This is a genomic window from Pseudomonas putida (genome assembly GCA_041071465.1).
GTDB lineage: Bacteria > Pseudomonadota > Gammaproteobacteria > Pseudomonadales > Pseudomonadaceae > Aquipseudomonas > Aquipseudomonas putida_P.
In genome coordinates this window covers 807402-863929 of sequence record CP163498.1, presented here as the reverse complement: position 1 = coordinate 863929, position 56528 = coordinate 807402, and the positions used below count along the sequence as shown (strand labels likewise).

The window sequence follows — 56528 nt, the reverse complement described above, 5'->3', positions numbered from 1 at the left end:
GACCTGGATTACCTGGTGATCGACATGCCGCCGGGCACCGGTGATATCCAGCTGACCCTGGCGCAAAAGGTACCGGTGGCCGGTTCCGTGATCGTTACCACTCCGCAGGACCTGGCGTTGCTGGATGCCAAGAAGGGCGTGGAGATGTTCCGCAAGGTCAATATCCCGGTGCTGGGTGTGGTCGAGAACATGGCTGTGCATATCTGTTCGAACTGCGGCCATGCCGAGCACCTGTTCGGTGAAGGCGGTGGCGAGAAGTTGGCCAGCCAGTATGGCGTCGACCTGTTGGCATCGCTGCCGTTGTCGATGCTGATCCGCGAGCAGGCCGACAGCGGCAAACCGACGGCGATCGCCGAGCCGGAAAGCCAGATTGCCATGGTCTATCAGGAGCTGGCTCGCCAGGTGGGCGCGCGGATCGTGCTGCAGGAAGCAGCGGCACCGGCGATGCCGAGCATTACCATCAGCGAAGACTGACGCACTTCCTGTTGGAGCGGCCGTTTAGCGACACAAGGCCGCTCCCGCACGTGCAGGCATAGCCTTTATGTCAGGCATAAAAAAACCCGCCAGAGGCGGGTTTTTTTGAAAGCTAGGAAGCGAGATCGACTTAGGCGATCTGAACTTCTTCAGCCTGCATGCCTTTCTGGCCGCGGGTAGCGACGAAAGTAACAGCCTGGCCTTCTTTCAGGGTTTTGAAGCCGTCAGCTTGGATGGCTTTGAAGTGCACGAACAGGTCGTCGCCCGACTGAGGGGTGATGAAGCCGTAGCCTTTCTCATCGTTGAACCACTTAACGGTACCGTTTTGACGGTTGGACATTTTTCTGTCTCCTTGGACAATTTGATAACGGTCAGGAAAAACCCTGCCCGGGACTGAGCGCAAAGAGAGCAGAAAATTCAGCGATGGGCCGATCAGGATCGTGCATCAAACTAGAGATTCTCGGTGTCACGTGCAGCACAGTGGCGCCACCTTACCCCACTTTCCGCAACCTGCCAATGGTCAGAGGGCGCTTTACGCAAATTCGGATCGACGGCGGCTGTAGCCCCCGCCCGGCGCGGGATGAGGCATGGAACTTTAACCTGGGCGCCGGGACCGGTAAGATGCGCATCACGATTTTCAACACGCAACTCTTCAGGACACCCCGCCATGAGCATCAAATCGGACAAGTGGATTCGCCGCATGGCGCAGGAACACGGCATGATCGAACCGTTCGTCGAGCGCCAGGTGCGCGGCGAACAGGACAGTCGAGTGATTTCGTTCGGGGTCTCCAGCTACGGTTACGACGTACGCTGCGCCGACGAATTCAAGGTGTTCACCAACATCAACTCGGCCACCGTCGACCCGAAAAACTTCGACGCCGGCAGCTTCGTCGACATCAAGAGCGACGTGTGCATCATTCCGCCGAACTCGTTCGCCCTGGCGCGCACTGTCGAGTATTTCCGCATTCCGCGTGACGTGCTGACCATCTGCCTGGGCAAGAGCACGTACGCCCGTTGCGGCATCATCGTCAACGTCACCCCGCTCGAGCCTGAGTGGGAAGGCCACGTGACGCTGGAGTTCTCCAACACCACCACGTTGCCGGCGAAGATCTACGCCAACGAAGGCGTAGCGCAGATGCTGTTCCTGCAGTCCGACGAAGAATGCGAGGTGTCGTACAAGGACCGTGGCGGCAAATACCAGGGCCAGCGCGGCGTCACCTTGCCGCGTACCTGAGCCGACAAGCGCGGGGAATTACCCGCGCCTTTGGCACTCCAACGCAGTAATGCCGGTGCGCATGATGTGCATCGGCTTTCGTCAGGAGCAGCCAATGAAACTCCATCCCGCAATCAGTGCCAAGCTGGCAGGCCTGCAGCCCAATCACGTGGGGTTGTTGCCCTGGTCACTGCTGGCGCACCCGCTGCCCATGCAGGCGGGGGGCGTGCCCCACCAGCCTGACCCCGATACCCCGCAACCGCCGGAACCGGGTGAAACACCCCCCATGGAGCCGGGCGAGCCGACCTTGCCGGACGAACCGCCACCAGCCCCTGTGGCCTGAGTGCTGTCACAACGGCCAGATGCGTCCCGCGCCAGCCAGGTATACCCGGCTGGTATCGGCTGGCGTGATTTCCCAGCCCCCGGTGAACTCACCGAATGCCGGCAGCAGGCTGACGTGCGCATCGATCAGGAAGCAAGGCAGGCGCAGGCGTTGCCGGGCCTTGCCGCGCAAGACGAACGCCGGATGCACATGGCCCGCCAACACCGGGTGCGTTGGGTGGGGCTGAGGCTCGTGCCGTAGCGCAAACGGTTCCAGTAGCCAGGGCTCGTCCTCGGTTTGAATATGCAACGAAGCCGGCGGATCGCCGGCATTGCGATCATGATTGCCGCGTATCAGCACGATTTTCAGGTGTGCATGCCGTTCCCGCCACAGCTGTAACCTGGCCAGCGTCGCTGGTGCTCGAGCTGTGCGTGCATGGAGGAAGTCGCCAAGAACGATCAGCTGTTCGCAGTCATGTGCTGCCAACAAGGCGTCCAACCGGGCAAGTGTCGCCTGGGTGGTACCGCGTGGCACCGGTTGATGCAGGGCGCGATAGCTGGCGGCCTTGCCGATGTGGACGTCGGCCACCAGCAGGGCGCGGCGGGCAGGCCAGTAGATGGCCTTGTCGGGGAGCAGCCAGAGCGACTGGCCACAGTGTTCGATGGGTTGGTAGTTCATCCTCCAACCGCCGCTTGTTCCAGTTCCGCCACCATGCGCGCAATCCGATCCGCCAGCTTCTCGGTGCTCAACGTCTCGCGCATGCCTTCCACCAACAACGCAAACGCCAGCGGCCCTGGCCGCCTCAACGCGCGCAGGTCCAGTCGCAACTCACCCATTTTCAGCAACTGCCGACGCAGTCGTTCGATCTCCAGCTCCTCGCTCAACACCTCATCCTGCGCCTGGCCAAGCAGCAGGTTCCCTGTATCGTGTTTGCGAAACACTTCATAGAACAGCCCACTGGAAGCCTGGATCTGCCGGGTGCTCTTCTGCGCCGCTGGGTAGCCGCCAAACACCAGCCCGGCGATCTGGGCAATCTCACGAAAGCGCCGCAGAGCCATTTCCCCGGCATTCAGGCTGGCCAGCACATCTTCCAGCAGGTGATCGGTGCTCAGCGCCAGCGGCAAGTAACTCGCCCAGTCCACCAGGGCAGGACTGAGCAGTTCGAACCCATAGTCATTGACGGCAATCGATACCGATAGCGGTTGCACGCGGCTGACCCGCCAGGCAATCAGGTTGGCCAGGCCCAGGTTGGCCATGCGCCCGGCAAAGGGGTACAGGAACAGATGCCAGCCCTGGCGTGACTTGAAGGTCTCGGCCAGCAGTGTGCCGGTGGTGGGCAAGGCCGACCATCGTGCCTGCAGCGCCAGCAGCGGGCGCACTGCGCGCATGTCCGGGCCATCAAAGCGTTCATGGGCTGCAGCATCGAGCTGTTCGACCAGCGCGTCGGCCAATTCGCTCGAGAGCGGCATGCGCCCGCCATTCCAGCGCGCCACCGCAGCCTTGCGCGCCGTGCTGCGACGCACATAGGCCGTCATGTTTTCCACGCGCACCAGCTCCAGCACCCGCCCGGCAAACACCAGCGCGTCGCCGGGGCGCAGGCGGGCAATGAAGGCTTCCTCGACACTACCAAGCGTCTTGCCCGCGCTACCCTTGCCCCAGTATTTGAGTTGCAGGTTGGCGTCGCTGACGATGGTGCCGATACCCATGCGATGGCGTCGTGCCAGGCGTTCGCTGGCGACCCGGTAAACACCGTCGGCGTGGCGCTCGACGCGCTGGTAGTCCGGGTAGGCGCTGAGCGAGTTGCCGCCATGACAGACGAAGTCCAGCGCCCATTGCCACTGGCTGTCGCGCAACTCGCGAAAGGCCCAGGTGCTGCGCACTTCAGCCAGCAGTTGCTCGGGACGAAAGCCACTGCCCAGGGCCATGCTGACCAGGTGCTGGACCAGCACGTCCATGCTCAGGCGTGGTGAGAAGCGGGCTTCGATGTGACCGGCAAGCAGTGCCTTGCGGGCCGCCGCTGCCTCCACCAGCTCCAGGCTGTGGGTAGGCACCAGGGTGACCCGCGAGCGCCGTCCCGGCGCATGCCCTGAGCGCCCGGCACGCTGCATCAGGCGGGCAATGCCCTTGGCCGAGCCAATCTGCAACACCCGCTCCACTGGCAGAAAGTCCACACCCAGGTCCAGGCTGGAAGTACAGACCACGGCTTTCAGGCTGCCTTGCTTGAGGCTGCGCTCGACCCAGTCGCGGGTTTCTCGGGCCAGTGAGGCATGGTGCAAGGCAATCAGCCCGGCCCAGTCGGGGCGGGCTTCAAGCAGGGCCTGGTACCAAAGTTCGGCCTGTGCACGGGTGTTGGTGAACACCAAGCAGCTGGCACTGGCGTCGATCTCGTGGCTGACCTGGTCGAGCATCTTCAGGCCCATGTGCCCCGCCCAGGGGAAGCGCTCGATGGCTGTTGGCAGCAAGGTATCGACCTGTAGCGCCTTGTCCTGGCGGCCCTGTACCAGCAGGCCGCCTTGCGGCAGCAGTACCTCCAGCGCATGTTGCAGGTTGCCGAGGGTGGCCGAGAGGCCCCAAGTGGGCAGGTCGGGGTGCCACTGGCGCAGGTGGGCCAGGGCCAGTTGCAGTTGTACCCCGCGTTTGTTGCCCAGCAGTTCGTGCCATTCATCCACCACCACCAGGCGCAGCGTAGCGAAGTCTTCGCGCGCCTGTGCCCGGATCAGCAGCAAGGTCAGGCTTTCGGGTGTGGTGACCAGCACGCTTGGCAGGCGCCGCGCTTGCCGGGCGCGTTCGGCGCTGCCGGTGTCGCCGCTGCGCACCCCCACGCGCCAAGGCAGTTCAAGTTCATCCAGTGGCGCCTGCAAGGCGCGCGCAGTGTCAGCGGCCAAGGCCCGCATGGGCGTGACCCACAGCACCTGCAATGGCACCGGTTGGCTGCTTTGGGGCTGGGGCTTGAACGCGCGAAGCGCGGCGAGCCACACGGCGTAGGTCTTGCCGGCGCCGGTACTGGCATGCAATAGGCCAGACTGGCCGCGCTCGACGGCTGCCCAGACGCGTCGCTGGAAAGCGAACGGCTTCCAGCCGCGTTTGGCGAACCAGGCATTGGCAAGGTCGATGGCGGCGGGCATAAGGCAGTGGTCCGTCGAAGGTCGTGCTTCTACAGACCACCCGCCAAGGGCAATGGTTTTACCGAATCAGTTGCCCAGCAGATAGCCGCTGCGGCACACCTGCTCGCCGGCCACATGGGCGATGACCATGCCAGCCGTTGCCATGCGCCGCACGCTACGGGCGTACAGCAGGCCCGGCTGGCTGTTGCGTATGGCGGTCACCCGGTCGCTTAGGGGGTCGATGATTTCTGCGATCAACTGGCCGGCTTCCAGGTGCTGTCCTGGTTTGGAGTGATACACCAGCAAGCCGCCCAGTGGCGTCGACACCGGCTCGACAGCGGCCAGCGGCGTGGCGGGGTTGAGCAAGGCCGGCAAAGGCGGGCTGGCGCCCTCGATAACACCCGCGTGGGTCAGAAAGTCGATTATCGCCTGGCAATCCTTGCTGGCCAGGTCATGGCTGACATCGGCCTGGCCACGCAGTTCGACGGTTACCGAGCAGCAGCCCAGCGGGATCGGGAAGCGCTTGCCGAAGCGCTGCTGCAACTGCCACCAGACCAGGCTGAAGCATTCGTCGAAAGACTGCCCGCCCGAATCGGTGGCCAGCAGGCTGGCCTGGGCGCCCAGGTAGCGGGCCAACGGCTCGATTTGCGGCCAGGCGTCTGGTGTGGTGTACAGGTGCTCGACTGCCTCGAAGTCGCAGTGCAGGTCCAGCACCATCTCGGCATCGCAGGCCAGGCGCTGCAGGATCAGGCGCTGGGCTTGCAGCGGTGTACGGGCTGGGTGCGCGTCCAGCCCGCGGCGCAGGTATTCGCGGATCAGTGCGAGGTTGTGAGCCGAGTCCTGGGTCAGGTGCTCTTCGATCTGGTCGCCGATGCTGTCTGACAGGTCGACGAAGTTGCGGTTGAAGTTCTCGCCGCTTTGCAGCTCGAAACGCCCCAGCGGCGCATCCAGCAACACTTGCTCCAGGCCGACCGGGTTGGCCACCGGCACCAGGATGATCTCGCGCTGCAGTCGACCTTGCTGTTCCAGTTCGGTTAGGCGACGCTTGAGGTGCCAGGCCACGAGCATGCCTGGTAGTTCGTCGGCGTGCAGCGAGGCCTGGACATAGACCTTGCCGCCACCGCGGGGGCCGAAGTGAAAGCTGTGCAGTTGGCGGGTGATGCCCGGAACGGGTGAGAGCAGGTCGTGGGTTGAATGGTGCATGGTGGTCCTGGCTGCGTAGCGAAAACGGTCTGCGACACGGGTCGGCACACAGATAGAAGCATAGTTTTCAGCCTTTCGCCTCCATCCGTGTAGCCCTGATTACCGCACTGGCCTCTTCAGGCCAGTAGCGCCTGCAAGGTCGCCAAGTCATCTGCCTCGTCCACCGGCTTGTCCAGCCGCCAGCGCAGCATGCGCGGAAAGCGCACGGCAATACCGCTTTTGTGGCGTCGAGACAGGGCGATGCCTTCGAAGCCCAGCTCGAACACCAGCGTTGGCGTCACACTGCGCACCGGGCCAAAGGTTTCCACCGTGGTCTTGCGAACGATGGTATCGACCTTGCGCATTTCTTCGTCAGTGAGCCCCGAATAGGCCTTGGCAAAGGGCACCAGCACCCGCCCTGGCGTGCCAGCCGGGGCGTCCCACACGGCAAAGGTGTAGTCGCTGTACAGGCTAGCCCGTCGCCCATGCCCACGCTGGGCATAGATCAGCACGGCATCGACGCTGAACGGGTCGATCTTCCACTTCCACCAGGTGCCCATATCCTTGGTGCGCCCCACGCCGTAGAGGGCTTCGCGCTGCTTGAGCATCAGGCCCTCGACACCCAGGCTGCGCGACAGCTCGCGCTGGTGGGCAAAGTCGGCCCAGTCCGGGCCTGTCAGCAGCGGCGACAGCAGCACGGGGGCAAGCGGGTGCTCATCGACCAAGCGTTCCAGTTGGCTACGGCGTTCGTGCTGCGGTCGGCTGCGCCAGTCTTCGCCTTGCCACTCCAACAGGTCGTAGGCCTGCAGCACCACCGGCGCATCGTGCAGCATTTTTTTGCCCAGCGTTTTGCGGCCGATGCGCTGCTGTAGCAAGGCGAAAGGCTGCACGGCCAGTTCAGCCCCTGTATCACCAGGCTTCCAAACCAGAATCTCACCGTCGAGCACAACGCCATCGGGCAACGTCTGCGCCAGGCTGTGCAGTTCTGGGAACCGCTCGGTAACCAGTTCCTCACCGCGCGACCAGACCCACAACTGGCCCTCGCGCTTGACCACCTGGGCGCGAATGCCGTCCCACTTCCACTCGATTTGCCAGTCGCTTGGGGGGCCGAGCAGGGTATCGAACTGGTCGGTGGAGGCTTGCAGCGGGTGGGCCAGGAAGAAGGGGTAGGGTTGCCCGCCACGCTGGCTGTGCTCATCGGCGGTCTCTGGAGCGATCAGTTGCTGGTAGTCGGCCGCCGTGGGGCGATGGCTGATGTCGGTGTAACCGACCAGGCGCTGGGCTACGCGTTTGGCGTCCAGCCCGGCCAGTTGCGCCAGGGCGCGGGTGACCAGCAGCTTCGACACGCCCACGCGAAAACTCCCGGTGATCAGCTTCAGGCACACCATCAGGCTGGGGCGATCCAGCTGCGCCCAGAGCGCCGGCAAGCGCTGCCGGATATGCTCGGGTGGCAGCCCGCGCAGGGGCAGCAAGTGCTGCTCTACCCAAGTGGCCAGGCCTTCCTCGCTGCCATCGATGTGCTGCGGTAACAGCAGCGAAATGGTCTCGGCCAAGTCGCCCACCGCCTGATAGCTTTCTTCGAACAGCCAGTCCGGCAGGCAGGCCAGGGCCGTGGCCATTTCACGCAAAAGGCGGGTAGGCACCAGCTGACGTGGGCGCCCCCCGGCCAGAAAGTACACTGCCCAGGCGGCGTCGTTAGCGGGGGCTGTGCCGAAGTAGTCGCGCAGTGCCTCAAGCTTGGCGTTGCTGGAGGTAGTCGCGTCCAGGCGCAGGTACAACATGGCAAAGGCTTTCATGGCGAAGGCCCGGTGTTCGGCACGTCGTCCTCGTCGCCATACTCGGTGACGAAGGCGCGGGCATCCAGGCCTTGTTCGTTGAGGTAGCGCACCAGGACGTTGACCGAGCCGTGGGTGACCATCACCCGCTCGGCGCCGGTCTGGCCAATGGCCCAGAGCAGGCCGGGCCAGTCGGCGTGGTCGGACAGCACGAAACCCCGGTCCACGCCGCGCCGCCTGCGGGTACCGCGTAGCAGCATCCAGCCGCTGGCGAAGGCGTCGCTGTAATCGCCGAAACGGCGCATCCAGCTGCTGCCGCTGGCTGACGGCGGGGCCAGCACCAGTGCCTGGCGCAGCAGTGGGTCGTTGCGTGGGATATCGCCTGCATAGCGCGTTTCCGGCAGGTGGACACCGGCGTCCCGGTATACCCGGTTGAGCGGCTCGATGGCGCCATGCACAAGAATCGGGCCGATGCTGGCATTCAGCCCATGGAGAATCCGCTGGGCCTTGCCGAAGGCATAGCAGAACAGCACGCTGGCCTTGCCCTGTTCGCGATTGGCCAGCCACCAGGCATTGATGCCTGCAAAGATTTCGCTTTGCCTGGGCCAGCGGTAGATCGGCAGACCGAAGGTCGATTCGGTGATGAAGGTGTGGCACGCCACCGGTTCGAACGGGGTGCAGGTGCCGTCGGGCTCTACCTTGTAGTCACCGGATGCAACCCAGACTTCACCCTGATACTCCAGGCGCACCTGTGCCGAGCCCAGCACGTGCCCGGCCGGGTGCAGGCTCAGGGTTACCCCGTGGTGCAGCAAGCGTTCGCCGTAGGGCAGTGTCTGCAAATCGATATCCAGGCCCAGACGACTGCGCAGAATACCGGCACCAGGGCTGGCGGTCAGATAATGGCCATTACCGGTGCGCGCATGGTCACCGTGGCCATGGGTGATCACGGCTCGGTCCACGGGCCGCCAAGGGTCGATGTAGAAATCGCCGGGCGGGCAGTACAGGCCTTCGGGGCGGGCGATGACAAGGTCCATGGGCTATGTGCACTGGTTGGGTTACCAGTTAGGAGCGGTGGTGATGGGGGAAGTTCGGACGGGTTGGGGCGGGTGTTGGGCGGAAAACTGGCAGCGCTCGGTACCCGCACCCGCCCATCATTTGATCAATGCCTTACCGACCCGGCACCAAGGTCAGGCGCTGGTTGCCATACGCCCGCCCGAAGTTCTGCTGCTGCAGCGGCAGGCTCATGAAGCGCCCTTTGAACCAGGCATCCAGCCCGTCGCTGTAATGTGCGCTGGCCGGGTTGCCTGACTGGCCGCTGCTGGTCAGCACCTGCAACGGTTCGGCCTGGCCGAAATCGACGACCATCCGCGCCGAGGCTGGCAGGCGGGTGGCGAAGTCGCTGCCCCAGGCGTATGGCGTCAGGGCCAGGGTGGAAAAGTCGCCGCCAGCGGCCAGGGGCGAACGGCTGATGGCATCGCCCAGGCCATGGTAGGCCGGTGCCGGCCAGCGGTATTGGTGCAGCTTGCCCCATTGCCAGGCGCGGCGGTCGGCGCCCAGTTGCGCGATTCCGGTATCCATCGCACTGGCCAGGCTGCGGGCGAGGATGGCGGGCTTGTCTTCTTTTTGCGGAGTATTGCGGTCATCCCAGAACGGGCTGTCGTCGCGGCCCAGCAGGTGATCGGCCTGCGCCGAGAACGACAAGCGCGCATTGCTGACGAACGCCTGCCAGGCTGGGCCAGACTCCGGGCCCAGGTCATCGAGGAAGGTCTGCCGCGCGACCTCCTGCAAGAACAATTCGTACAGTGCGGCATCCGCCGACACCGGGCTCAAGCGGCCATCGAAGGCCTTCAGGCGGGCCAGCGTGTCCCGGGCCTTGTCACGCTGGGCTGCCGGTAGGGCGTCGATCGCCTGCTTCAGCGGCTGGGCCATGCCAGGGGCGTCGAACATCTGCTTGAGCTTGTCGGCCAGCAAGGTCACCTGATCGTTCTGCAGGGCCATCAGGCTGCGGCTGTCGTGGCGCCCGTTGCCGGCAAGCTGGGCCAGGCGTTCGGCGCGTTCGGGGTAATACCAGGTGCTGGACAGCTGCATGCCGTAGCCGCGCGGCAGGCTGCGCTGGTTGGCGTGGCCGATCCAGCCTGCAGGTGGGTCCTGGTCATACGGGTGCAGCATCGGGTCGGCATAGCCGTCCCAGTCGTAACGCCCATCCCAGCCCGGCGAAGGTAACAAGCCCTGGCCTTCGCGGCGGTTGGGGTAGCGGCCACTGACTTGCCAGCCGATGTGCTCAGGTTCGGCGAACACGAAGTTGAGGGCAGCAGCAGTGACTTCACGGGTGCTGTCGAAGGCCCGTTCCACGTTCTTGGCCCGGGTCAGGTCGAACAGTGCATCCAGGCTGCGGTCACCCTTGAACTGTGGCAGGTTCAGCGCCAAGCCAAGGCTGGCGTTGTCTGGCTGGGCCAGCAAGGTGCCGTGGCGGGTGTCATACATCACTTCGCGCAGGGGGCGTTGGCCACGCACAAAGAAGGTTTCGCTACGGGCGCGAGCTGGCAGCCATTTGCCGTCGGCCAGGTAGCTCAGCTGGCTGCCCTGGCGGCGCAGCTGCTCGATGAACAGGTCCTGGTTGTCGGCCATTACCGCGCTGCTGCTCCAGGCCAGCTTGCCGTTATAGCCGGCCAGCACGATCGGCAAGCCAGGCAACGACAGGCCGGCAACCTGGTACTTGCTGGTGTTGATTTGTACCGGGCTCAGGGCCCAGGCGGCACGGCTGTCGCTGGCCAGCAGGCTCTTGCCGCTGCGGCTGCGCTGCGGGGCCAGGGCCAGGTTGGCCGAACCCGGGCTGCCGAGCAGGTCAAGGTCGGCCAGCTTCTGGCTGGCAGCCGCCAAGGCTGGCAGCCCCGGCAACTGGCTGGCCAGGTTCAGGCCCTTGAGCTTGTCCACTTCGCTTTCGGCCAACGGCTCGTCGGGGGCCCCAGGCAGCAGCCAGGCCAGCTTGTCGCTGCCGGTTTTCTGCGCCAGGGTCAGGGCGCTGAGTTCTTCCTGCAGGTTCACCGACTGGCTGAAGGCATATAGGCAAAAGATCAGCGCCGAGTCTTCGGGCTTCCAGTATTCGGGGCGATAGCCGCTGCTGGCCAGGGCGGCCGGCAGCTTGTCGCGATAGCGGAACAGGTAGGCGTTTACCCCGCGCGCATACACTTCGAAGAAGCGCTTGAGCCGTGGTGATGCGTCGGCGTATTGCTGGGCCGCGCTCTGCTTGAGGTTGGCGGCGCGCATCAGGCGGTCGATATCCAGCGCTTCGCTGCCGGCCAGTTCGGCCAGGCGGCCCTGGGCGAGCAGGCGCATGGCGACCATCTGTTCGATGCGGTCGCCGGCGTGCACATAGCCCAGGCTGAACAGCGCATCATGGAAGCTGCTGCTTTCGATCAGCGGCGCGCCCATGGCATTGCGCCGTACCGAAACATTCTGCGCCAGGCCTTTGAGTGGCTGCACGCCACTGGTCGGTGGCACGCTGTCCTGGTAGCCGCCCGTCTGGCAGCCGGCCAGCCCGAGCATGCCGAGCAGCGTGGCAGCGGTGGTGAACCGCAGGCGGAAGGGAGGAAAGGCGGGGGCTGCCATGACAAGGGCTCCTGCAAGGCGAGGCTGGTTTGGAAAGGCGCTAAGGTAGTAAGCGCGCAGGCGCCGTGCAAGGTCCCAGGTCGGTTTATTTGATTACGCCGGGTCAAACGTCGAAGTGGTCAGCCAAGGTGTCGGAAAAATGCGTGCAATTGATACGCGCGTAGCGTTGGTAGTCACGGCTGACCGCAAATGCTGAACCGGGCATCAACAAGATCTTGTGTTGTTCCAGTTTGCGCATGAAAGGTTGCAGGTTTGGCAGGCCCGGGTGGTAGACCCAGAGGAACATGCCGCCTTGCGGCGCAATATCGAACTGCCAGCCGCGCTCGAGCAACAAGCGTTGGGTCTGCACTTGCTGACGGATCAGGCGCTGCTGCACGTCCTTCATGTGTCGGGCATAGGTGCCGTCAGACAATATGGTGTTGACGAAGCGTTCGCAAAACGCCGGCACGGCGACGCAGGTCAGCAGTTTCAGGCGTGTCAGTGGTTCGATCAGGTCTTGCGAGCAGGCAATGAAACCCACACGCAGTGATGCCGACAGGCATTTGGAGAAGCTACCGACGTAAATAACCCGGTCAAGGTTGTCCAGCTCGGCAAAGGTCTGGCGCACGGCAGGGCTGAAGTCGCCATACACATCATCCTCGACCACGAAAAACTCGTGCTCCACCGCCAGGCGCAGGACGCTGAAGGCGTTATGGGGGCTGATGTTGCTACCGGTCGGGTTGTGGAACGTGCTGTTGCAAAAGAACGCCTTGACCTTGTGCGTGGCCAGGTAGCTTCTCATTTCTTCCACGTCCGGCCCGTCCTGGGTTCGCCGAATGCCGACCACGTGCCCGCCCGCCAGCTGGATCAGCTTGATCAGGTTGCCGTTGCCTGGTTCGTCGACGAAAACGTGGTCGCCTGGTTTGATCAACAACCGTGCGACCAGGTCCAGGCCTTGCGTGGCACCCAGCGTGGTCAGCAACTGGTTGGGGCGGGCTTCGACACGGGTCAGCCGCTTCATGTGCACGCACAACTGCTTGCGCATGGGCAGGTAGCCCTGGATGTCGCCGTACTCTGCCAGTGAGCTTTGCTCCAGCCGCGCCGTGCGCCGAATGGCCTTGGCCAGCAGCTCGGTGTCTCGCCATGCAGGGGCAGCCAGCCGCTGCCCAGCTTGGTGTAATGCTGGCCGCCCTGCAGCAGCCGGAACAGCGGATCACCGGCCATGCACTCGGGTTCGTGGATAACGCTCGCTTGCCGGGCCCGGTTTGCGACGAAATAACCACGGCCGGGTGAGGCCGTCAACACACCTTCGCTGACCAGCTGGGCATAGGCCGATACGACGTCGTGGTAACTGAAGTCGACCGCAGCCGTCAGCTTGCGGATGGAGGGCATGCGTTGCCCTGGCAACCACTCGCCGGCATCCAGGCGTTGTTTCAACAGGTGATGAAGGCTGCTGGGGTTCATGGCAGGTCCGAAACCGTTAGAAAAAAAAGCCTAACAGTTAACGGAAATGCTTGTCGACTGTTCGTTTGCAAATGGCCAGTACATGCCACTATCCCCTTGTCGGAACTTTCGGCTGCCAGCAAAGGCAGCACTTTTAGCGTCTGTGCACACCAGACAACTGGATATCAAGCCCATGCATACTATGGACATGCAATCAGCCGTGATTGCCAGGCTCCCTGTGCCTGATGAACTGGCGTCATTCAAAGTTGTAAAAAACCTTGTGACCTCGGCGTTGTTGGAGTGCTGTTCAATCGACGAGTTCGAGGCGCTGAAAGAAACATTGGTTATTGAAAGTGTTTCTGAACAGGCCCATGCCGACTTGCAGGCCTTTGCCCAGAAAGATCCGGCGGCTGGCCGTGACCTGGTATTCATTGCAAAAACCTACACCTCTTACTCGGCGGTTTTGCACTATCGACTTGCCCATTGGATTTACCGTAATACGGCCTCCACCTACGGCGCCGGCGGCCAATGCCTGGCTGCCATGATCTCCAGGCGCGGAAAGATGCTCTCGGGGGCGGAGATCCATTTCCGCAGCCGCATCGGTGCGCGCTTCATCATCGATCACGGCATGGGCACCGTCATTGGTGAGACCTCGACCATTGGTGACGATTGCTACGTGCTCGGCGGTGTCACCCTGGGCGCCCGAGGCATCAGTGACAACCCTTCCAGCGCCCGGCACCCGACCCTTGGCAACCGGGTACAGATCGGCGCTTTCGCCAGTGTGCTGGGTGCTATCCACGTCGGCGACGGCGCGTTTATCGGGCCGGGTTGCATTATTACCAAAGATGTCCCCGCCGCTGCTCGGGTACAGATAAAAACATCATTGCAGGTGGTACTTGAACCATGAATGCTCTCAACTATGAAGTTTTACGCAACACCGAGAAATTGTATTACAAAGACCAATACCAGGCCGGTGCAAACACGCAAGTAACGCGGGTGCACAGTGACGGTATCGAGTTGCAAAGTACCGTGGCCTACCCGGAAGGCGGTGGCCAGGAGGCAGACATGGGTACCATTGAACTTCCCATCGGTACCGTACGCTTCATCTGGGTTAAAAAACTTTACGGTAGCCCCATTCGCCTTGAAGGTTTCAAAGGCGGAAAGCTGGGCGGCATCATTATTCACAGCCTGCACCCCGATGACCTGCACTTGCTCGATGAAGTCACCGCAGGTATGCCGGCCCGCGTCACCATCGATATTGAACGGCGCGAACGGCTGACGCTGTCTCACAGTGCCAGCCACTTCTTGTATGCCGCCGCCATCGGGCTGCGAGAAGAGTTGAAGCAATGGACCATCGGCTGTCACATCAAAGAGGACTCGGCACGTTTCGATTTCCTGGTCGAGGACGCCTTCACCGCCGAGGACGTGGTTGAAATAGAACGGCGGGCCAATGAACTGATCGGCTGCGAAGCGCCCATCGAGCACTACGCGGTCGATGGGCTGGAAGACGCGCGCTTGTGGACCTACAACGGCATCGAGATCCCGTGTGGTGGCACACACCTCGATTCACCTCGGCGCATCGGGCACCTGAGCGTCAGGCGCAAACGCCTGGGTAAAGGCAAGGAACGGCTGATCTGCGTGTTCCCCGAGGCCGAAATCGACCTGTCTACCTATCACGAGCATGCACTATGAACAGCACGCTACCGCGGCGCACGTACCTGTATTTCACCGCACAGTCGATCAACCTGACGACTGCTGTCATGTCGGTGACCATGGCCGCCATCGTTGGCGCGGCGCTGGCGCCTGACGCTGCGTGGTCCACGGTGCCGTACGGGTTCCAGTTCCTGTGCCTGATGTTGGCAACCTATCCGGTCTCCAGGTTGATGGGCCGCATTGGCCGCAAAAAGGCCTTCATGCTGGGGGCGATCCCCTTGGCGTTGTCGGGTGTAAGCGGCTTCCTGGCGGTGGAGCACCAGCATTTTCCAACCCTGGTACTCAGCCATTCTGCGTTGGGTGTGTATATCGCGTTCGCCAACTTCAACCGGTTCGCGGCCACCGATAATCTTTCCCAGGCCCTTAAGCCCAAAGCCCTTTCGCTGGTCGTGGCAGGGGGCGTCATTGCTGCTGTCGTCGGGCCGACGCTCACCGAGTGGCTGCGGATGTGGGCGGTTACCCACTGTTTTCGCTGTGTTATGCCGCGTTTGTCGGCCTGGCGTTGCTGTCACTGCTGATCGCCCTGTGCCTGCCCAACGATGCAGGGGTGGCCCGTGCGGTCAACAACGCAGCCAAGTCGTCTAGCGCCCGCACTGAGCCTGCGAGCCCAAGCGTGATGGTGGCCATGGCGGTTGCCGCGCTGGGCTACGGGATCATGAACCTGTTGATGATCCAGGCCTCGATGCACATGAAGCACATGCATGAGGACTTCTCTGACGTGCGCCTGGCGATCCAGTGGCATGTGATTGCCATGTTCGCCCCGTCGTTCTTCACCGGCGCCATCATCCAGCGGCTGGGTATCAGGACCACCATTTGCGCGGGCCTGGCCCTGTTGATCGGCTGTTCGGCGATGAATATCTGGTCGCACAGCTACGCCATGATGACCCTGGCGCTGATTGCCCTCGGGCTGGGTTGGAACCTGACGTATGTAGGCGGCGGTGCCTTGCTCGCTCAGTCGCTGCAAAACAGCCCGGCGGCGATGCAGATGCAGGGCAAGAACGACCTGGCGATTGCCATTTTCGCCACCCTCGGCGCATTCAGCCCTTCGCTGTTGCTGAGTTCGGTTGGCTGGGACGGCACCAATGCCATCTGCATGGTCCTGTGCATCGGGCTGCTGGTCGCCACTGCCGGCCTGCTGCAGAACAAGGCCTGCTTGCATACTTCAATGGAAGGTAGCCGCAAATGAGCGAGCTCATCAGTGTCAGCGAACGCATCTACACCAAGTTGGAAATGAACAACCCGGGCGGTAGCCACAAATACCGTGCGGCCCGGCGCATCGTCGAGCATGCCGTGCGCAATGGCAATATCATTCCCGGTGTGACAACCGTCATCGAAAAAACCGGCGGCAGTTTCGGTTTTGGCTTGCTGGCGGCTTGCCACAAGCACCAAGTCGCCGTTGAGCTGGCAGTCGGGTTGAGTTTCAGCCAGACCAAGCGGGACCTGCTGGAGTGCTTCGGTGCACGGCTGATTGGCAAGGAAATGCTGATGGCCGGTGCCACACCCAAGGATGTGGTGATGCATCACCTGGAAAACCAGGCCGCGCTGGGCAAGTCATACTTTTATACCGATCAATTCAACAACCCGGTGGGTGTCGAGGCGCATCGCTACCAGACAGCCAGCGAGCTGGCCGTGCAACTGACCAATGCCGGGGCCGGGCGGGAGATCCTGTTTGTCGGCTGCGCAGGCACTGGCGCCAGCTTCACGGGTATTACCCTGGGGCTGAAGGACCATGGCTTCGAGGTGTCGACGGTGCTGGTCGACCCCAGCGGCTGTGACTCGCGGGCTGGGGTGTTCGCCGATCATCGCTTTGAAGGCATGGCGGTGGGCGTTTGCCCGCCGTTCATGGACTGGTCGCTGGTGGACGAACGGGCTCAGGTGCAACATGCCGAAATGCTGGCCGCGCAGCGCTGGTTCTACATGCAAAGTGGCATTTTCGTCGGCAATACCGCCGCAGCCTGCCTTGCGGTCGCCCAACGTATGGCCCAGCACCCGCGCTATGCCGCAACCACCTTGGTGACCATCGCCTATGACGCCGGCCTGTGGTACCAGGACCTGCTGGGGACGAACCGACGCAAAGCCGCGTAGGCACAAGCCCACAGCAGGGGGCAGGTCAGATCAGGCGCCGTGGCACTTCTTGAACTTCTTTTCGCTGCCGCACGGGCAGGGGTCGTTACGGCCAACGTCCTTCAGGGCGTTGCGTACCGGCTCCTGGTGGCCGTGGTTGCAGTGCGGGCCGTGCACATGGCCGTGATCGTGGTGGTGATCATGGTCGTGGTTGCAGTCAGGGCCATGAACGTGGGGTTGTTGGGACATTGCAGGGTTACTCCGGGATGTGATCGCCGGGGATTATCTCACCACTGCGCGATAAGTGCAGGTCTCGATGGATGAGCAGCCCGGTCGCCAGTTCGCCCTGCAGGGTGTAATGCAGCGGCTGCTTGCTGCGTAGCAGCTTGGCCAGTGGCTTGAGGTGCTGCCACAGGTTGGTTCGCGCGGTGATCTTGAAGGTGCGCTGGGCGTGCCCGCCCACGCTGCGCCATACGCTGGTTTCATCCTGCACCAGCAGCAGGTCGTTGAGGCGAACGGCATACGACAGGTTGCGGATGAACAGGCGGCTGTCATTGGGGTTGTCGACCCGCAGGTGCAACACGAACTCCTGCTCCAGCAGCCTGGCCTTGACCGTTTCGACCTCGACCAGGTGCACTTCGGGTTCGCGCCAGTCGTCGCCACCCCAACTGGCGCAGCCCGTCAGCAATGCCATCAGCGTACCGAGCAACAGCAGACGGGCGCGGTCGATCATGTTCAGCTCCCCACGTAACTGGCGCAGCACTTCTTGAACTTCTGCCCGCTGGCGCAGGGGCAGGGGTCGTTGCGCCCGGCCTTCAGCCCGACCGTGGGGTCGATGAAGTACCAGCGCCCGGCATGCTGTACGAACGCCGAACGCTCGCGGTGCTGGTGATCGCCGTCCTGGTCGTGCCAGCGTGCGGTGAAGGTGACAAAGCCGTGTTCCGGCTGGCCGCCCAGCACTTCGGCGCTCTCTACCTCCAGGCCCAGCCAGGTGCTTTGGGCGCTCCAGGCTGCCATGGCGGCGCGGTCCAGGTCGGCCTGCTGGGCCGGCAGGGTCGTGGCCACCAAGTAGTCGACCAGGCCCAGCACGTAGGCACTGTAGCGTGAGCGCATCAGTGCCTGGGCATCCGGTGCCGGGTGCCGGCATGGTAATGCCCGCAGCAGGCGTCAAGCAGGTTGCCACTGCCACAAGGGCAGACCGAGACACTCATCATCACCACCAGTACTTGCCGAAGTTTTCAGGGTTGGCCCAGAACTGTGAGGGGGCTGGCGGCAGGCCAAGCGTAGCGGGCTTCATAGCGGACCTCAAGGGTTTCTGGTGACAACATGGTGACAGCGTTGGTGACAGTTGGCGAGCCTCTGAGGTGACCTTTGAGTCTCCCATTCTGGGGTCCTTATCGCCTGTGCGGACCTGCGCGAGGGCACACGGGGAACCTTGGCGGGCAGTATGAATGAGGTGGTCTCTCAGATTTTTGTGGCAAAACGCGAAAAGTCTTTACGGTGGCCTGTGCGCCCACAGCCAGAAGACCAGCCGGACAACCAGACAGACCCAGTAGAGGGCCTGTAGGTGGTCCATGGGGTTCTCCTTGAGGGATTAGAGTGACTTGTGAAAGCGAACGTCTGTGAGTTCGTGTTGCAGGGCTACCTCAAGGAGGCGCTCATATGAATGCGGCCAGCTCCCTTGGGATTGGTCATTAGAAGCGCCTGATTGAAGCAAGGCATAGCATAGCGCCGCATGTGGTGTCAGAGACTCGACAGGCACCTTAGTGACTACCCGTTTGCCCTTGTAGGTGTAGCACAGTGTGACACTCATCGCGGGACCTTTTTGTGGGCAACTTAGCTATTGAGCATAGCCCGTCACGCTTCGTTTGAGGAAGTATCAATCAACGGCCTCAGCGGGCCTTGAGACGCCTTGCAGCGGTCCTGATGTCCCTCATTGCGATTCGATAGTTGTCCTTCTCACGCTCGATCAGGTGGACCACAGCGGCCTGTACCGACACACGTTCAAAGCCTGAGCCTTCCAGTTCAAGCCAGCGCTTGACGATCATATTGGACAGCTTGAAGGAATACCGGGAGAGCAGCGTAAAGGTCAGCTCCTTGTCGAGGATGGTCAGCGGCTGGAAACGACCATAGCCATCTGGTGCCTTGGTCTCGACATACTGACATTGGTCCAAATCTGGGCCGATCTCGTTGAGCATCTTTCGGATGTCCCGAAGGACGTGCTTGTGGTTCTTCCCGGTGATCTCCGCGATCTCCAAGGACGACATACCGGGTAAGCCGTTGAGGGTCGTTGGGGAGACCGCTCCAGTCTTGGAGATTTTCTCGAAGATGGTTGCGGTGCTGTTGATCATGTTCATAGTGTCGATTTCCTTTTGGTAGTGCCCTTCAGGTCGCACCCACAGCCGAGCATCCAGACCCCGACAAAGGGACCCGGCGTGGCATGAAAGGCACTATCAGAAAGACTGGATTGGGTGATGCCCAGCGACGGGCGAATAGGTCTCCCCAGATTTGGGGCGTCCTCTTTAAGGAGAAGCTTCACGAAATTTCGGGAAGGTGGAGCGATATGCAAATCTGCACATCGTCTGATAGTGCCCCTGCCGGTCCCTCTTGGATCGGCCTTACGGGGCTCTCATAGATCAAACGATCAGGCAGTGAGCTTGATGTTGGTGATCATTGGGAAGGCGACAGTCTGGGTCTGGAGACCATCGGCAGTCAGCTTCACCTTGACCTTGCCGTTAGCCACGATGTCTACGACAGTCATGATCTCAATGTCCCATGCCTGATGGGCACCGTTGCGGGTTGCTTCGATCTTCCAAACGTTGCCGTCACGGCCTTCGCGATAGCTCAGCGATGTGAAGTGCTTCGGCAGCAGGAACAGGCCGTAATCAGTGCCACTGTAAGGCTGCACGGAGGCACCAATGAGGTCCTCAATGTCACCCACGCCAGCACGCTGAGCAGCACGCTCAAGCACCGCTACCAGAGACACAGGCAGCAGGACCACAAAGTCAGACAGCGAGGTGCCTACGGTCTGGTTGATGTGGGTCGTCAAGAGGTCAATGAGGTCCTCAGCGATCTCTACAGGCTTGCCGGTTGGCTTGGCCTCAGAAAACACTTCGGTGCTCGGAGCAGTCGAGAGGATGCCAGCGATCTTGCCCGCAGCGCTCAGTTCGATGTCACGCAGGATCTTGTCAGCGGTCTGAGCCAAAGAGCCCTCAGTGAAACCCGCCTGAATGTTGTGATCAAGGATGGTGGCACGGTGACTGATGACCAGAGCGGTATCGGTTGGCTCCGTGAAGATCACAGACCCGGCCAGGACTTCGCCTTTGCTGATGGTCTGGTTATCCCAGTTCTTGCGAGGGTCGAAGGTGACGGTACGGTCGGCCATCGCGATGATCTGCTGACCAGTTGCCTCCGCGCCAGCAGGACGGAACTCGCAAGGAGTCGCCTCCATGGCAGCCTCACGCCACTCATCACCGTTCAAGTAGTCCTCAGCGGCCTCTACGAGAGCCTGCACATAGACAGACGGATCGGTGGCCGCTTCGGTCTCGCTACGGACATCGGCAGTGTTGAAGCGAATAGACCCGCCCAGATGCTCACTACCATCGTTGATGATGGCGGTGGTGTAGGTGGACGGCTTTACGAATTGATTGATTGGTTTCATGGGAATGGGTCTCCTGAATAGATTAGTAGGGAAGTGATCGGGCAGGGTCTGGAGTTACCAGCCGTTGTTGCGAGAGCGAGCCGCTAAGATCTTCTGAGCGTGCGCACGATGGGCTGCTGCACGTTCCTCCTTATCGGCTTTCGCTTGGGCCAGTTCGCGAGGGGTTGGCTCACGGAGTCGCTCAGCGCGCTCATCGGCTTCTCGTTGGAGCTTTTCACGCTCTGCCTTCTGTACCCGCTTGGTCTCGAAGTAGGTCACGGCGTCCTCAGAGATGGCCTTGAGGGACAGACCGGCTTCGTCGAAGGCTTTGATCACTCCGAACTTAGCGCCGTTGTTCCGGCCACACTGGGCCATCAGCAAGGGCAGCATTACGTTCTCGACATACTCACGATTGAGGGTCTGGCCCGACACAGTTACTTCGTTCTTCAGGACTTTGGTGATGGTGATGTTCATTGGTTTGGATCTCCTATAGGCGACCCTTTGATCGACCTTGCGCCATAGACACGCGCACGACCAGACGGCCAAGGAGGGAGCCTCGTGGGCATCTTCAAGGTCGATCAAAAGGTTCTGGGTTTGGTTATTGGTGATGCTGGTCTATCAGGACATGGCAGCCTGAGAGGGCATCTGAAAGGAACAACCGTGGCGACGGTCGATGTAGCAGGGAGAGAATCTTTTATTGGGTTGAAGGTCTGTCCCAATAGTGAGGGGTTTTAAACGACACCTTGACAGGGCATCTTAAAGTCTGATCTTGATTGGGTCATTTCCGGCCATTGGGATACTCAAAGGCGTCTTAGCGAGAGCCTGAAGACTGACCCCAAGCGAGACCAGTTCGGAGACCCTTGAGGCCGTCCTTGGAGAGCCTTGAAAGGACACCTCTTTGATCAGAGCGTCAATGTCGAATGAGACAACTCCGTTCTCGTATGTCCTGTAGCTGGCTTTGCGGTCGTTGAGTAGGTTCTTAACGATGACCAATTGAGGACGGGAAGGCGTGGGGAAGACACGAGACAGTGTGATCAGGTCGTCTTCAGTGAGCGCATCGGTGGCTTGATAGATGGTCATGTTGTGTCTCCTTAATGATTTCTATGAGATGGATGAAAGGGAGGGGTGATTATTATCACTACCCCCTCTCTCTCTGAGGCTGGTCGATGCTCTGATCTCAAAGACGGTCGTTGAGGTTTTAATAGTATGCGGCATTTAATCAGAGCCGCCTTCCGCCCCCAGTGTCCGGAGGTCGTGGTGCAGCTTCGCGAGGTCTTCAGCGCTTGGCGGCTGCAACTGGTCTTCCCATTCACTGGGCCGTGTCGAATCCTTGAGGAATCCATAACGCATCTCGTGGGTCAGGCCATCGGGTCGGCTTTTGAGTAGGAACGGCATCGCCAACTCAATGGCTTTCACATAGCGTTGAGCCTGCCGAAGGCCAAGCCTGTATTGGGTCATTACGGTGGCCGCTGAGACGACTTCGAGTTCCGCAAGAATGGCTACAAGGCGCTTCACGGACAATGGCTTGGATGAACCGCCTACGCCGATGCCCCGGTCATGCCAGTCCAGCCTTGCGATGCCCTCAAGGATGTCCATAGCGAACGTTGGATACTGACCCAGAACGTATGTGGGCCGATGAATCCATGGAAAAGATTGACGATGATCTTGGTGGGACGGCCTCGTCCGCGCTTCGGAATCGCGCACTGGGCGGTGTGGATGGCTTCTTGCTGGGCTGGGTCGTAGCTTGTCATTGGATCGGTCCTCAATCATCACCACGAAGCTGTGGCAATAGTGAGGGGTTTTAACGACACCGATCCTCAGACCCGCTTGCATTGCCGCTAAGGGCGTTCTAACTCACCACCGGGAAGTTGTCGGCAATATGCCCTAAGGCGTTCGATGTTGGAGACAACACAGGGCTTCTCGATACTCCATTGAAGTGGATAGAGCCAGTCGTAAAAAGCTTCGCACTGGTCGTTATCTTTTCCGGTGATTAAGTTTAAGAGTTCTTCGCCCTTTTGCATGGATATGGGCTGCATTGTCTCTTTGTCAAATATGTGAGCCGCGTAGCTATTCCTGAATTTGCAAATCTTTTTATTTTCGATGTCGGCAGCATCCTTGAAAATACCCGCTGTTTCTTCACGTGGTAGCGTGTTCAGGAACTTTCCGTATTTCTTCCTTAGCTCGTGTAGCTTAAAGAGCGTGAGAATGATCGAGTGATTGCATACTCGAATTTTGCCCATGGCCTGTCGAGTCGTAAGCCGGTCCTCCTTGAATTGACTGATAACCTCTCGGCCCATGCTCACGGCTGCCACTATGTCAATCATCTGGTCGGTAAGTAGCCATTTGATATAGTTTGCTTCGTTTGTAGTTTCCATATGTCTTCCTTGTCCTGACTACTGGAATTCTTTTGTGGCCATTGTAAACGCTTTCACCAGAGCCTCATGGAGGGTTCCCACTGGAATCCTTTGAGACCCTGCATACAGGTCGTATGTAATCGTCCCTGAGCTATGCCCAGTTATTCCCTGTGAGATGACCTCAGGGGTCGCAGCGGCCTTCAGAAGACCCGACAACGAGTGTCTCAGGGAGTGAAACGATTGGTCGCCCCCAGAGGCCAGCCCCAGAGGTTCCCTTAGAGCCTCATTGAGCGGCTTGTTGAAATAATGTTCCTTTGCCTTGAACAGACGGCCTTCGTTGGCGCTGACCCACTCAAGGAAGGTCTGAAGGGAGAACCCATAGGCCCCATCAACCAGAGGGACTTGTCTCACAGAGAAGCTATTCTTCAGGGTCTTGCCACCGTTCTCATCTTTGTTGATGTCGATAACGGTGATTCCGTCCACCTGCTTGATGTCCTCTTTGTTCAACTGGTAGATCTCGCCAATACGGGCACCTGTAAGAACCCCAAGGGACAACGCCCAGCGCTTCCAGTCGTCAATAGCCAGACCATTCGCGTGATCCATGATTGTGATCACCTGATCCTGAGTCAGGGGCTTGCGAGTGCTCTCAGCGCCTCGCTCAATCTTCAAGCCCTTATCAAAGGAGCGCTCAAGGAAACCGTTATTTACCGCCCAGCTCATCACCGTTGATAGCTGAGTTAGTAGCTTGTTGGATGTCAGAGGTTTGCGACCATCAATGATTTTCTCCTTGAGCGCCACCATATCGGCCCGAGTGTGGGTCTTGAGGTTCAAGTCTCCAAGGAGCCCGCTGAGGGTCCGGCAGGCTGACGTAACTGATTTGTGAGTGGTGGCGGTGACGTTGCCTTTGCGCTCAGCCAGATAGAGCCCTGAGAGGGTCTCAAAGGTTGTCGGCTCGCCAGACGGTAATACAGATAGGGACACAGGAGGGGCTACAGACGTGCCACAAGATAGCTCCCCGATGATCTCTGTGAGGTCCTGCGGACGACCCTCAAGACGCTCCTGAGCAGCCCTGAGCACTCGTTGACCCGTGCCTATGGCCCGTTGCTGGTTCACATTGAATCGACCAGTCGAGACAGCCTCAGCGAGGTGGTTGCTCATCTGGTCGTAAAGCTCCATGTAGAGGCCCCGTGAGTCCTCGCTATGGCCCTGTAGGGCGTCTTCAGCGATCTCCTTGAGGCGTTCCTTAAGGTCCTCCCACGAAGCCTCCGGGCGGTCGAGGTGGAAGACAGCCAGTGTCTTGAGGATGTCCTTGGAGAACTGCATAGCGGTCGGCCTATCGGTAGATCTTAGAGAGATGGTGAGACTACGGGCAGAGCAGCCCCGTGGACGGACCCTCAGGTAGTAGATCCCCGAGCGCCTGTAATGCCAGACAGAAAGGTCCTGAGCTGGTCGTTGGTGACAAGGCTGGTGACAGGCTGGTGACACTTGGCCCTGCACGGGCATAGCAATGCTGGAGGTCATGGTTAGGTAAGCCCTTGATATTCATGGGTTTACCACCAGTACTTCCCAAACATTTCCGGGTTGGCCCAGAACCTGGCGTTGAGCCAGTCCGGGACCTGCTTGTAGTCATGTAGATCATAGGTGAACAGGCTCAAAACCTGTTGGTCACGGCAGAATTTCTCGCTGGCTGACAGGGCCAGGGCGAAAAAGTCGGTGTCCTGCCAGCCGCAGGCGGCCAGGTCGGCCAGTACGGCAACCCGGCTGGCATTGAGGTTGCGAATGCCGCCGAGCAGCTCCAGGCCGGTGCGTTTGGGCAGGTGTTCCAGGCAGTCCACCAGTACCGCCAGGTCAAAGCGCTGGGCGGCCAGTTCGGCCGGCAGCGGGCCCGGGGCTGCGGTGGCGATAGTCACCTGCGGGTGCGCCTGGGCGAAGGCGTCCAGCGCCGGAAAGCGCGTGCCCACCAGCAGCAGGCGTTGTGGGGTGAAGCGCTCCAGCAGGGCTGCCAAAGCCTGCTGTGGGGTGCGTTGGGAAAAACCGTCGGTCATTGCCAATCCTCGTTCAAGTCGTCCAAGACTAGCGGGCCGCAGCGTGCGGGCAAAGAGGCATGTGCCTACGTCGTGGCTTATTGCTGGCAGGGATGGAATGGGCGGTCTTTACTCCCAGAGATCGGCCTTATGCCGATTCCCCCTAGGAGAAGCAATGAAATGAGCATAGTACGCACAGCGTTACCCCTGGTACTGCTCACCAGTGTGTTGACTGGTTGTGCAGGTTTGCAAAAAACCGACTGGCCGAAGTGTGCCGCCGTCGGGGGTGTAGGCGGCGCCGCTCTGGGCGCCATCGAGAGTTCCAGCTGGGCTGGCTGGGGCGCGTTGCTGGGCGGTGGCCTGGCGGCGGGCTATTGCTGGGCCCATGGCGATGGCGACGAGGATGGCGACGGCGTGCCGGACAGCCGTGACAAGTGCCCAGGCACCCCGCGTGGCGTGCAGGTCGATGCCAACGGATGCCCGCCAGAGCCGGCAGCGGTGGTCGAGGAAGTGGTGGTGCAGAAGGAAGAAGTCATCGTCATCCGCGATGTGCACTTCGAGTTCGATTCTGCGCGTCTGACCTCCAGCGACAAAGAGCGCCTCAATACCATTGCCACGCGCCTGAAGCAGGAAGCGCCATCTGCCCGGCTGAGCGTCAGCGGCCATACCGACAGTGTCGGCTCCGACAGCTACAACCAGAAACTGTCTGAGCGTCGCGCCCACTCGGTGACCGATTACCTGGTCGAGAGCGGTGTACCGCGCAGCAGCTTCGTTTCGGTGGTCGGTGCCGGTGAAACCCAACCGGTAGCTGACAATGCCACGGCCGAAGGGCGTGCCATGAACCGTCGTACCGAGATCAAGATCCAGCGGTGAAGCGGCGTGCGCCCGTGCCTTGAGCAGTGGCACGGGCGCGTCTTCATGCCGGTCAGCCGTTCGTGGCCAATGACACAGGAGCATTCAGCATGAGTGTGACGTCGAAGGCGGCATTGCCGCTGTTGGTGGCTGCCAGCCTGCTTGCGGGCTGCGCCACGCACAGCGATGGCAGCGCGCCACTCAACCAAAGGACCTGGCCCATCTGCAGCCTGCTGGGCGGCTTGGTCGGTGGTGGCCTGGGTGCCATCGAAAGTTCTACCTGGGCCGCCGGTGGCGGTGCCCTGGGCGCCATCGCCGGAGGGCTGATTTGCTATGCCCAGGACGGTGACGAAGACGGCGACGGTATTTTCGATCGCCGCGACCATTGCCCTGATACCCCGGCCAATACGGCGGTCGACCACATGGGCTGCCCGTTGAAGGAGTACCCTGCCGCGCCGCCGGCCACTGCGGCCGAACCCTCGCCCGAGGTGATCATCCTCGATGACAACGGCGCGGTGATGTTCGCCTTCGATTCCGCCGACCTGACGCCGGCGGCCCAGCAGCGCCTGCAAGGCCTGGTGGCGAAACTCGATTCACCAACCGTGGCCAAGGTCCGTGTGATCGGGCACACCGACAATGTGGGCTCCGACAGTTACAACCAGGCGCTCTCCGAACGCCGCGCCAGCAGCGTGGCCGAATACCTGATTGGCCAGGGCCTGGAGGCGGGCAAGGTCACCAGCCAGGGCCGTGGCGAAAGCGAGCCGGTCACCGACAACGAAACCGAGGAGGGCCGCGCGCGCAACCGACGGGTGGAGCTGCACCTCAACTGAGTGGTGCTGGCGCCTGCCTTGGCATTGCAGTTAATGTGGCGCGCACGGCCCGCTCGATCGGGGCGTCTCGACATAACAACAATCGATAGGGGCGGGGTATGAAGTTCATCCTGGGCCTGGGCAAGGTCCTGACGGTCGCTTTCTGGGGTGTGGTGTTGTTCAATCAGCTGATGCCACAACCCTTGCCCTTCAATCTGCTGATCAATGCCGCTGGTATTTTCCTGTTCGGCCTGCACCTGCTCGAAGTGCTGTTCTTCAATGGCAGCCTGCGTGGGCGCAGCCACCGCTGGTTCGACCGGTTGCAGATCCTGCTGACGGGTATCTTCCATGTCATGTCCATTCCCCGTGCGCAGGAGGCGCCGCGTAATGCGTAATCTGATGTTGCTGGCCATGTTGGCCGCTCCCCTTGCCCAGGCCGAAAGCCTGGAAGTCGCTGCCAATTCCATGTTGCGCCTGCCCGATAAGTCAGCCAGTGTGCACCTCACGCACCTGCGCGTCGCTGATGCGGCGACCCTGCTGTTGCCTGCCTCGCTCGCGGAACTGAAGGTCGACCAACTTGAACTGGGGCGTGATGCGCGTATCGCCATTGCACCTTCCGATAACCCGTTGCTGATAGAAGCGCGCAGCGCGCGGTTGGGCGAAGGCAGTGAATTCAGTGCACCGGGGGCAGCGGGCAGTTACCAGCGTGCAGCCCGTTCAGGCCGTAGCCTGGACCTGAAACTGGCTGAGCTGGATGCCGAGCGAGTAGCGATCGATGCCCGTGGCGGTGCTGGTGCGCCGGGCTATGTGGGCCTGGATGGTGCCAACGGCCAGGCCGGTGGCTGCACCTGGGGCCAGGCCAGCCGGGGTGCCAATGGTGATGATGGTGGCAACGGGCATGATGGTGCGCCGGGTGGGCGTATTCGCCTGAGCGTGCCGCAGGGCTTCCCGCAAGAGCGCATTGTCGTGCGACTGGATGGCGGTGCACCGGGTAAGCCAGGGGCGGCAGGCAAGGCGGGTAAAGGTGGGGCGAGCAAAGGGTGCCTGGTGTACAGCACCGATGCTGGGGCCAATGGGCGACCGGGCCAGCCGGGCCAGCCCGGCCTGGCGGGCGCTGCGGGTGAGCTGATTCTGCAGCCCCTTTGAGCCTCGCTGTCCCCTGTAGAAGTGGCCTTGTGTCGTGATGGGCCGCTCCTGCAGGGACCGCGTGAAACCTGTCAGATCATCAGGCGCGAACTGGCCACAGCCACCACGGCCAGGCCCAGCAGCAAGTTGATACCCACCATCCGCCGAATCCGCCCAGCACCGCCGCACCCGTTGGCCAATCTTCGGCCAGCACCGCCGCCTTCAGTTCCGGCAGCAGCAACGCCTGAATGCGCATGAACAGGGCAAACATGGCGATCCCGCCACCGATCATCACCTGCACGTACTTAGGCGTGGTCTCGAAACCGCTGAAGCGCATGTGCAACATGCCGATACCACTTATCGCCAAGATTGCCACCGCCAGCCAGACCCAGCCGAAGAAACGTCGGAAAACTTCCACCCACAAGCGCAGGCGGGCAGGCCCTTCAAGGGCTGCAACCGTTGCCGGGCGTAGCACCAGCCAAGCGAAGAACATGCCGCCGACCCATACCAGGGCGGCTAGAACATGCAGTGTGTAGGGCAGGGCAAAGGCGAGCATCCGGATCTCCATGCGGCACAAAGGGCAATAGCGGGGTATGATAGCCGCCCCGTGTGAAACACTGAAAATATATCCAGCCCTCCGGGCGCCTGCAGACCATGATCAGCAACGAACTCAAAGCCACCATTCAGGGCGCCTATTCGCGTTTTCTCGAAGCCAAGAGCCTCAAGCCGCGCTACGGCCAGCGTCTGATGATCGCCGAAGTGGCCAAGGTGCTTGGCGACATTGCCTGCGACGATGAAGGCCGGCGTGCCGGTGAGCCTGCCGTGGTGGCCGTGGAAGCGGGCACCGGTACCGGCAAGACCGTGGCCTACAGCCTGGCCGCCATTCCGGCCGCCAAGGCCGCCGGCAAGCGCCTGGTGATAGCCACTGCCACCGTGGCCCTGCAGGAGCAGATCGTCTTCAAGGACCTGCCCGACCTGATGCGCAATAGCGGGCTCAACTTCAGCTTTGCCCTGGCCAAGGGCCGTGGCCGCTACCTGTGCCTGTCCAAGCTAGACATCCTGCTGCAGGAAGGCCATGCCCAGTCGGCCACCGCCCAGTTGTTCGAAGAAGAAGGCTTCCGTATCGAAGTCGACGAACGCAGCCAGAAGCTATTCAACAGCATGATCGAGAAGCTCGCCGGCAACCGCTGGGACGGTGACCGTGACAGTTGGCCCGAGGCCCTGGAAGACCAGGACTGGGCACGCCTGACCACCGACCACAGCCAGTGCACGGGCCGTCATTGCCCGAACTTCCAGCAGTGCGTGTTCTACAAGGCCCGCGAAGGCATGGGCAAGGTCGACGTGATCGTCACCAACCACGACATGGTCCTGGCCGACCTGGCCCTGGGCGGCGGTGCGGTATTGCCCGACCCGCGCGATACCATGTACGTGTTCGACGAAGGCCACCACCTGCCAGACAAGGCCATCGGCCACTTCGCCCATTATTCGCGGCTGCGTTCCACGGGCGACTGGCTTGAGCAGACGGCCAAGAACCTGACCAAGCTTCTGGCCCAGCACCCGCTGCCCGGTGACCTGGGCAAATACATCGAGCAGGTGCCGGAGCTGGCGCGGGAAGTGCGCACCCAACAACAGTTCATGTTCACGCTGTGCGAACAGGTGGCCGACTTCCGCCCCAGCGAGGACACCGAAGGCCGTGAGCGCCCGCGCTACCGTTTTGAGGGTGGGGTGGTGCCAGAACAGATTCGCGAGGTGGGCATCGAGTTGAAGAAGGGCTTCGCCCGCCTCAACGACCTGTTCACCCGCCTGGCCGACCTGCTCAAGGAAGGGATGGACGGTGAGGTGAGCATCGGCATTGCCAGCCACCAGGCCGAAGAATGGTATCCGCTGTTCGGCAGCCTGGTCACCCGTGCCCAGGGCAACTGGGAACTGTGGACGGCCTTTACCGCCGAAGACCCGGAAGACAGCCCGCCCATGGCCCGTTGGCTGACGTTGGCCGAAAGCGGTGCGATGTTCGACATCGAAGTCAACGCCAGCCCCATTCTTGCTGCCGAAATGCTCCGCCGCAGCCTGTGGAGCGTTGCCCATGGCGCCTTGGTAACGTCGGCGACGTTGACCGCGCTCGGCAAATTCGATCGCTTCCGCATGCGCTCGGGCTTGCCGCGCGATGCCGTCACCTGTGTGGTCCCCAGCCCGTTCGTGCATGGCGATGCCGGCCTGTTGCGGGTCCCGGACTTGCAGGCCGACCCACGCGATGCGGCGGCGCACACGGCGGCGATCATCCGCGAACTGCCGAACATCGTCGAAGATGCCCGTGGCGCGCTGGTGCTGTTCTCGTCACGCAAGCAGATGCAGGATGTGTTCGACGGCCTGGACCGCGACTGGCGTAAGCTGGTGCTGATCCAGGGCAACCTGTCCAAGCAGGAAACCCTGAACAAGCACAAGGCACGGGTCGACGATGGCCAGCACAGCGTGTTGTTCGGCCTGGCCAGCTTTGCCGAAGGTGTCGACCTGCCGGGTGCGTACTGCGAGCACGTGGTCATCGCCAAAATTCCCTTCTCCGTGCCCGACGACCCGGTGGAGGCTGCCTTGTCGGAGTGGATCGAGGCCCGCGGCGGCAACCCGTTCATGGAAATTGCCGTGCCGGACGCGTCGCTCAAGTTGATCCAGGCCTGTGGCCGCCTGCTGCGTACCGAGCAGGATCGCGGCGTCATCACCTTGCTCGATCGGCGTCTGGTCACCCAGCGTTACGGCAAGGCTATTCTCAATGCGCTGCCGCCGTTCCGGCGGGAGATTTCCTGAGCACCGGAGCACTTGCTCCGGCGCGTTGTCCATTACTCAGTCTTGGGCCATGACGGCCCTGAAGGAGAGCCCCAGCCTTATGGTCCGCCGTACCCTGCCCGCCGTTTTCGCCCTGTTGTTCAGCTCGCCCTTGCTGGCCGGGCAGCAGACGCTGTTCAGCTTCGTGCGCCCGGCCTCGGTGGTCAATGTGGTGACCGAGGATGCCGGCATGCCGCAGTACAACGCGGAGCAGACGGCCGAGGGCGAAGTGTTGCGGCGTGTGGTGTTCAACCCGGCCCAGCGGCCGACTTTGCGCCTGAGCCCGCAAGGCGGGGCGTGGGACTGGTCCGCCGGGCAGTTCCTGACCTTACGCCTGCAAAGTGCCATGGATTGGGCGCTGACCGTGGATGTCACGGTGCAAGGCAGCGATGGCCGCACCTTGACCAGCCGTATCGACCTGCCGGCCGGCCCCGCGCAAACCGTGATGGTGCCGCTGACAGCCAGTTCACCGTTGAACCAGGGCATGCGTGCCGGCCCGCCGATGCCCTGGAACTATGGCGGGCAGCGCCTGCTGCTGACCAGCAGCGCCGGGGCAGTCGACCTCAAGCAGGTGGCCTCGGTGAGCCTGAGCATTCCCAACCCCAAGGTCGCGCAAAACCTGCTGATCGAGCGAGTCGGCATTCAGGATGACGACCAGGCTTACAAGGCTGCCTACCATGAGCTGATCGATACCTATGGCCAGTCCACGCGCGGTAACTGGCCTGAGAAGGTTACCAATGACGAACAGCTCAAGGCAGCCGATACCCGTGAACAGCAACAGCTCAAGGGCTGGCTGACAGAGCGCGGCAAACAGCAGCTGGACCCTTACGGCGGCCTGTTGGCCGGGCCGGCGTTCGCCGCCAAAGGCTTCTTCCGCACCGAAAAGCGTGATGGCCGTTGGTACCTGGTAACGCCGGAAGGGCACCCCTTCTATTCCCTGGGGGTAAACGCCGTGGCGGCAGACGGCGGGCGTACCTATGTCGCTGGGCGTGAAGGCATGTTCAAGGCCCTGCCCGCTGAGGGCAATGCACTGGCCGCTTTCTATGGCGAGGGCAATAACGACGATGGCAATGCCTCGTCGCAAGGGCGCAATTTCAAACAGGGGCGCTGGTTCGACTTCTATGCTGCCAACCTTCAACGTACCTATGGCAAACCCTGCCCGCCCGCAGTGGAGGGCCAGCCCGCCAACTGCCCACCGCTGGCGCTGGATGCGGCCCGCTGGCAGACGCACGCGCTCGACCGCCTGCAGGCCTGGGGTTTCAACACCATCGGCAACTGGAGCGAGCCTGCCCTTGGTCAGGCCAGGCGCCTGCCATACACCGTGCCGCTGTCGATCGTGGGCGACTACGCCAGCATCAGTACCGGCATGGACTGGTGGGGCAGCATGCCCGATCCGTTTGACCCGCGTTTCGCCATGGCCACCGAGCGTGCAGTGGCCATTGCCGCCCGCGATCACCGTGACGACCCCTGGCTGATCGGTTACTTCGCCGATAACGAGTTGGCCTGGGCTGCTCCCGGAAGCGACCCCAAAGCCCGTTACGGCCTGGCCTACGGCACCTTGCGCTTGACCACCGACGTGCCGGCCAAGCGCGCATTCCTCAAGCAGTTGCGTGACAAGTATCGCAACCAGGAAGGGCTGTCCAAGGCCTGGGGCATCGAGCTGGCCGCCTGGGAACTGATGGAAGATCCAGGCTTCGAGGCGCCGTTGCCCAACCCGGAGCACCCGGAAATCGAACGTGATTACCAGCATTTCCAACAGGTATTTGCCGAGACCTACTTCAAGACCATTGCCGATTCGTTGAAGTGGCATGCGCCCAATCACCTGCTGTTGGGTGGCCGCTATGCCATCAGCACGCCAGAAGCGGTCAAAGCCTGTGCAGAGTTCTGCGATGTGCTCAGCTTCAATTTCTATACCCTCAAGCCTCAGGACGGTTACGACTTCGCTCGCCTGGCCGAGTTGGACAAGCCGGTGCTGGTGTCCGAGTTCCAGTTCGGCTCGCGCGATCGCGGGCCGTTCTGGCCGGGGCCGCTGGAGTTGGCGCGGGAAGAGGATCGCGGCCCGGCCTACGGCAACTTCCTCAAGGCCGCCCTGGCGCAACCGATGATCGTTGGCGCCCACTGGTTCCAGTACCTCGATCAGCCGGCCAGCGGTCGCCTGCTTGACGGCGAGAACGGTCACCTTGGACTGGTGGCCATCACCGATGTGCCGTACCCAGGGTTTGTTGACGCCGTGCGCAAAAGCAACCTGCAGGCCATGGGCCAATTGCGAGCGCTGCTGGAGAAACCGGCGCCCTGAGCGCCAGTTACCGTTCTTCGCGACCATTTGGCCCAAGCCAGTTTGCAAAACACCCAACTACTGAAACAATGCACACCTTTTTTGGACATGGTCGTACGGAGTACAGCGGGTGCAGATCCAGGGTCACTATGAGCTGAAGTTCGAAGCCGTGCGCGAAGCCTTTGCCGCGTTGTTCGATGATCCCCAGGAGCGTGGTGCCGCACTGTGCATCCAGGTGGGGGGCGAAACCGTTATTGACCTGTGGGCCGGCAGTGCCGACAAGACGGCCAGCAGGCTTGGCACAGCGATACCATCGCCAACCTGTTCTCCTGCACCAAGACGTTCACCGCCGTCACCGCCCTGCAACTGGTCGGCGAGGGTAAGCTGGCCCTCGATGCCCCGGTGACCAACTACTGGCCCGAGTTCGCCCAGGCCGGTAAGCAGTCGGTCACTTTGCGCCAACTGCTCAGCCACCGTGCCGGCTTGCCGGCGATTCGCGAGCTGCTGCCGGCCGAGGCATTGTACGACTGGCAGACCATGGTCGATGCCCTGGCGGCCGAGACACCTTGGTGGACACCCGGCACCGAACACGGCTATGCCGCCATCACCTACGGCTGGCTGATCGGCGAGCTGATTCGCCGCGCCGATGGCCGTGGCCCTGGCGACTCGATCGTGGCCCGCACCGCCCGCCCGTTGGGGTTGGATTTCCACGTTGGCCTGGCAGACGAAGAGTTCCACCGCGTGGCGCATATCGCCCGTGGCAAAGGCAACCCGGGGGATGCCGCAGCGCAGCGCTTGCTACAGGTAACCATGCGTGAGCCAGAGGCGTTGTCGACCCGTGCATTCACCAACCCGCCGGCGATCCTGACCAGTACCAACAAGCCTGAATGGCGTCGTATGCAACAGCCAGCGGCCAATGGCCATGGCAACGCACGCAGCCTGGCGGGCTTCTATGCCGGGCTTCTTGACGGCAGCCTGCTCGAATCTGAACTGCTCGATGAACTGACCCGTGAACACAGCCTGGGTCAGGACCGTACCTTGCTCACCCAAACCCGCTTTGGCCTGGGCTGCATGCTCGACCAGCCCGAGGTGGCCAACGCCACCTTTGGCCTCGGCGCCCGCGCCTTCGGCCACCCCGGTGCCGGTGGTTCGGTCGGTTTTGCCGACCCGGAGCACGATGTGGCCTTCGGTTTCGTGGTCAATACCCTCGGCCCTTATGTGCTGATGGACCCACGCGCGCAAAAGTTGGTACGCGTCCTTGCCAGTTGCCTTTGATCGGGTAATGCGGGTATTGCCCACCCCCTTTGACTATCCTCAATGCCAACGCCTGAAGTGCCTAGGCAAAATATCTTTCTATTTCATGGTGTATCGCTGATGTCTTCACATAAAACCTTAGCACTCGCCCTGTGCCTGACCGCCGTTACCGGCTGCGCCAGCCACTCCCCGGACGGCTCCAAGGAAGGTGGCTCCAACTGGTGGCCTTTCGGTTCGGACAAGGTCGCCGAGCAGGAAGTGAAGGCAGCCGTCACTGAAAACGTGGCCAAGGCTGACGCCAAATCGGAGAGCGCCAGCCGTTGGTGGTGGCCGTTTGGTGGCGATGACAAGCAGGCCAAGGGCCCCGTGGTGCCGAAAATTGACCAGAAGGCCACCCAGGCCTGGCTGGACGAATACGAGCCTAAGCTGCGCGAAGCGATCAAGGACAGCAAGCTGGAGCTTGAGCGCCGCGACAATGTGCTGGCGGTAACCTTGCCGGTTGACAGCTCGTACAACCCTGACCGCCCGAACATGCTGTTGCCCATGACCCTCGGCCCGATCACCCGCGTGGCCAAGACCGTCGAAGGTGACCCCAAGACTGCCGTGCTGGTACTGGGCCATGCCGACAGCAGCGGTGCTGCCGCTGCCAACCAGAAACTCAGCCTGGAGCGCGCCGCTTCGGTATCGGCCATCTTCCGCCTCAGCGGCCTGCAGCGTGACCGCCTGACCCTCAAGGGCATGGGCTCGGTGATGCCGCGTGCGGCCAATGACAGCGCCGAGGGCCGCTCCCTGAACCGCCGCGTGGAAATGCTGCTGACCCCACAAAACACCATGGTCGCACTGTTGGCCAAGTATCAGCAGGCTGCACCGGCACCTGCGCCGACCTCGATGGTGGCGGTACAGGATGCCAAGGCACCTGCTGCCAAGGCCACCGACAACAAGCCGGCTGCCAAGCCTGCGGCGAAGAAGCCCGTGGCCAAGGCCAAAGCACCTGTGAAGGCAACAGCCAAGAAGAAAGCGGCGCCGGCCAAGCCTGTTGCCAAGAAAGCTACCGCCGATAAAAAAGTAGCTGCCAATAGCCCTGCGAAGACCAACTGATCGTCAAGGAACGCAGCAATGACCCAATCCCTGGCCGATATGCGCCGCGACTACACCCGTGATGGCCTGGCTGAAGCCCAGGCGCCGGGGGAGCCGTTCGTCCTGTTCCACCAGTGGTTCGCCGATGCGGTGAAAACCGAGCAGGCGCCGGTGGAAGCCAACGCCATGACCCTGGCCACCGTGGACGGCGAAGGCCGCCCGCATTGCCGTGTATTGTTGCTGAAGGGGCTCGACGAGCAGGGCTTCACTTTCTTCACCAATTACGAAAGCGCCAAGGGCCAGCAATTGCAGGCCAACCCTTTTGCAGCCATGACCTTCTTCTGGCCGGCGCTGGAGCGCCAGGTGCGCATCGAAGGGCGGGTGGAGAAGGTCTCGGCGCAGGAGTCGGATGCCTACTATCAGGTGCGCCCGCTGGGCAGCCGCCTGGGGGCCTGGGCCTCGCCGCAGAGCCGGGTGATTGCCGGGCGTGAAGAGCTCGAGGGCCTGGTCAAGGCTACCGAAGCGCGCTTTTCCGACACCCAGCCGCACTGCCCTGAGCATTGGGGGGGCTACCGTTTGTTGCCTGAGCGCATCGAGTTCTGGCAGGGGCGGGCGAGCCGCTTGCATGACCGGTTGAATTACCGGTTCGTGAATGGGCAATGGCAGCGGGAGCGGCTGGCGCCCTGAGGTCCCGGGGCTGCTGCGACACAAGGCCGCTCCCACAGAGGCGATCGCGCTGTACCTGTGGAAGCGGCCTTGTGTCGCGATAGGGCCGCAAAGCGGCCACGACGATCGATCAGGCTACCCCGGATACTCCGCCGCTTCCCGCTCCAACCACCCTGCCAGTTGCTTGCGTCCCACCTTCTCCTGTCGCGCCTGTTTCAACCTTTCCAGCATGAACGCGCGCTTATCAGGATCGGCACCCGCCAGCGACAACGCCAGGTCGCGGTCCATCCAGCGGCGCATGCGCACATACAGCCACCCGTGGAAATACAGCCCCGCAACGGTGGCGACCACGACGATGAAGTAATCCATGGCTATCCTTGGTCTCACTTGAAAGGCCTTCGACACAGCCCGGCAGGCTGTACCCCGGCTGAATGAAAACAATTTTATTACGTTTGTACCGTGACAGCCGTCAATGTGCAGCGTCTAATGAGCACCTGACTTATGGAGACTTTACCCATGCGTAAATCCGCTTTGCTGGTGGCGACCTTTACCACCATGTCGCTGCTGCTGGGAGGCTGTGCCTCGAGCCTGACCGGTGACAGCTACTCCCGTGACGAGGCCCGCCGCGTGCAAACCGTGCGTATGGGCACCATCGAGTCCCTGCGCCCAGTCAAGATCGAGGGTACCAAGACCCCGATCGGCGGTGGTGCTGGTGCCATCGTGGGTGGCGTTGCCGGCAGCGCCGTTGGCGGTGGCCGTGGCAGCATCGTCGCTGCGGTGATCGGTGCTGTTGCCGGTGGCCTGGCAGGCTCCGCTGCCGAAGAAGGCCTGACTCGTACCCAAGGTGTCGAAATTACCGTACGTGAAGACGACGGCAGCATGCGCGCCTATGTGCAGGCCGTGCAGGAGAACGAAATCTTCCGCGTGGGTGACCGCGTGCGCATCATGACCGTTGACGGTACCAGCCGCGTTTCGCACTGACCGTAGCGCAGTAAAACAAAACCCCGACCTGGCTGCTGCCAGTCGGGGTTTTTTCATGCCTCAGCCAAATCAACCAACACGGGGCTTGCGGCTGGCCATGGCAGTGACGGCGTAGCCGATCACTGCGGCGAAGAACGAGCCGGTAAGAATCCCCATGCGGTCCATACCGGCGTATTCGCTACTGCCTGGGGAGAAGGCGAGCGAGCCAACGAACAGGCTCATGGTGAAGCCAATGCCGCAGAGTATCGCCACCCCCAGTATTCGCCCCCAGCCAGCACCAGCAGGTAGCGCGGCGAGGCGCAGCTTCACCGCCAGCCATGTCAGGCCGAAAACACCTACGGTTTTGCCCAGCAACAGGCCGACGGCGATGCCCATCGGCACGGGGTGGGTGAAGCTTTCTACGGTCATGCCAGCTAGCGAGACGCCGGCGTTGGCGAAGGCGAACAGTGGCAGGATGGCATAGGCCACCCAAGGGTGCAGGGCATGTTCCAGGGCCAGCAGCGGTGACGTTTCGGCGTTGCGCGTGCGCAGTGGGATGCACAAGGCCAGGGCGACACCGGCCAGGGTGGCATGCACGCCACTCTTGAGCACGCATACCCAGAGGATCAGGCCAATGACCATGTATGGCCCAAGCTTGACCACGCCAAGCCGGTTCATCGCTATCAGCACCACCAGGCAGGCCGCCGCCAGCAGCAGCGATACGCTCGACAGGGTACCGGAGTAGAACAGGGCGATGACAATGATCGCACCCAGGTCGTCGATTATCGCCAGGGTCATCAGGAACAGCTTCAGTGACACCGGCACGCGCTTGCCCAGCAGCGCCAGCACGCCGAGGGCAAAGGCGATGTCGGTGGCAGTTGGGATCGCCCAGCCGGCCACGGCCGCCGGGTTGTCACGGTTGATGAACCAGTAGATCAGTGCCGGCACCACCATGCCGCCAACGGCAGCAGTGGCAGGCAGGATGACCTGGGATGGCTTGGACAGGTGGCCGTCGACCACCTCGCGCTTGACCTCCAGGCCGATCAGCAGGAAGAACAGGGCCATCAGGCCATCGTTGATCCATAGCAGCAATGGCTTGGCGATGTTTAGCGCGCCGATCTGGACGGCGACGGGCACGTCGAGCAGCCCGCTGTACAGGTAGGACAGTGGCGAGTTGTTGATGATCAGGGCCAGAACGGCGGCGGCGATCAGCAGCAGGCCGCTGGCGGCTTCAAGCTGGAAAAAACGGGTGAACAGGCTACGCACGGGCTATAGGCTCTCCATGAGCAGTTTACGAATGGTACGGGCGTACACCCTAGCCTGTGGCGATATTCTTTAAAACAAAAACTATATTCGTTTTTGTTATATGGTGTTGCTGCCTTGGCTTAGTGAAGCCTAGATGCAGATGGAGGAGGAGGGGGTGAGGGGAGGGCTGGTCTTGGGGCCGGGTTATTCTGAAGTCTGCCAGCGCCCTCTCGCGGGCAAGCCCGTTGCCACAGTGACATCGCTACCCCTGTGGGAGTTGGCTTACCCGCGAAGAGGCCTTGGACGGCCTCAAGCAATCAGAGGCCGAGCATATCCCGTGCTACCGCCTCGGCAATGCGGATGCCATCCACACCCGCGGACAGATCCCGCCCGCGTAGCCGGCGCCTTCACCCGCCGGGAACAGCCCCTTGAGGTTCAGGCTCTGGTAATCCTCACCCCGGGTAATGCGCAGGGGCGACGAGGTACGCGTTTCGATCCCGGTCAACACCGCGTCATGCAGGTTGTAGCCTTTGATTTGGCGGTCGAATGCCGGCAGTGCCTCACGGATCGCCTCGATGGCGAAGTCCGGCAGGCTCGGCGCCAGATCACCCAAGGTCACGCCCGGCTTGTAGGACGGCTCGACACTGCCCAGTGCGGTCGATGGCCGGCCGGCGACAAAGTCACCCACCAACTGCGCCGGGGCCTGGTAGTTGCTGCCACCCATCACGTAGGCATGGGCCTCCAGGCGTTCCTGCAGCTCGATACCGGCCAGCGGGCCACCCGGGTAGTCGCGCTCGGGGTCGATACCGACGACGATGCCGGAGTTGGCGTTGCGCTCGTTACGCGAGTACTGGCTCATGCCGTTGGTAACGACTCGGCCTGGCTCGCTGGTAGCCGCGACCACGGTGCCGCCTGGGCACATGCAGAAGCTGTATACGGAGCGGCCGTTCTTGGCGTGGTACACCAGCTTGTAGTCGGCGGCACCGAGTTTGGGGTGGCCGGCGTACTTGCCCAGGCGCGCCTTGTCGATCAGCGTTTGCGGGTGCTCGATGCGGAAGCCGACCGAGAATGGCTTGGCTTCCATGTACACGCCTTTGGCGTGCAGCATACGGAAGGTGTCGCGGGCGCTGTGGCCAAGGGCCAGGACCACATGGCGCGAGTGCAGCTGCTCGCCACTCTCCAGTACCACGCCAGTCAACTGGCCATCTTCGACCAGCAGGTCGGTGACCTTCTCCTGGAAGCGCACTTCGGCACCCAGGGCAATCATGTCCTGGCGCATCTGCTCGACCATGCCGGTGAGGCGGAAGGTGCCGATGTGCGGCTTGTTGATGTACAGGATTTCGTCCGGGGCACCGGCCTTGACGAACTCTTCCAGTACCTTGCGGCCGTGGTGCTGCGGGTCCTTGATCTGGCTGTACAGCTTGCCGTCGGAGAAGGTGCCGGCGCCGCCTTCGCCGAACTGCACGTTGGACTCTGGGTTGAGCACGCTCTTGCGCCACAGGCCCCAGGTGTCCTTGGTGCGCTGGCGCACTTCCTTGCCGCGTTCGAGGATGATCGGCTTGAACCCCATCTGTGCCAGCAGCAGGCCGGCAAAGATGCCGCACGGGCCGAAACCGACCACGATCGGGCGCTCCTGCATGTCGGCCGGGGCGTGGCCGACGTACTTGTAGGTCACGTCTGGTGCCACGCTGATGTTGCGATCGTCGGCGAACTTGCTGAGCAGTTCGGCTTCGTTGCTGGCTTCCAGATCGATGGTGTAGATGAACAGCAGTTCGCTGTTCTTCTTGCGCGCATCGTAGCTGCGCTTGAACAGGTTGAAGCTGAGCAATTGCTCGTCGCGGATGCCCAGGCGCTGGACGATGGCTTCACGCAGCGCTTCGTCAGGATGGTCCAGGGGCAGCTTCAGTTCGGTGATTCGTAGCATGGCAGGGTCCAGTATCCCGGCCATGGGCGGCCGGCGGCTTTACACAAACCGCCAAGTATAAGCTGTTCGCCGCCCTGACTGGCAGGATAAAAGTGCCCGGCGATCAGTTGTCGCGTGCGCCACCGTAGTAGCCGCAGCCTTGCAAGGTCTTGCCGTCGATGTGCAGTTCGGCGCGCAGGTGGCGCACGGCGCCGCTCATGCTGTCGACGCAGCGTTGCGGGGCGACCCACAGTTCCACGTGCTGACCGTTGGCTTCGCTGCTCAGGGTCAGGCCGCCGCCGGGCACTTCTTCTTCAAGGAACGGCAGGGGCAGCGGGTCTTTGCCGGGGCGCTCTATGATCATCCCCTTGCCGCTAGCTTTCACCGCCCAGAACGGCTCCTGGCCGTCGGCGCGCAGGGTTAGCTGCTTGAAGTTGGGGTCTTCGCAGGCACGGGCGGAGGGTTCCAGGCGGTACAGGCGACGCACTTCCAGCTGGCCGTCGTTGTTGGCCTGCTTGCTGCCGGTCAGGCGACCACGGACGTCGGCGAACAGCTTGTCATTGGCGTCCTTGGCAAGGTTGGCGGCCTCCTGCAGGATGCCAGTGGCGCCGACATCATTGATCACGAACGTGCGGTTTTCGCTGCATGGCTTGAACAGCAACTGGCCGTTGGCGGCACGTAGTTCGCCCTGCATGCGCGTGGTGCCGATGTTCGGGTCGCTTGGGGCGTTGGCCATGAGCTGGCAGCCGGCGAACAGGGGCAGCAGGGCGGTGAGCAGCAGGGTGGGGGTGAGGCGCATGGGGCGGGCTCCGGGGATCTTTGCCAAAGAGCTGGCCACGTTACGCAGGGTGTGCTGGGATCACAAGTCAGCAGGCATGAAAAAGGGCCCGAAGGCCCTTTCCCGATCAACCCCCAAGGTACGCGTCGCGCACCTTCGGGTCAGTCAACAGCGCTTCGCCTGTCCCTTGCATCACCACCCGGCCGTTCTCCAGCACATACGCCCGGTCGGCGATTTTCAGCGCCTGGTTGGCGTTTTGCTCCACCAGGAACACCGTCACGCCATCGCGGCGCAGCTGTTCGATGATGTCGAAGATCTGCTGGATGATGATCGGTGCCAGGCCCAGCGAAGGTTCGTCGAGCAGCAGCAGCTTGGGCTTGCTCATCAGCGCCCGGCCAATGGCGAGCATTTGCTGCTCGCCACCGGACATGGTGCCGCCACGCTGGATGTAACGTTCCTTCAGGCGCGGGAACAGCTGCAGCACCTTGTCCAGTTGCTCCTGATAATCGCCTTTGTCGGTGAAGAAACCACCCATCGCCAGGTTTTCCTCTACGGTCAGGCGGGCGAACACGCGGCGGCCTTCCGGCACTACGGCGATGCTCTTGCGCATGATGTGCGAGGACGGCTGGCCGACCAGTTCTTCACCCAGGTACTTGATGCTGCCACTGTGCGCCTGCGGCGAGCCGCACAGGGTCATCAGCAACGTCGACTTACCGGCGCCGTTGGCGCCGATCAGGGTGACGATCTCGCCCTGGTTGATTTCCACGTTGACGCTGTGCAGCGCCTGGATCTTGCCGTAGAAGGTGGAAACGTTTTCGAACTTCAGCATTTACGCTTCCCCCAGGTAGGCTTTGATCACATCAGGGTTGTCGCGGATCTCTTCCGGTGTGCCGTGGGCCAGAGGGGTGCCCTGATTGATCACCACGATATGGTCGGAGATGCTCATCACCAGCTTCATGTCGTGCTCGATCAGCAGCACGGTGACGTTGTGCGACTCGCGCAGGTAGGCGATCAATGCCTTGAGGTCTTCGGTTTCCTTCGGGTTCAGGCCCGCGGCCGGTTCGTCGAGCATGATGATGCGTGGCTGGGTCATCATGCAGCGGGCGATTTCCAGGCGGCGCTGCTGGCCGTAGGCGAGGGTGCCGGCGGTACGGTTGGCGAACTCGGTCAGGTTGACCTTTTCCAGCCAGTACTGCGCGCGTTCCATGGCCTCCTTTTCGCTGCGGCGGAAGCCCGGGGTCTTGAACAAGCCAGCGAAAAAGTTGGTGTTGAGGTGGCGGTGCTGGGCGATCAGCAGGTTTTCCAGCGCGGTCATTTCCTTGAACAGGCGCACGTTCTGGAAGGTCCGCACCACACCCTTGCGGGCGATCTGGTGGCCGGCCAGGCCCTGGATCGGCTGGCCATCGAGCAGGATGGTGCCGCCGCTGGGCTTGTAGAAACCGGTCAGGCAGTTGAACACGGTGGTCTTGCCGGCGCCGTTGGGGCCGATCAACGCCACCACCTGTTTTTCCTTGACGGTCAGGCCCACGCCGTTGACCGCCAACAAGCCGCCGAAGCGCATGCTCAGGCCGCTGACTTGCAGAATTTCGCGGCTCATCGACGCAGCTCCATGTGTGGACGTTGCATAGGCAGCAGGCCTTGCGGACGCCAGATCATCATCAACACCATCAGCGCACCGAACATCAGCATCCGGTATTCGCTGAACTCACGCATCAGCTCGGGCAGCAGGATCATCACGATGGCCGCGAGAATCACGCCCAGTTGTGAGCCCATGCCGCCAAGCACGACGATGGCGAGGATGATCGCCGACTCGATGAAGGTGAACGACTCCGGCGTCACCAGGCCTTGGCGCGCGGCGAAGAAGCTACCGGCGAAACCGGCGAAGCAGGCACCCAGGGTGAACGCCGAGAGTTTGATCACGGTCGGGTTGAGGCCCAGTGCGCGGCAGGCGATCTCGTCTTCGCGCAGGGCTTCCCAGGCGCGGCCGATCGGCATGCGCAGCAGGCGGTTGATGACGAACAGCGCCAGCAGCGCCAGCAGCAGGGCCACCAGGTAGAGGAAGATGACCTTGTTGATCGAGTTGTATTCCAGGCCGAAGAACTCGTGGAAGGTCTGCATGCCCTCGGCGGCGCGGCGTTCGAAGGTCAGGCCGAAGAACTCCGGCTTGGGGATGTTGCTGATGCCGTTGGGGCCGCCGGTCCAGTCGGTGAGGTTACGCAGGAACAGGCGGATGATCTCGCCGAAGCCGAGGGTCACGATCGCCAGGTAGTCACCCCGCAGGCGCAGTACCGGGAAGCCGAGCAGGAAGCCGAAGGTGGCGGCCATCAGGCCGGCAATCGGCAGGCACACCCAGAAGCTCCAGCCCAGGTAGTGCGAGAGCATGGCGTAGCTGTAGGCGCCGACGGCGTAGAAGCCGACATAGCCAAGGTCGAGCAGGCCCGCCAGGCCGACCACGATGTTCAGGCCAAGGCCCAGCAACACGTAGATCAGGATCAGCGTGGCAATGTCGACCGCACCGCGCGAGCCGAAGAACGGCCACACCAGTGCCGCCACGATCAACCCGATGATCACATAGCGCTGGGTCTTGGGCAGGGTCAGGTAGTTGCTGACGGCCGGCGGGATCAGCTTGCGATCCGAACGGCGGCCCATCACCGAGCTCCACTGCTTGTCGAACAGCACACGCAGGAACATCAGCACCGAACACACGGCGATGATGCTGATGGTGAACGAGCCCTGGCTGTGCACGGCCAGGCTGATGCCGTCGATGCTCAGTTTCAGGCCCAGTACCGGGAAGGCCACGGCCCATACCAGCAAGGCGCTGAAGAACGCCTGTTTGAGATTTTTGTTCATACTTTTTCAACCTCCGGGCGGCCCAGAATGCCGGTCGGCCGGAACAGCAAGACAAGAACCAACAAGCCGAATGCCACCACGTCCTTGTACTGGTCGCCGAAGATGTCGGCGCCAAAGGCTTCCGCTACACCCAGCACCAGCCCGCCGAGCATGGCGCCCGGAATGCTGCCGATGCCACCCAGCACCGCCGCAGTGAAGGCCTTCAGGCCCACCAGGAAACCGGCGTTGGGGTTGATCACCCCGTACTGCATGCTCAGCAGCACGGCTGCCACGGCTGCCAGGGCGGCACCGATGACGAAGGTGAGGGCGATGATGTTGTTGGTGTTGATGCCCAGCAGGTTGGCCATCTTGATGTCTTCGGCGCAGGCGCGGCAGGCGCGGCCCAGGCGGGAGCGGGAGATGAACAGGGTGAGCAGGGTCATGGCCACCAGGGTGACCACGAACACCAGGACTTGCATGTAGCTGATCAGTACTTCTTCAGCACCGCCTGGCCCGAAGGAGAAGCTGCCGGGGATCAGGTTGGGGATGGATTTGTCCTTGGAGTCTTGCGACAGCAAGACGGTGTTCTGCAGGAAGATCGACATGCCGATGGCGGAAATCAGCGGAATCAACCGGTTGCTGTTGCGCAGAGGGCGATAGGCAACCCGTTCGATACTGTAGCCATAGGCACTGGTGACGAAGATCGTCGCGACAAAGGCGACGGTCATCAGGATCGGCAGCGAATGGATGCCCATCATGGCCAGGCCCGCCAGGGCGATGAAGGCCACGTAGGAACCGATCATGTACACCTCGCCATGGGCGAAGTTGATCATGCCAATGATGCCGTACACCATCGTGTAGCCGATGGCGATCAAGGCATAGGTGCTGCCGATGGTCAATCCATTAACCAGTTGTTGGAAGAAATGGTAGATCTCAGGCATTACAGCGCTCCTAAAAACCTGATTTGCATTTCGCTGGCGGGGGTAGGCCAGGAAACCGCGGGTGACGGTTTTAAGATTTTCAGGTGAGCCCGCCCCCGGATCGCGGGGATCGGGCCCATGAACCTCGTAAAACAAAGCCCACTGCTCGCACAGTGGGCTTCTACGGTCAGCTATTTAGTCACGCAGTTACTGAGGGGAGACTTCGGTCTTCGGCTTGCCGAAGTGCCATTCGTAGACCACGAACTTGAAGTCTTTCAGATCGCCTTTCTCGTCATACGACAGGGTGCCGGTAGGGGTCTTGAACGAGCCGGCGTGGATGGCAGCAGCCACCTTGTCGGTGTCTTCGGACTTGGCGGCCTTGATGCCTTGGGCGATCAGCTCGACAGCCGAGTAGGCCGGGAATACGAACGGGCCGCTTGGGTCCTTGCCGTCAGCCTTGATGGCGTCGACGATCTTCTTGTTCTCAGGGTCGGCGTCGAACGACTTCGGCAGGGTGACCAGCAGGCCTTCGGAGGCGTTCTGGGCGATCTGCGAAATGGAGTCGTTACCCACGCCCTCTGGGCCCATGAACTTGGCTTTCAGGCCTTTTTCCTGGGCCTGGCGCAGGATCAGGCCCAGCTCTGGGTGGTAGCCGCCGTAGTAGACGAAGTCGACGTTGTTCTGCTTGAGCTTCTGGATGATCGAGGAGAAGTCTTTGTCGCCGGCGTTCAGGCCTTCGAAGACGGCAACCTTGGTGCCTTTGGCTTCGAGGGTTTGCTTGACCGCGGTGGCAATGCCTTCACCGTACTGCTGCTTGTCGTGCAGTACCGCAACCACTTTCGGCTTGACGTGGTCGGCGATGTAGTTGCCGGCGGCTGGGCCCTGGGCGCTGTCCAGGCCGATGGTACGGAAGATCAGCTTGTAGCCACGGGCGGTGATTTCCGGCGAGGTGGCGGCCGGGGTGATCATGATCACGCCTTCGTCTTCGTAGATGTCGGACGCTGGCTGGGTGGAGCTGGAGCACAGGTGACCGATGACGAACTTGACGCCGTCGTTGACCACTTTGTTGGCGACTGCCACGGCCTGTTTAGGGTCGCAGGCGTCGTCGTATTCCTTGGCTTCGAGCATCTTGCCATCGACGCCGCCCGCGGCGTTGATATCCTTGATGGCTTGCTTGGCGCCGATGAACTGCATGTCGCCGTACTGGGTCACAGGACCCGTTTTAGGACCGGCGATGCCGATCTTGATGGTATCGGCGGCAAACGAATGGCTGGCTACCCCGGCCAGAACCATTGCGGCGAACAGCTTGGAAATCTTGATCATAGTGCTCCACTCATTCTGTTGTAATTCTTATAGTCCTGGCGGCCAGGGCTACAGACCGGGCGGGATTTGCGGCGTGGCTGTGCCAACGCGCAAGCCCACCTTCCCCCGGAACATGTCCCGGAACTGTACCGGTACAGTGTAGAGCGCTGTTCGAGCGCTTGAAAAGCGGTCGAAAAGTGCCTGCTTCCTGGGTTGTCGCTTGATCGACAGAAAGATACAGAAAGGCGCCATCAAACTGCCTGCATCTGTGACCCCGCCCCACAACTTCGGGGTCAATCGACCAAATTACATATTTGAAACCGGGTTTTTCTGCAAAAATGCCGGCCTTTTTTAATTGGCGATTTTTGCGGATACCACCCATGACTGATCAAACAAGCACCCTCTATGCCAAATTGCTTGGCGAGACGGCAATCATCGAGTGGAAAGCACTGGAACGTTTCTGGGCCAAGGGTGACCTGATTTGGGTCGACCCCAGCCTGGACCTGATCACCGTTGCCGAAGCGATGGCCGAGAATCGCAGCGAGATCTTCGCCAAGTGGCGTAGTGATGGCACCGTTGGGCCGGTCTCGGCCGAGCAGGCACTGGACCTGCAAAGCCGCGATCCAGAGATCTGGGCGGTGGTGGTTTCGCCGTTCATCGTGATCCAGGTGAAGCACACGGAAGAGGCGTGATCTTTTTTGGTGCGCAAAAATACGCAGCAGCCCCGTTTTGGTGCTTGAAGCCGTGCAAGGCGGGTAGAGGTAAGTAACAATTCGGCGTGGCGGTAACAGTTTACGGGATGCGTAATGGGGCTGCCTTGCGGCCTGGATTGATATCGAATTTGTCTGGAGACGTTGATGAGCTCACAACTACCTTCGCTTGGATTCGCCGGCATCGGCCTGATGGGCCTGCCCATGTGCCGTCGTCTGTTGGCAGCGGGATATCCGCTGACGGTATGGAACCGTAGCCCAGACAAGTGTGCCGCCCTGGTCGCTGCCGGCGCGCGCCTGGCCAGCAGCCCGGCCCAATTGTGCCGCGACAGCGACATGGTGCTGCTGTGCCTGGCCGACACAGCAGTGGTGCGCGAGGTGGTGTTCGGCGAGCAAGGCATTGCCCAGGGCGGGCGCAGCGGCCAGTTGCTGATCGATTTCTCCAGCCTGGAACCAACCGCCACCCGTGAAATGGCAGCCGAACTGGCAGCACTGTGTGGCATGGCGTGGTTGGATGCGCCGGTATCTGGCGGTACGCCAGGTGCTGAAGCAGGCACACTGGCCATCATGGTCGGTGGTGAGGTGGCCGACTTGCAGCGTGCACACCCGGTGCTGCAGGTGCTTGGCCAGCGCGTGACGCACATGGGGGCGGTAGGCGCGGGCCAGGTGACCAAGGCCTGCAACCAGATGATCGTAGCCTGCAATGCCCTGGTGATTGCCGAAGTAGTGGCATTGGCCGAGCAGTCGGGCGTAGACGCGACACTGATTGCCGAAGCGCTGGCCGGTGGCTTTGCCGATTCCAAGCCGTTGCAGATCCTGGCGCCGCAGATGGCCGAGAGCCGCTTCGAGCCGATCAAGTGGCATGTACGCACGCTGCTCAAGGACCTGGATGGCGCGGTCAAGTTCTCCCGTGAGCAAGGCTCGGCGACGCCGCTCAGCGGCCTCGCCGCGCAATTGATGCGCCTGCACGGTAGCCAGGGTTACCTGCAAAAAGACCCGGCGACCCTGGTGGAGCTGTACCGCAACAAGGCGTGAGTACGCCGTTCTGGCGCTGTAGCCGCTCCAGCAGCGGCCGCAGCTCTGCCAGCGGCACGGGGCGCCCCAGCAGGTAGCCCTGCAGGTAGTCGCAACCGTGGCTTTCCAGGAAGGCCTGTTGTTCGGCGGTTTCCACGCCCTCGCTGACGACCTGCAAGTGCAGGGTATGCGCCATGACGATGATCGCCTGGACGATTTCGCGGTCTTTCTGGCTGCCCGGCACATCCTGCAGGAAGGTGCGGTCGATTTTCAGCACGTCCAGTGGCAGGCGCTTGAGGTAGGCCAGTGACGAGTAGCCAGTGCCAAAGTCATCGATCGACAGCGCCACGCCCAGGGCGCGCACGCGCTTGAGCAGGCTGACCGTACGCTGGATATCGCCCATCAGTGCGTTCTCGGTCACCTCCAGCTCAAGTTGGCGCGGCGCCAGGGCGGCATGGAACAGCGCCTTTTCAACTTCGTTGGGCAGTTCGTCGTGGCTGAGGGTGACTGCCGAGCAGTTGACCGTGACCTTGAGTTCGCCGTAGCCGTGGCGCTGCAAGTAGGCCAGGTCGGCGCAGGCGTGGCGCAGTACCCACAGGTCGAGGTCGATGATCAGGCCGTTGGCTTCGGCAATGCCGATGAAACGGTCGGGCCCCAGCAGGCCGTGTTGCGGGTGCTGCCAGCGCAGCAGCGCTTCCAGTTTGGCCACTTGCCCGCTGCGCAGGTCGAAGATGGGCTGGTAGTGCACGCACAACCCGCGCTCTTCCAGCAGGGCCAGTCTCAGCTCTTCTTCCAGTTGCAGTGCAATCGAAGCCCTGGCCTTCAGGCTGTCGTTGAAGAAGTTCAGGCTGTTGCGGCCGTTGTCCTTGGATTGATAGAGGGCCAGGTCGGCATGCTTGAGCAACTCTTCGGCTGTGCTGCCGTCGTCCGGGAAGATGCTCACGCCAATGCTGGTGGTCATGACCATGCGCCGGCCGCCCAGGTCGATGGGGTCTTTCATTCGTTGCATGATGCGCTGGGCCAGGTGACGGGCTTCGTCGCGGCTGTTGAGGCTGGTGACCACACAGAACTCGTCGCCACCCAAGCGCGCAACCAGGTCTTGGCTGCGGGTAGCGGCCTTGATGTGGTTGGCGATCACCTTGAGCAGCTCGTCACCGGCGTCGTGGCCGAGGCTGTCGTTGATGCGCTTGAAATGGTCGATGTCGAGGAACATCACCGCCAGGCGGTTTTCGTTGGCCTGGTGTTCGACCAGGCGTTCGGCGAACACCTGGTTGAAACCACGGCGATTGACCAGGTTGGTCAGGGCATCGTAATGCGCGGCCTGCTGCAGTGACGCGCGGGCTTGGTCCAGTTGGCTGAGCAGCACGCTGACCCGACGCAGATCGTGCTCTTTGCTCTGCAGCTTCTTGTCGGCCAGCGCGGCGCTGATGCTGGCGCCACTGATCAGCAGGGTGATGAAGCCAATGCCCAGCGCCAGTTGCAGGCTGTTGTCGCCAGACGGCAGACGCAGTGCGGTATCGGCCGGGATGACCAGGGTCATGGCCGACATCGCGGTGAAATGGGTGGTAACGATACCGCCTGCCAGCAGCAGGCTGGCGCCGTACTTCATGGCCTGGTACAGGGTGCCGCTGCCATTGCGCAAATAGCGAGCCAGGCACAACGCGGCCAGGCTCGTGAGCAGGGCGATGGCGGCAGAGGTCAGCAGCAGGCCGGTCTGGTAGTACTGGACGGCGCCGGTTTCCATTGCGGCCATGCCGACAAAATGCATCAGGATGATGCCCAGGCCAATCAGCGCAGCGCTAAGCACAAAGTGATACGCGCGCATCTGGCTGCGTTCGAGGCTGTGCATGGCCAGCCAGGCGACACCCAGGGCAATGAGCAGCGAGAGGATGGTCAGCGAGACGTCATAGTGCACTTCCACCGGGGCCTGGAAGGCCAGCATGCTGATGAAGTGCATGGCCCAGATGCCGCCGGCCAGGCAGCAGGCGCCGAGCATGTTCCATTGCCGGTGTGCGGTGGGGTCGTCGCTGTGTGACTGGCGTTCGGCCATGTCGAGGGTAGCGAAGCAGGACGCGCTGGCGACGAAGTAGGCGAGTAGAACCAGTAACGGTTCATGCCGGCAATCGATGACGATGCGCCCGGTTGCCGGAAGATCAGCGAACAGTTGCAGCCCCAGCCATTCCATGGAATGCCTCTTGATCGAGTTTTCACTCGTCTGCGCAACCACCCTGTGCAGACTGTCCAGAGGCAGTATAGGAAGGAGTATTTAAGCCTTCCTGACTAATGGCACATTGATTTGTACGATTTGGTTATCGGATTAATCGCCAGAGGGCATAGAAACGAAGGGGATGTGGCTGTAGGAGCCTTGTGCTGCAAAGGGGCCGGATGCCTCGCAACAATGTGCAAGGCAAATGACCCTTTCGCAGCAAAGGCTGCTCCTACAGAACGCTGGTCAGGCCACCAAGGTGTCAGCCAGCCACCAGCACGCGAATGGCTTCCAGGCGCAGGGCGGCTTTCTCCAGCATTGCCAGGCCATCTTCGCGTTGCTTGCGCAGGGCGTCGATTTCGCTGTCACGCACACTTGGGTTGACCGCTTGCAGGGCTACGAGGCGGGCCAACTCTTCGTCTGCCTCCGCCGCCAAACGGCGCTGGGCTTCGGCAACGCGCTCGACGTGGATGGGCAGGATCTTCTCCTCGCCGCCACTGATGCGCTTGGCCAGTACATCGCGTTGGGCCTGGACGAACTTGTTGGCGCTGGCGCGTGGCACGCTTTCGAGCTGGTCGTTGAGGGTTTCGAAGGCCACGCGCGATGCCAGGTCGTTGCCGTTGGCGTCGAGCAGGCAGCGCAATGCCGCCGGCGGCAGGTAGCGGCCCAGTTGCAGGCTGCGCGGTGCCACCACTTCACTGACGAACAGCAATTCCAGCAGCACGGTGCCCGGTTTGAGCGCCTTGTTCTTGATCAGCGCCACGGCGGTGTTGCCCATCGAGCCGGACAGCACCAGGTCCATGCCGCCCTGCACCATAGGGTGTTCCCAGGTAAGGAACTGCATATCCTCGCGCGACAGCGCCTGGGCGCGGTCGTAGGTAATGGTCACACCTTCGTCGTCGCCCAGCGGGAAGCTGGCATCGAGCATCTTCTCGCTTGGTTTGAGGATCAGTGCGTTCTCGGAATGGTCTTCACTGTCGATGCCGAAGGCGTCGAACAGGGTTTCCATGTAGATCGGCAGGGCGAATTGGTCGTCCTGTTCGAGAATGTCCTCGACAAGCGCCTGGCCTTCGCCGGCACCGCCGGAGTTGAGCTCCAGCAGACGGTCACGCCCTGTGTGCAGTTCGGCTTCCAGGCGCTCGCGCTCGCCGCGGGCATCGGCCACCAGGGCATCCCAGGCCTTGCTTTCGCCACCCTCGAGCAGCGGCAGCAGGCGTGGGCCGAACTGGTGCTGCAGGGCGTTGCCGGTGGGGCAGGTGTTGAGGAAGGCGTTGAGACCTTCGTGGTACCACTGGAACAGACGCTCTTGCGGGCTGTCCTGCAGATACGGGATGTGCAACTGGATGGTGTGCTTCTGGCCGATCCGGTCAAGGCGGCCAATGCGCTGTTCGAGCAGGTCGGGGTGCGCCGGCAGGTCGAACATCACCAGGTGGTGAGCGAACTGGAAGTTGCGGCCTTCGCTGCCGATTTCGGAGCAGATCAGCACCTGGGCGCCAAACTCTTCATCGGCGAAGTAGGCAGCGGCGCGGTCGCGCTCGAGGATGCTCATGCCTTCGTGGAACACCGAGGCCGGGATGCCGGAGCGCACGCGCAGGGCGTCTTCCAGGTCCATGGCGGTTTCGGCGTGGGCGCAGATCACCAGCACCTTGGTGCGCTTGAGCATCTTCAGGGTGTCGATCAGCCAATCCACGCGCGGGTCGAAACGCCACCAGCGCTCGTCGTCGGCCGCTTCCCCTTGGGCTTGGAAGGCGACTTCCGGGTACAGCTCGGCGTGCTCGCCGGCTGGCAGGTCGCGGTACTGCTCGGGTGTGGCCAGCGGGTAGGGGTGCAACTGGCGCTCGGGGAAGCCCTGAATCGCCGCACGGGTGTTACGGAACAGCACGCGGCCGGTGCCGTGGCGATCCAGCAGCTCGCGGATCAGACGCGCGCTGGCCTGGGTGTCGCCATCGTTGACCGCGGCCAGCAGGGCTTCGCCTTCGGCACCCAGGAAGCCCTGGATGGTGGCGTGGGCCTTGGGCGACAGGCGGCCTTCGTCGAGCAGTTCCTGTACCGCCTCGGCGACCGGGCGATAGTGCTCGCTCTCGGCGCGGAAGGCCGCCAGGTCGTGGAAACGGTTAGGGTCGAGCAGGCGCAGGCGGGCGAAGTGGCTGTCCTGGCCAAGCTGCTCGGGGGTGGCGGTGAGCAGCAGCACGCCCGGGATCACCTGGGCCAGTTGCTCGACCAGGCTGTATTCGGTGCTGGCCTGGTCTTCGTGCCAGACCAGGTGGTGAGCTTCGTCGACGACCATCAGGTCCCAGCCAGCGGCAAACAGCGCGTCCTGGGCTTTTTCGTCGTCGACCAGCCACTCCAACGCAACCAGCGCCAGCTGGGCGTCCTCGAACGGGTTGCTGGCGTCGCTTTCGATGAAGCGTTCGGCGTCGAACAGGGCTACCTGAAGGTTGAAGCGCCGGCGCATTTCCACCAGCCACTGGTGCTGGAGGTTTTCTGGCACCAGGATCAGTACGCGGTTGGCACGGCCAGACAGCAGCTGGCGGTGAATGACCAGGCCGGCCTCGATGGTTTTGCCCAGGCCCACTTCGTCGGCCAGCAAAACGCGCGGAGCGCTGCGGTCGGCGACTTCACGGGCGATGTGCAACTGGTGGGCGATGGGTTGTGCGCGGCAGCCGCCCAGGCCCCACAGCGCCGACTGCATCTGTTTGCTGGTGTGCTGCAGGGTGTTGTAGCGCAGGCTGAACCACGACAGCGGGTCGATCTGCCCGGCGAACAGGCGGTCGCTGGCCAGGCGGAACTGGATGAAGTTCGACAGCTGAGTTTCTGGCAGGGTACGCGGCTGGTTTTGCCCGTCCAGGCCGTGGTAGACCATCAGCCCGTCGATGTCCTCGACCTCGCGGACGGTTAGCTTCCAGCCTTCGAAGTGGGTGATCTGGTCACCTGGCGAGAAGCGCACGCGGGTCAGCGGCGCATTGCGCAGGGAATACTGGCGGGTGTCGCCAGTGGCCGGGTAGAGCACGGTCAACAGGCGGCCATCCTGCGCCAGGATGGTACCCAGGCCGAGCTCTGCTTCGCTGTCGCTGATCCAGCGTTGCCCCGGTTGATACTGCTGCGCCATACTGCCTGAACTCCCGCGATGAAAAAGCCGATTATGTTAACGGATCGGCCGGTCAGACCAAAGTGCGAACGCACCGAAAGGTGCCGAACGACAACAGGAAGTAAGTCAGTCTAGCCGTTTCATCGTCTCGCACCGTGCAGCCGACGAGGGCCTCGCATCAACATGTCTGCCAAGCATCGCTGGATCAGCGCTTCGATGGCCGTGGGCAGCCTGCTGCTGCTGAGCGCCTGCGAGCAGAAAAACTTCGAGACCTTGCCCCCCATTCCGATGGAGCAGCTTGAGGTACTCGGCGTACAGACGCCGATCAAGAGCGTGCATTTTCGTGATCGCGACGGCGAAGGCCTACTGGTGTTGAGCCGCAGCGATGGCCAGGCCAGCGACCCGGAAAGCGAACAGGAAGTGGACAAGGTGGTGCTCAAGGCCACCTTGTACGGGCGCACGGCTGAGAGTGACGCCTTCAAGGCGCGTTGGCAGATCGAGCAGGAAACCACGTGCCCGGGGCTGGACCTGGACGTGGACTTCTACAATGACGTCAGTGACGTCAGCGACCTGAACAAGGATGGTGTAGCCGAGGTGACCGTGGCCAGCCATGCCTTCTGCGGTGGCGGTATCGACCCGCACGACATCGCCATCGAGATGCGCGAAGGGCAGGCCAGCTACACCATTACCGGCCAGTCGCTGATCACCCCGGCGGGCGAGGACCCCGTCGGTGGCGAGCGCGAGGACAGCGCCTCGCTGAAAAACGCGCCGCAAGTATTGCGTGATCATATGGACGCGGTCTGGCAGCAGGTTTACAAGCGGCCTTGGAGCGAAGCCAGCCCGCCAGGCGACGATGAGCCTGACGACGAAGCCGAGTAAATGTTGCCCACAACATCAAGGTAAACCCACGCCTGCCGATACATGGGGCATAGGAGAACGTCCATGCTGCCGCCGATCATCCCGCTCAGTGCTGCCCCGGTGACCTCGCAACAGGACCCGGTCAAGCCAACCCCCGACATCAAGCCTGTGGTGCCGGCCCAGCCTGCGTCCGGTGAAAGTGCCATCGACCTCAAGCAGCAGCGCGACCCGCAGGAGCAGGCACTGTTGCTGCGTGACGAGCAGCGTCGCCAGCAGCAACGTCGGCAAAAGGGTGATCAGCAGCGGTACAACGCCTTACCGGGTGACGAGGTCAACGCCGACAACACCGTGCCAGTGGCGCCATTGATGGGCGAGCATGTACGGCAGGGGTTGCTGGTGGACATCGAAGTCTGACGCAGGGCTGGTCAGCGCCTGCCGCTGGCTTCATCATGCAATTCTCAGTTGATCGTCGAGCCACCCATGAGCCAAGACAACCTCATCGATTTCGATGCCGAACGCACCAAGCGCGTCCACGACCTCAAGGAAAAACGCCTGAACGAGATGCGCAACGCATTCGAGCAGGCCCTGCCGTTGAGCACCAGCAAGAAAAAGAAGCCCAAGGGCAAGCCCAAGAAGCGCTGAAACTTGACGCAGGTCAACCCTGCACCCGCCTCGCGTGCCCGGCCCCGGGCACCATTGACCCCGATCAATTTTCCCAGTCCCCACATTGGTTAACTTGCCCTCCATCGGACAACGGCAAACGAATGGGGAGGCCAGCATGTTCTTCGACAACGTGGTTATCGCCGGTGTGGTAACGGTCGGGTTGATGTTCGCTTTCTTTGCCGGTCTGGGCATTTTCATCTGGAAGGACTCGAAAAAGCGCAAGCCGCGCTGACCTTCCGGGTATACGAGCACGCAAGGCATTTAGGGCGACTTCGGTCGCCCATTTTTTTGCCTGCAATTTTTGTGTTGCCTGTGCGCGAAAGGGTCGGCATAGGTTGACTGAGATGGGTTGCTTAGATGATTAGCTAGCTAATTAATCGTTTCCGCTTTATCCTGCTCACCATTGTCTATCGTTTCAGTAAGACCATTCCCCCGCAAGGTCCGCCTCGTGCCCATCACCCTTCAGGCCCTGTTCGCCCCCAGCAGCCTCGCCCTCAAGTTCGCCATCAAGACTTTGCTCGGTGGTGGCCTGGCGTTGTGGCTGGCGATGCGTTGGGGCCTGGAGCAACCCGCTTGGGCGCTGATGACGGCTTTCATCGTCGCCCAGCCGCTATCGGGCATGGTGGTTCAGAAAGGCCTGGCGCGGTTTGCGGGTACCTTGGTCGGCACCGTCATGTCGGTAGTGTTAATTGGCCTGTTCGCGCAGACACCTGGCCTGTTTCTGCTTAGCCTGGCCTTGTGGCTGGCGCTTTGTACCGCCGCGTCCACCCAGTTGCGCAGCGCCTGGGCCTACGCCTTCGTGTTGGCCGGCTACACCGCGGCGATCATTGCCTTGCCGGCAATCGACCACCCGCTGCAGGTATTCGACCAGGCCGTGGCCCGTTGCACCGAGATTTGCCTGGGCATTTTCTGCGCTACAGCCAGCAGTGCCTTGCTCTGGCCCATGCGGGTCGAGCAGCAACTGGGCGGGCAAGCACGGCAGGCTTTGCAGAACGGCCTGCAAGCCGCCAGCGCCATGCTGGGCGGTGAGGACGAGGCGCGTAAAGGCCTGCTGGACAGCCTGGGGCGCATCGTTGCCATCGACAGTCAACGTGAGCATGCCTGGTTCGAGGGCAACCGCGGGCGCCAGCGTGCCCGTGCCATTCGCGGCCTTAGCCAGAAGCTGATGGTGCTGTTGCGCATCTCCCGTTCGGTGCGCCGCCAGTGGCGGCAACTGGATGAGCGGGAGGCCGGGCGTCTGGCGCCCAGGTTGGAGGAGGTGCGCACGCTGCTGGGCAAACCCGATCAGCCCAGCCTGTTGCTGTTACGCCAGCGCATTTGGGATGCCGCTCACAATGAGCAGATCAGCCCGTCGGAACACTTCTGCCTGGCGCGCATGGCCCTGCTGCTGGATTACGCCATGGCTGCCAGCCAGGCGCTGGAGGATGTGGAGGCTGGCAGGGCACCCAAGGATGTGTCCCAGGGCCTGGCTGCACACCGTGATTGGTCGCTGGCCTTGCTGTTCGGTTCGCGTAGCGCGCTGGCCTTTCTGGTCATGAGCGGCTTCTGGCTGGCCACGGCCTGGCCTTCGGCGCCGGGTGGCCTGGTGCTGACCTGTGTGGTCTGCAGCCTGTTCGCCAGCCGCGAGAATGGTGCGCAAATTGGCCTGAGCTTTCTGCGGGGGATCTTTTTGGCGATACCTGCGGCGTTTTTGGTCGGGCAGATCTTGCTCCCGCAATGGAGCAGCTTCGCCATGCTCTGCCTGGGTATGGGTGTGCCGCTGTTTCTGGGCGCATTGGGTATGGCCCACCCACGTACCGGGGCCACCGCCACCTCCTACTGCCTGCACTTCATTGTGCTGGTGTCGCCGCTTAACGCCATGCAGTTCGGCGTGGCGACCCTGCTGAACAGTGCCCTGGCGATGCTGGTGGGGGTATCGGCGGCGGTCATGGCCTTTCGTTTATTGGTGTTTCGCCACCCGGCCTGGCTGGGGCGGCGCTTGCGCGCGGCAACCCAAAGCGACTTGGTGCGCCTTACCCGGCGCGATTTGCGCGGGGCCGACAGCTGGTTTGGCGGGCGCATGGCCGACCGCCTGATGCAACTGGCGCGGCATGCCAGCGAATTACCGGAAGACCAGCGCAAACGCTGGGATGATGGCCTGCACGGGCTGGATATCGGCGACGAACTGGTGCACCTGCGCATGTGTCTGGCTGTCGCCCAGGCCCCCTTGGGGCTAGCCGAGCGTGAGTACCTGCAACAAGTGGAGGCAGTGCTGGCCAAAGGGCCGGCTGCCGGGCGTGGT

50 protein-coding genes and 6 pseudogenes (2 of these 56 cut by a window edge) are annotated in these 56528 nt (G+C 62.1%); 25 read left to right on the top strand and 31 right to left on the bottom strand.

The window, feature by feature from the left end:
• Window positions 1-474, top strand: the 3' portion of a protein-coding gene (gene apbC, locus AB5975_04015; GenBank protein XDR21086.1) for an iron-sulfur cluster carrier protein ApbC. 621 nt of this gene lie to the left of the window's left edge; the window shows 474 of its 1095 coding nt (coding positions 622-1095); the start codon falls outside the window, past its left edge; the stop codon is at window positions 472-474.
• Between the two features lie 130 nt (window positions 475-604).
• On the opposite strand, the gene AB5975_04010 is transcribed toward apbC, so the two are convergent.
• The gene (locus AB5975_04010) at window positions 605-814 is read right to left on the bottom strand and encodes a cold-shock protein (GenBank protein ID XDR21085.1); all 210 of its coding nucleotides are present in this window, start codon (window positions 812-814) and stop codon (window positions 605-607) included.
• 327 nt (window positions 815-1141) lie between these two features.
• On the opposite strand from AB5975_04010, the gene dcd reads away from it, so the two are divergent.
• Both dcd and AB5975_04000 read left to right on the top strand, forming a co-directional pair.
• Complete coding sequence (gene dcd, locus AB5975_04005) at window positions 1142-1708, top strand: dCTP deaminase (GenBank protein XDR21084.1); 567 nt, start codon at window positions 1142-1144, stop codon at window positions 1706-1708.
• Window positions 1709-1802: 94 nt separating this feature from the next.
• Window positions 1803-2030, top strand: coding sequence for a hypothetical protein (locus tag AB5975_04000; GenBank protein XDR21083.1), 228 nt, complete (start codon window positions 1803-1805; stop codon window positions 2028-2030).
• A 6-nt stretch (window positions 2031-2036) separates the two neighbouring features.
• Here the strand turns inward: AB5975_04000 and pdeM are convergent, their stop codons facing one another.
• From pdeM to AB5975_03965, 7 genes and pseudogenes are all read right to left on the bottom strand, one after another.
• Window positions 2037-2687 carry a ligase-associated DNA damage response endonuclease PdeM gene (pdeM, locus tag AB5975_03995; GenBank protein XDR21082.1) on the bottom strand — a complete coding sequence of 217 codons (651 nt, stop codon included), beginning with the start codon at window positions 2685-2687 and terminating at the stop codon, window positions 2037-2039.
• Complete coding sequence (locus tag AB5975_03990) at window positions 2684-5134, bottom strand: ligase-associated DNA damage response DEXH box helicase (protein ID XDR21081.1); 2451 nt, start codon at window positions 5132-5134, stop codon at window positions 2684-2686. The genes pdeM and AB5975_03990 overlap by 4 nt, the downstream gene beginning before the upstream one ends.
• 66 nt (window positions 5135-5200) lie before the next feature.
• The gene (locus tag AB5975_03985; GenBank protein XDR21080.1) at window positions 5201-6316 is read right to left on the bottom strand and encodes a succinylglutamate desuccinylase/aspartoacylase family protein; all 1116 of its coding nucleotides are present in this window, start codon (window positions 6314-6316) and stop codon (window positions 5201-5203) included.
• 116 nt (window positions 6317-6432) lie between these two features.
• On the bottom strand, window positions 6433-8091 hold the full coding sequence (locus tag AB5975_03980) for an ATP-dependent DNA ligase (GenBank protein ID XDR21079.1): 1659 nt from the start codon (window positions 8089-8091) through the stop codon (window positions 6433-6435).
• A complete protein-coding gene (locus AB5975_03975; protein ID XDR21078.1) occupies window positions 8088-9104 on the bottom strand; it encodes a ligase-associated DNA damage response exonuclease in 1017 nt (338 codons plus the stop codon). The genes AB5975_03980 and AB5975_03975 overlap by 4 nt, the downstream gene beginning before the upstream one ends.
• A gap of 133 nt (window positions 9105-9237) precedes the next feature.
• Window positions 9238-11679, bottom strand: coding sequence for a penicillin acylase family protein (locus AB5975_03970; protein ID XDR21077.1), 2442 nt, complete (start codon window positions 11677-11679; stop codon window positions 9238-9240).
• 103 nt (window positions 11680-11782) lie between these two features.
• Window positions 11783-13122, bottom strand: a pseudogene (locus AB5975_03965) (PLP-dependent aminotransferase family protein).
• 172 nt (window positions 13123-13294) lie between these two features.
• On the opposite strand from AB5975_03965, the gene AB5975_03960 reads away from it, so the two are divergent.
• From AB5975_03960 to AB5975_03945, 4 genes and pseudogenes are all read left to right on the top strand, one after another.
• A complete protein-coding gene (locus tag AB5975_03960) occupies window positions 13295-14008 on the top strand; it encodes a serine O-acetyltransferase (protein XDR21076.1) in 714 nt (237 codons plus the stop codon).
• Window positions 14005-14793 carry an alanyl-tRNA editing protein gene (locus tag AB5975_03955; GenBank protein ID XDR21075.1) on the top strand — a complete coding sequence of 263 codons (789 nt, stop codon included), beginning with the start codon at window positions 14005-14007 and terminating at the stop codon, window positions 14791-14793. Before AB5975_03960 ends, AB5975_03955 begins: the two co-directional genes overlap by 4 nt.
• Window positions 14790-16000 (top strand): annotated as a pseudogene (locus AB5975_03950) (MFS transporter). The gene AB5975_03955 and the pseudogene AB5975_03950 overlap by 4 nt, the downstream one beginning before the upstream one ends.
• Window positions 15997-16899, top strand: coding sequence for a pyridoxal-phosphate dependent enzyme (locus tag AB5975_03945; protein XDR21074.1), 903 nt, complete (start codon window positions 15997-15999; stop codon window positions 16897-16899). Before AB5975_03950 ends, AB5975_03945 begins: the two are co-directional and overlap by 4 nt.
• Before the next feature lie 30 nt (window positions 16900-16929).
• Here the strand turns inward: AB5975_03945 and AB5975_03940 are convergent, their stop codons facing one another.
• From AB5975_03940 to AB5975_03915, 6 genes and pseudogenes are all read right to left on the bottom strand, one after another.
• Window positions 16930-17127, bottom strand: a complete 198-nt coding sequence (locus AB5975_03940) for an SEC-C metal-binding domain-containing protein (GenBank protein ID XDR21073.1) — start codon at window positions 17125-17127, stop codon at window positions 16930-16932.
• Window positions 17128-17134: 7 nt separating this feature from the next.
• Window positions 17135-17611: an LEA type 2 family protein gene (locus AB5975_03935; protein ID XDR21072.1), complete on the bottom strand. Its 477-nt coding sequence runs from the start codon at window positions 17609-17611 to the stop codon at window positions 17135-17137.
• 2 nt (window positions 17612-17613) lie between these two features.
• A pseudogene (locus AB5975_03930) lies at window positions 17614-18089 on the bottom strand (YchJ family protein).
• Window positions 18090-18770: 681 nt separating this feature from the next.
• Window positions 18771-19235 carry a Rha family transcriptional regulator gene (locus tag AB5975_03925; GenBank protein ID XDR21071.1) on the bottom strand — a complete coding sequence of 155 codons (465 nt, stop codon included), beginning with the start codon at window positions 19233-19235 and terminating at the stop codon, window positions 18771-18773.
• A gap of 287 nt (window positions 19236-19522) precedes the next feature.
• Window positions 19523-20539 carry a hypothetical protein gene (locus AB5975_03920; GenBank protein XDR21070.1) on the bottom strand — a complete coding sequence of 339 codons (1017 nt, stop codon included), beginning with the start codon at window positions 20537-20539 and terminating at the stop codon, window positions 19523-19525.
• A gap of 54 nt (window positions 20540-20593) precedes the next feature.
• Window positions 20594-20992: a hypothetical protein gene (locus AB5975_03915; GenBank protein XDR21069.1), complete on the bottom strand. Its 399-nt coding sequence runs from the start codon at window positions 20990-20992 to the stop codon at window positions 20594-20596.
• Window positions 20993-21076: 84 nt separating this feature from the next.
• On the opposite strand from AB5975_03915, the gene AB5975_03910 reads away from it, so the two are divergent.
• Window positions 21077-21253, top strand: a complete 177-nt coding sequence (locus AB5975_03910) for a hypothetical protein (protein ID XDR21068.1) — start codon at window positions 21077-21079, stop codon at window positions 21251-21253.
• 21 nt (window positions 21254-21274) lie between these two features.
• Here the strand turns inward: AB5975_03910 and AB5975_03905 are convergent, their stop codons facing one another.
• The 5 genes from AB5975_03905 to AB5975_03885 form a co-directional block, all read right to left on the bottom strand.
• Window positions 21275-21598 carry a hypothetical protein gene (locus tag AB5975_03905; protein ID XDR21067.1) on the bottom strand — a complete coding sequence of 108 codons (324 nt, stop codon included), beginning with the start codon at window positions 21596-21598 and terminating at the stop codon, window positions 21275-21277.
• A 135-nt stretch (window positions 21599-21733) separates the two neighbouring features.
• A complete protein-coding gene (locus AB5975_03900; GenBank protein ID XDR21066.1) occupies window positions 21734-22114 on the bottom strand; it encodes a hypothetical protein in 381 nt (126 codons plus the stop codon).
• Window positions 22115-22356: 242 nt separating this feature from the next.
• Window positions 22357-22893 (bottom strand): hypothetical protein, encoded by a 537-nt coding sequence (locus tag AB5975_03895; GenBank protein ID XDR21065.1) that lies wholly within the window; start codon window positions 22891-22893, stop codon window positions 22357-22359.
• An 18-nt stretch (window positions 22894-22911) separates the two neighbouring features.
• Window positions 22912-24195, bottom strand: a complete 1284-nt coding sequence (locus tag AB5975_03890; protein XDR21064.1) for a site-specific integrase — start codon at window positions 24193-24195, stop codon at window positions 22912-22914.
• A gap of 227 nt (window positions 24196-24422) precedes the next feature.
• Window positions 24423-24917, bottom strand: a complete 495-nt coding sequence (locus AB5975_03885; protein XDR21063.1) for a DUF6231 family protein — start codon at window positions 24915-24917, stop codon at window positions 24423-24425.
• A 159-nt stretch (window positions 24918-25076) separates the two neighbouring features.
• Between AB5975_03885 and AB5975_03880 the strand changes: the two genes are divergently transcribed.
• The 4 genes from AB5975_03880 (at window position 25077) to AB5975_03865 (ending at window position 27703) form a co-directional block, all read left to right on the top strand.
• Window positions 25077-25769, top strand: a complete 693-nt coding sequence (locus AB5975_03880) for an OmpA family protein (protein XDR21062.1) — start codon at window positions 25077-25079, stop codon at window positions 25767-25769.
• Window positions 25770-25858: 89 nt separating this feature from the next.
• Window positions 25859-26578, top strand: a complete 720-nt coding sequence (locus AB5975_03875; GenBank protein ID XDR21061.1) for an OmpA family protein — start codon at window positions 25859-25861, stop codon at window positions 26576-26578.
• A gap of 98 nt (window positions 26579-26676) precedes the next feature.
• Window positions 26677-26952 (top strand): DUF1145 domain-containing protein, encoded by a 276-nt coding sequence (locus AB5975_03870; GenBank protein XDR21060.1) that lies wholly within the window; start codon window positions 26677-26679, stop codon window positions 26950-26952.
• On the top strand, window positions 26945-27703 hold the full coding sequence (locus AB5975_03865; protein ID XDR21059.1) for a collagen-like protein: 759 nt from the start codon (window positions 26945-26947) through the stop codon (window positions 27701-27703). The genes AB5975_03870 and AB5975_03865 overlap by 8 nt, the downstream gene beginning before the upstream one ends.
• A 71-nt stretch (window positions 27704-27774) precedes the next feature.
• Here the strand turns inward: AB5975_03865 and AB5975_03860 are convergent.
• Window positions 27775-28238, bottom strand: a pseudogene (locus AB5975_03860) (CopD family protein).
• A gap of 98 nt (window positions 28239-28336) precedes the next feature.
• Here AB5975_03860 and dinG point away from each other — a divergent pair.
• From dinG to pdxH, 5 genes and pseudogenes are all read left to right on the top strand, one after another.
• The gene (gene dinG, locus AB5975_03855; GenBank protein ID XDR21058.1) at window positions 28337-30481 is read left to right on the top strand and encodes an ATP-dependent DNA helicase DinG; all 2145 of its coding nucleotides are present in this window, start codon (window positions 28337-28339) and stop codon (window positions 30479-30481) included.
• A 79-nt stretch (window positions 30482-30560) separates the two neighbouring features.
• Window positions 30561-32795 carry a beta-galactosidase gene (locus AB5975_03850; protein ID XDR21057.1) on the top strand — a complete coding sequence of 745 codons (2235 nt, stop codon included), beginning with the start codon at window positions 30561-30563 and terminating at the stop codon, window positions 32793-32795.
• A 109-nt stretch (window positions 32796-32904) separates the two neighbouring features.
• Window positions 32905-34049: pseudogene (locus tag AB5975_03845) on the top strand (serine hydrolase domain-containing protein).
• Window positions 34050-34148: 99 nt separating this feature from the next.
• Window positions 34149-35126: an OmpA family protein gene (locus AB5975_03840; GenBank protein XDR21056.1), complete on the top strand. Its 978-nt coding sequence runs from the start codon at window positions 34149-34151 to the stop codon at window positions 35124-35126.
• An 18-nt stretch (window positions 35127-35144) separates the two neighbouring features.
• On the top strand, window positions 35145-35792 hold the full coding sequence (pdxH, locus tag AB5975_03835) for a pyridoxamine 5'-phosphate oxidase (GenBank protein XDR21055.1): 648 nt from the start codon (window positions 35145-35147) through the stop codon (window positions 35790-35792).
• A gap of 114 nt (window positions 35793-35906) precedes the next feature.
• Here the strand turns inward: pdxH and AB5975_03830 are convergent, their stop codons facing one another.
• Window positions 35907-36140 carry a hypothetical protein gene (locus tag AB5975_03830; protein XDR21054.1) on the bottom strand — a complete coding sequence of 78 codons (234 nt, stop codon included), beginning with the start codon at window positions 36138-36140 and terminating at the stop codon, window positions 35907-35909.
• A 147-nt stretch (window positions 36141-36287) separates the two neighbouring features.
• On the opposite strand from AB5975_03830, the gene AB5975_03825 reads away from it, so the two are divergent.
• On the top strand, window positions 36288-36752 hold the full coding sequence (locus AB5975_03825; GenBank protein ID XDR21053.1) for a glycine zipper 2TM domain-containing protein: 465 nt from the start codon (window positions 36288-36290) through the stop codon (window positions 36750-36752).
• A 69-nt stretch (window positions 36753-36821) separates the two neighbouring features.
• On the opposite strand, the gene nhaA is transcribed toward AB5975_03825, so the two are convergent.
• From nhaA to AB5975_03785, 8 genes and pseudogenes are all read right to left on the bottom strand, one after another.
• A complete protein-coding gene (nhaA, locus tag AB5975_03820) occupies window positions 36822-37997 on the bottom strand; it encodes a Na+/H+ antiporter NhaA (GenBank protein XDR21052.1) in 1176 nt (391 codons plus the stop codon).
• A gap of 296 nt (window positions 37998-38293) precedes the next feature.
• Window positions 38294-39900, bottom strand: a pseudogene (locus AB5975_03815) (NAD(P)/FAD-dependent oxidoreductase).
• Window positions 39901-40003: 103 nt separating this feature from the next.
• Window positions 40004-40678: a COG3650 family protein gene (locus AB5975_03810; protein XDR21051.1), complete on the bottom strand. Its 675-nt coding sequence runs from the start codon at window positions 40676-40678 to the stop codon at window positions 40004-40006.
• Between the two features lie 106 nt (window positions 40679-40784).
• Window positions 40785-41486 carry an ABC transporter ATP-binding protein gene (locus AB5975_03805; GenBank protein ID XDR21050.1) on the bottom strand — a complete coding sequence of 234 codons (702 nt, stop codon included), beginning with the start codon at window positions 41484-41486 and terminating at the stop codon, window positions 40785-40787.
• Window positions 41487-42254 carry a high-affinity branched-chain amino acid ABC transporter ATP-binding protein LivG gene (gene livG / locus AB5975_03800; GenBank protein XDR21049.1) on the bottom strand — a complete coding sequence of 256 codons (768 nt, stop codon included), beginning with the start codon at window positions 42252-42254 and terminating at the stop codon, window positions 41487-41489.
• Window positions 42251-43507 carry a high-affinity branched-chain amino acid ABC transporter permease LivM gene (locus tag AB5975_03795; protein XDR21048.1) on the bottom strand — a complete coding sequence of 419 codons (1257 nt, stop codon included), beginning with the start codon at window positions 43505-43507 and terminating at the stop codon, window positions 42251-42253. Before AB5975_03795 ends, livG begins: the two co-directional genes overlap by 4 nt.
• Entirely contained in the window at window positions 43504-44427 is a 924-nt protein-coding gene (livH, locus tag AB5975_03790) for a high-affinity branched-chain amino acid ABC transporter permease LivH (GenBank protein XDR21047.1), read from the bottom strand. The genes AB5975_03795 and livH overlap by 4 nt, the downstream gene beginning before the upstream one ends.
• 186 nt (window positions 44428-44613) lie before the next feature.
• Window positions 44614-45729 (bottom strand): branched-chain amino acid ABC transporter substrate-binding protein, encoded by a 1116-nt coding sequence (locus AB5975_03785; protein XDR21046.1) that lies wholly within the window; start codon window positions 45727-45729, stop codon window positions 44614-44616.
• Window positions 45730-46088: 359 nt separating this feature from the next.
• Here AB5975_03785 and AB5975_03780 point away from each other — a divergent pair, with 359 nt between their 5' ends.
• Window positions 46089-46400 (top strand): DUF2288 domain-containing protein, encoded by a 312-nt coding sequence (locus tag AB5975_03780; protein XDR21045.1) that lies wholly within the window; start codon window positions 46089-46091, stop codon window positions 46398-46400.
• 165 nt (window positions 46401-46565) lie between these two features.
• Window positions 46566-47453, top strand: coding sequence for an NAD(P)-dependent oxidoreductase (locus AB5975_03775; protein XDR21044.1), 888 nt, complete (start codon window positions 46566-46568; stop codon window positions 47451-47453).
• On the opposite strand, the gene AB5975_03770 is transcribed toward AB5975_03775, so the two are convergent.
• Window positions 47353-49617, bottom strand: a complete 2265-nt coding sequence (locus AB5975_03770; protein XDR21043.1) for a putative bifunctional diguanylate cyclase/phosphodiesterase — start codon at window positions 49615-49617, stop codon at window positions 47353-47355. The two genes, AB5975_03775 and AB5975_03770, sit on opposite strands and share 101 nt — an antisense overlap.
• 283 nt (window positions 49618-49900) lie before the next feature.
• Window positions 49901-52747: an RNA polymerase-associated protein RapA gene (gene rapA / locus AB5975_03765; GenBank protein ID XDR21042.1), complete on the bottom strand. Its 2847-nt coding sequence runs from the start codon at window positions 52745-52747 to the stop codon at window positions 49901-49903.
• A gap of 162 nt (window positions 52748-52909) precedes the next feature.
• Here rapA and AB5975_03760 point away from each other — a divergent pair, with 162 nt between their 5' ends.
• From AB5975_03760 to AB5975_03740, 5 genes are all read left to right on the top strand, one after another.
• On the top strand, window positions 52910-53605 hold the full coding sequence (locus AB5975_03760) for a M949_RS01915 family surface polysaccharide biosynthesis protein (protein XDR21041.1): 696 nt from the start codon (window positions 52910-52912) through the stop codon (window positions 53603-53605).
• 63 nt (window positions 53606-53668) lie between these two features.
• Entirely contained in the window at window positions 53669-53998 is a 330-nt protein-coding gene (locus tag AB5975_03755) for an aspartate-semialdehyde dehydrogenase (GenBank protein ID XDR21040.1), read from the top strand.
• A gap of 66 nt (window positions 53999-54064) precedes the next feature.
• Entirely contained in the window at window positions 54065-54226 is a 162-nt protein-coding gene (locus AB5975_03750) for a hypothetical protein (GenBank protein XDR21039.1), read from the top strand.
• Between the two features lie 136 nt (window positions 54227-54362).
• Complete coding sequence (ccoM, locus tag AB5975_03745) at window positions 54363-54479, top strand: cytochrome c oxidase subunit CcoM (protein ID XDR21038.1); 117 nt, start codon at window positions 54363-54365, stop codon at window positions 54477-54479.
• Window positions 54480-54695: 216 nt separating this feature from the next.
• A protein-coding gene (locus tag AB5975_03740; protein ID XDR21037.1) for an FUSC family protein crosses the window boundary here: on the top strand, window positions 54696-56528 show its 5' portion. 156 nt of this gene lie beyond the right edge of the window; the window shows 1833 of its 1989 coding nt (coding positions 1-1833); its start codon is at window positions 54696-54698; the stop codon falls past the right edge of the window.

What these genes read in the sequence shown, in the direction of transcription:
- AB5975_04010 (XDR21085.1), bottom strand. Translation starts at nt 814, where the DNA reads ATGTCCAACCGTCAAAACGGTACCGTTAAGTGGTTCAACGATGAGAAA.
- dcd (XDR21084.1), top strand. Translation starts at nt 1,142, where the DNA reads ATGAGCATCAAATCGGACAAGTGGATTCGCCGCATGGCGCAGGAACAC.
- AB5975_04000 (XDR21083.1), top strand. Translation starts at nt 1,803, where the DNA reads ATGAAACTCCATCCCGCAATCAGTGCCAAGCTGGCAGGCCTGCAGCCC.
- pdeM (XDR21082.1), bottom strand. Translation starts at nt 2,687, where the DNA reads ATGAACTACCAACCCATCGAACACTGTGGCCAGTCGCTCTGGCTGCTC.
- AB5975_03990 (XDR21081.1), bottom strand. Translation starts at nt 5,134, where the DNA reads ATGCCCGCCGCCATCGACCTTGCCAATGCCTGGTTCGCCAAACGCGGC.
- AB5975_03985 (XDR21080.1), bottom strand. Translation starts at nt 6,316, where the DNA reads ATGCACCATTCAACCCACGACCTGCTCTCACCCGTTCCGGGCATCACC.
- AB5975_03980 (XDR21079.1), bottom strand. Translation starts at nt 8,091, where the DNA reads ATGAAAGCCTTTGCCATGTTGTACCTGCGCCTGGACGCGACTACCTCC.
- AB5975_03975 (XDR21078.1), bottom strand. Translation starts at nt 9,104, where the DNA reads ATGGACCTTGTCATCGCCCGCCCCGAAGGCCTGTACTGCCCGCCCGGC.
- AB5975_03970 (XDR21077.1), bottom strand. Translation starts at nt 11,679, where the DNA reads ATGGCAGCCCCCGCCTTTCCTCCCTTCCGCCTGCGGTTCACCACCGCT.
- AB5975_03960 (XDR21076.1), top strand. Translation starts at nt 13,295, where the DNA reads ATGCATACTATGGACATGCAATCAGCCGTGATTGCCAGGCTCCCTGTG.
- AB5975_03955 (XDR21075.1), top strand. Translation starts at nt 14,005, where the DNA reads ATGAATGCTCTCAACTATGAAGTTTTACGCAACACCGAGAAATTGTAT.
- AB5975_03945 (XDR21074.1), top strand. Translation starts at nt 15,997, where the DNA reads ATGAGCGAGCTCATCAGTGTCAGCGAACGCATCTACACCAAGTTGGAA.
- AB5975_03940 (XDR21073.1), bottom strand. Translation starts at nt 17,127, where the DNA reads ATGTCCCAACAACCCCACGTTCATGGCCCTGACTGCAACCACGACCAT.
- AB5975_03935 (XDR21072.1), bottom strand. Translation starts at nt 17,611, where the DNA reads ATGATCGACCGCGCCCGTCTGCTGTTGCTCGGTACGCTGATGGCATTG.
- AB5975_03925 (XDR21071.1), bottom strand. Translation starts at nt 19,235, where the DNA reads ATGAACATGATCAACAGCACCGCAACCATCTTCGAGAAAATCTCCAAG.
- AB5975_03920 (XDR21070.1), bottom strand. Translation starts at nt 20,539, where the DNA reads ATGAAACCAATCAATCAATTCGTAAAGCCGTCCACCTACACCACCGCC.
- AB5975_03915 (XDR21069.1), bottom strand. Translation starts at nt 20,992, where the DNA reads ATGAACATCACCATCACCAAAGTCCTGAAGAACGAAGTAACTGTGTCG.
- AB5975_03905 (XDR21067.1), bottom strand. Translation starts at nt 21,598, where the DNA reads ATGACCATCTATCAAGCCACCGATGCGCTCACTGAAGACGACCTGATC.
- AB5975_03900 (XDR21066.1), bottom strand. Translation starts at nt 22,114, where the DNA reads ATGGACATCCTTGAGGGCATCGCAAGGCTGGACTGGCATGACCGGGGC.
- AB5975_03895 (XDR21065.1), bottom strand. Translation starts at nt 22,893, where the DNA reads ATGGAAACTACAAACGAAGCAAACTATATCAAATGGCTACTTACCGAC.
- AB5975_03890 (XDR21064.1), bottom strand. Translation starts at nt 24,195, where the DNA reads ATGCAGTTCTCCAAGGACATCCTCAAGACACTGGCTGTCTTCCACCTC.
- AB5975_03885 (XDR21063.1), bottom strand. Translation starts at nt 24,917, where the DNA reads ATGACCGACGGTTTTTCCCAACGCACCCCACAGCAGGCTTTGGCAGCC.
- AB5975_03880 (XDR21062.1), top strand. Translation starts at nt 25,077, where the DNA reads ATGAGCATAGTACGCACAGCGTTACCCCTGGTACTGCTCACCAGTGTG.
- AB5975_03875 (XDR21061.1), top strand. Translation starts at nt 25,859, where the DNA reads ATGAGTGTGACGTCGAAGGCGGCATTGCCGCTGTTGGTGGCTGCCAGC.
- AB5975_03870 (XDR21060.1), top strand. Translation starts at nt 26,677, where the DNA reads ATGAAGTTCATCCTGGGCCTGGGCAAGGTCCTGACGGTCGCTTTCTGG.
- AB5975_03865 (XDR21059.1), top strand. Translation starts at nt 26,945, where the DNA reads ATGCGTAATCTGATGTTGCTGGCCATGTTGGCCGCTCCCCTTGCCCAG.
- dinG (XDR21058.1), top strand. Translation starts at nt 28,337, where the DNA reads ATGATCAGCAACGAACTCAAAGCCACCATTCAGGGCGCCTATTCGCGT.
- AB5975_03850 (XDR21057.1), top strand. Translation starts at nt 30,561, where the DNA reads ATGGTCCGCCGTACCCTGCCCGCCGTTTTCGCCCTGTTGTTCAGCTCG.
- AB5975_03840 (XDR21056.1), top strand. Translation starts at nt 34,149, where the DNA reads ATGTCTTCACATAAAACCTTAGCACTCGCCCTGTGCCTGACCGCCGTT.
- pdxH (XDR21055.1), top strand. Translation starts at nt 35,145, where the DNA reads ATGACCCAATCCCTGGCCGATATGCGCCGCGACTACACCCGTGATGGC.
- AB5975_03830 (XDR21054.1), bottom strand. Translation starts at nt 36,140, where the DNA reads ATGGATTACTTCATCGTCGTGGTCGCCACCGTTGCGGGGCTGTATTTC.
- AB5975_03825 (XDR21053.1), top strand. Translation starts at nt 36,288, where the DNA reads ATGCGTAAATCCGCTTTGCTGGTGGCGACCTTTACCACCATGTCGCTG.
- AB5975_03810 (XDR21051.1), bottom strand. Translation starts at nt 40,678, where the DNA reads ATGCGCCTCACCCCCACCCTGCTGCTCACCGCCCTGCTGCCCCTGTTC.
- AB5975_03805 (XDR21050.1), bottom strand. Translation starts at nt 41,486, where the DNA reads ATGCTGAAGTTCGAAAACGTTTCCACCTTCTACGGCAAGATCCAGGCG.
- livG (XDR21049.1), bottom strand. Translation starts at nt 42,254, where the DNA reads ATGAGCCGCGAAATTCTGCAAGTCAGCGGCCTGAGCATGCGCTTCGGC.
- AB5975_03795 (XDR21048.1), bottom strand. Translation starts at nt 43,507, where the DNA reads ATGAACAAAAATCTCAAACAGGCGTTCTTCAGCGCCTTGCTGGTATGG.
- livH (XDR21047.1), bottom strand. Translation starts at nt 44,427, where the DNA reads ATGCCTGAGATCTACCATTTCTTCCAACAACTGGTTAATGGATTGACC.
- AB5975_03785 (XDR21046.1), bottom strand. Translation starts at nt 45,729, where the DNA reads ATGATCAAGATTTCCAAGCTGTTCGCCGCAATGGTTCTGGCCGGGGTA.
- AB5975_03780 (XDR21045.1), top strand. Translation starts at nt 46,089, where the DNA reads ATGACTGATCAAACAAGCACCCTCTATGCCAAATTGCTTGGCGAGACG.
- AB5975_03775 (XDR21044.1), top strand. Translation starts at nt 46,566, where the DNA reads ATGAGCTCACAACTACCTTCGCTTGGATTCGCCGGCATCGGCCTGATG.
- AB5975_03770 (XDR21043.1), bottom strand. Translation starts at nt 49,617, where the DNA reads ATGGAATGGCTGGGGCTGCAACTGTTCGCTGATCTTCCGGCAACCGGG.
- rapA (XDR21042.1), bottom strand. Translation starts at nt 52,747, where the DNA reads ATGGCGCAGCAGTATCAACCGGGGCAACGCTGGATCAGCGACAGCGAA.
- AB5975_03760 (XDR21041.1), top strand. Translation starts at nt 52,910, where the DNA reads ATGTCTGCCAAGCATCGCTGGATCAGCGCTTCGATGGCCGTGGGCAGC.
- AB5975_03755 (XDR21040.1), top strand. Translation starts at nt 53,669, where the DNA reads ATGCTGCCGCCGATCATCCCGCTCAGTGCTGCCCCGGTGACCTCGCAA.
- AB5975_03750 (XDR21039.1), top strand. Translation starts at nt 54,065, where the DNA reads ATGAGCCAAGACAACCTCATCGATTTCGATGCCGAACGCACCAAGCGC.
- ccoM (XDR21038.1), top strand. Translation starts at nt 54,363, where the DNA reads ATGTTCTTCGACAACGTGGTTATCGCCGGTGTGGTAACGGTCGGGTTG.